A 57,671-nucleotide genomic window follows, 5' to 3' on the forward strand; every position below is an offset into this window, starting at 1 on the left:
ATCCCTTCGCTGGCGACGCCATCAACCACTGGCGGTAAATGGACATGGTTGGTTTCAACCTGAACCGGCTGACCTTGCAGTTTGTTGTTGGAAATCGCGCCATAAAACTCGACCGCATTTTCCAGCTTCTGCACCGAGACACTCAGCCGTTCGAAGAACAGACCCCAGGTTTGACCCGCGACTTTCACGGCTTTGAAACGCCCAGGCTCCTGCTGACGCGTACTGGTCAGGCGCAGCTCAATGCATTCGGACACCAACTGCTGCACACGGGTACGAATCAGCCCGCGCAGGTGCTGGCTGTAGCAGAAGACTTCCAGTGATTCCGGCAGCGCGGCATCCTGATGCATTTTGCCCAGAATGGTTTTCAACGCTTCCAACACCGCCTGCTCGCCGCTGAAATGCAGCGTACGCACTTCGTTCCACGAGTTGCGATACAGCAGGTCGATACTACCAACCAGACACTGCTGCTGCTGGCCAAAGCTAAAGACATCCAGATGACGGAAATCGAAATGCACGACCTGATTGCGGAAGGCTGCCGTCGGATCGTGTTCCAGATTGACGATAATCGCCAGATGACGAATTTCACACGGGCTGTACAGCGCCTTCGGCGTCGGTGCAGGCAGGCGCAGCGGGAAGTGGCTGGCTACGTCGTCCACCAGCGCTTGCAGGCGCGTGATGTCGCACAGCTCGTTGCCTTTAATGTACAGACGCGTGCTTGGCGTCAGCAGGCCGTTAAAATACGCCCACGCCACCAGTTTGTTCAGATAGCGGTTATACTCCAGCGGCTGATGGCTGACGATCGCATCCATCGACGGTGCCTGATTATACAGATACCAGCCAGAACGGTTCGCGCGACCCGGTGGAACATAGATAAAGGTTAAATTCGGCTCCGACAAATCGGGCGAAATTTGTGGGTTCAGCAGGGTAACTTTACCCGGCAGCGCTTCAAACGCAGCGTACAGTTTACGGGTCAACACACCGATATCCTGCGGGCTGGCGCTGACGCTCAGGTTATTGCGGCGGGCGAAGCGAATCAGGTTGCGATAGGTCTGCATCATCGCATCCAACAGCTCATTATGTGCTTCGCGTACCTGTTCGATTTTCCAGTTAGCGCGATTATCCAGCATGGCCAGATGTTCGTCGCTCCATCCCCATTCTTGCACCAGTTGGCTCAGAATCTGGCGACGCCAGCCAACACAGGCTTTTTCTCTGGAGAGCTTTTCACAGACTTTTAAGTAGAAACATCGACGCGCCAGATCGAGGCGCGTGGGATCGTTGATCGCCGTCAGATAGTGCGTCACGCGATCCAACATCATGCAGTAAGGATCGAGGCCGAAAGAGACGATCTCGCCGTCATGCAGGCGCTTTTTAATTTCGGTCGACAGCAGGCTGGTATCCGGGTATTCCCAGGAATAGGCTTCCAACAGCAGCGTTTTCAGTACGGCTTTATAAGGGGAATCGATGCTTTTATAGAGCTGCCAGAGACTCGCGCCGAAATACTCTTCCGCCGACAGCGTGCTTAAGCCGCCTAAATCCATCCACTCGTTAGGAGCCAGCGCCCCCTGTGAGTACAGCGACAGCACATAGTCGTCGTAGTGAGATTCTTCTTCAACTGGCACCATATTCCACAGAATACGCTTACCGGCCATACGCACGGCGGTACGGTAGAATTCGTCGAGTAACAGGATGTGCTGCATGGTGCCGCAGTCTTCACCGCTCAGGCTGCCACTTTCATTGTGGCGGAAGCGGCTTTCATCCATCAGGAAGAAACTGACCTCAGCGCCCTGCGCTGCTGCCCACTGCTCCAGCAGCGTACATTTCTTCTGTAAGAGTTGACGTTCTTCGCTATCCAGCCAGGATTGGTGGCACACCCAGATATCGAGATCGGAGCTACAGCTCTGTCCGATAGATGAGGTACTTCCCATGGAATAGATGCCCGTGATCGGCAGCTCGCCCTGCGGATGAGAACGGTCAAACTGACCCCAGCGCAACGCGATGCCATCAAGATACTGTTGTTGTTTTTCATCAGGCGTGTGAGTGCAGATACCGTGAGGCACCTTGCCTTCAAGGTAGCCTGGCATCAACGGGTGATGATGATGTAATAAAATGGGCAGAAGACTGTAAACCTGCTGAAAAGCGGGCTTCATTGCTCCCAGAGCACGGTCAACACGCAGTTGGTTGATCGCATCCAGTCTTTGCTTCAAAGTCTCGATGTAGAAGTACAAGACGTTTCGCCTGATTTATCCCAGTGCCTAGAAAAACCCCGTGTTCCAAATCCGCATGATGAAATTAGAAGAATGTTTAGCGAATTATTGCTGGAAACGTGATCAATTTAACACCTTGCTGATTGGGCGTAAAGAAAGTAAAGAAAGTTAGACTTACCTATCTTGCTTTATTACGAATTTCCCTACCCGACTGCATCAGCACGGCTTCTTACTCGTCATACTTCAAGTTGCATGTACGTTGGCTACGCTCACTCACCCGAATCACTTACCTGAGTAAGCTCATCGGGATTCCCTCACTTGCCGCGTTATTCGGCCTTATGGCCTCACCCCTTCGGGGTCAGCGCAAGCGCTGTTCAAAAACGCCTTGCCGTTTTTGTCCTGAAACTTGAATTATTTAGAGTATATCTATAGTTGCGGCACCCGAATTTCAGACCGTTTTAAAAGGCGCACCGCTAATGCCCACAACCTGACACCAACGCACCATCAATGATACGATGGCGGAAAATGATAAAAACGGTATCAAGCATGTTAGCCAATATTATTAGAATTGCCACCCGACAAAGCCCGCTCGCCCTGTGGCAAGCACAATATGTTCAGCAGTGTCTGAATCACCTCTACCCAGATTTACACGTGGAGCTGGTACCGATGGTAACCCGCGGCGACATCATCCTCGATACGCCACTGGCGAAGGTCGGCGGTAAGGGATTGTTTGTTAAAGAGCTGGAATTGGCGCTGCTTGAAGGGCGTGCTGATATTGCCGTCCACTCCATGAAAGATGTGCCCGTCGAATTCCCAGATGGCCTCGGCCTGACCACTATTTGCGAACGCGACGACCCGCGCGACGCTTTTGTTTCCAATCATTACGACAGCCTCGAACAATTGCCGGAAGGCAGCTGCGTCGGCACCTCCAGCCTGCGCCGTCAGTGCCAGCTGCGCGCCCGACGCCCCGATCTGGTGATTCGTGATTTGCGCGGCAATGTCGGCACACGCCTGTCAAAACTGGACAACGGCGAGTATGACGCCATTATTCTTGCGGTCGCCGGTCTGAAACGTCTCGGCCTTGAAGAGCGCATCCGCTGTGCGTTAAGCCCGGAAGAATCTCTGCCAGCCGTCGGACAAGGTGCTATCGGCATCGAATGCCGTTTGGATGACGAGCATGTCCGTCAACTCCTTGCCCCGCTGAATCACTCCGCTACCGCGGCCCGCGTACTGGCTGAACGCGCGATGAATGTGCGCCTTGAAGGCGGCTGTCAGGTACCGATTGGCAGCTACGCTGAACTGGAAGGCGATACGCTGTGGCTGCGTGCGCTGGTTGGCGCGCCAGACGGCAGCCAAATGATCGTCGGTGAACGGAGAGGAAGCGTCTCCGATGCCGAACAACTCGGGATTGCCCTGGCTGAAGAGCTACTGGCAAAAGGGGCCAGCGCCATCCTTCAAGCCGTTTATCAAGGGTCAAGCTCATCATGACTATTCTGGTTACCCGTCCGTCACCAACTGGCGAACAACTGGTGACCCGTTTAAGAAAGCTCGGCTATAACGCCTGGCACAGCCCGCTGATCGAGTTTTCTCCCGGACGAGAGCTCGCCAGCCTGCCGACTCTGTTGCAGGCACTGCACCCAGACGATCTGGTGTTTGCACTTTCACAACACGCGATTCATTACGCCGATCCGATGCTGGTACGTACGGGCATCAGCTGGCCTGCCCACCTCGCTTATTACGCCATCGGCCGTACCACGGCACTGGCGTTACATAAAATCAGCGCACATCCGGTAACCTATCCGCCTGAGCGCGAAACCAGCGAAACGCTATTGCAACTGCCTGACCTACAAGATGTTGCTGGGAAACGTGCACTATTATTACGTGGCAATGGTGGAAGGGAACTGCTGGGAGAGACGCTAACCGAGAGAGGCGCGCAGGTAACCTACTGTGAATGCTATCAGCGTAGGGACGTTCACTATGATGGGCCGGAGCAAAGCCGCCACTGGCAACAAATAGGCATCGACAAACTGGTGATCACCAGCGGAGAAATGCTACAACGGATCTATACTTTAGTACCTGATTACTATCGGGCTTCCTGGTTACTCGGCTGCCAACTGATCGTCGTCAGCGAACGACTGGCAGAACAGGGTCGTCAGCTTGGCTGGCGCGATATCCGGGTGGCCGATAACGCCGATAACGATGCGCTCGTGCGCGCACTACAATAAACCTGATCATGGGATGTACCATTATGACGGAACACAACACCCCCACAGCTCCATCCGACGAGGTTGCTGAACGGGTTGAACCCGCGCATCAGCAGCAGGATCCCGCACCACAGCCAAAACGTAGCGGTGCCGTGCTGGGGGCGATCGCGATTGTGATTGCGCTGGCAATAGGCGCGGGCTTGTATTACCACGGCCACCAGCAGGCGCAGAAAGAAACTGCCGCGCTTCAACGCCTGGAAACGCAGTTAAACACATTGCAGCAGCAGCACAAGCAAGAACAGCAGCAATGGCTGGACGCTCAACAACAGCAAGGCAAAGCACAAGAGACTGCCGCACAGCGTCTTGAGGCGCTCACGCGTCAGTCAGACGAGCTGCGCGATAAGCTGGCGGCACTTTCCAGCCATGACACCAATACCTGGCTGATCGCTCAGGCAGATTTTCTGGTGAAACTGGCAGGACGCAAGTTGTGGAGCGACAAAGACGTCACCACCGCAGGCGCATTACTGAAAAGCGCGGACGCTAGCCTCGCGGAAATGAACGATCCCAGCCTGATAGAAATCCGCCGCGCGCTGACCAACGATATCGGTGCACTGGCTGGCGTCAGTCAGGTCGATTTTGACGGCATTATCCTGAAAGTAAATCAGCTCACCGACCAGTTGGACAACTTGCAGCTCGCCGACAACAACACCGATGAAGCGCCGATGGATGCCAACAGCACAGAGCTGTCCGCCTCTTTGAGCGAGTGGCGACAAAATCTAAGCAAGAGCTGGCACAATTTCCTGGCTGATTTTATCACCATTCGCCGCCGTGACAGCGCGGCCGAACCGCTGCTGGCACCGAATCAGGATGTGTACCTGCGCGAGAATATCCGCTCACGTCTGCTGGTTGCCGCACAGGCCATTCCGCGCCACCAGAATGAAGTGTACAAACAGTCGCTGGAAACGGCAGCAACCTGGGTTCGCGCCTACTTCAATACCACCGACCCTACGACGCAGGCCTTTTTGGATCAGCTCGATGCCTTAAGCCAGCAGTCAGTTTCACTGGATGTCCCAACGGAGCTACAAAGTCAGGTGCTGTTGGAAAAACTGATGCAAACGCGCGTTCGTAACCTGCTGGCTCAGGCGCCAGCCACACAACAGGGAGAGTGAACATGCTGAAAGTCTTATTGCTGTTCCTGATCCTGATCGCAGGCGTGGTGATCGGCCCGATCGTCGCAGGTCACCAAGGCTATGTCCTGATCCAAACGGATAACTACGACATTCAAACCAGCGTGACCGGTCTGGTCATCATGCTGGTACTGTTCTTCCTCGCCTTTTTGGCGGTGGAATGGGTGCTCCGCCGGATCTTTCGTACCGGATCCCGCACGCGCGGCTGGTTCCTCGGCCGCAAACGTACCCGCGCCAGAAAACAGACCAAAGCCGCGCTGCTCAAGCTGGCCGAGGGAGATTATTTACAGGTAGAGAAGCTACTGACGCGCAATGCCGACCATGCCGAGCAGCCCGTGGTTAACTACCTGCTGGCAGCCGAAGCCGCCCAGCAGCGCGGTGACGAGTTTCGTACCAAGCAATATCTGGAGCGTGCCGCCGAGGTTGCAGATACCGATCAGCTTCCGGTAGATATTACGCGCGTGCGTATTCAACTAGCGCGTAATGAAGATCATGCCGCACGTCACGGCGTCGACAAACTGCTGGAGGTCGCGCCCCGCCACCCTGAGGTTCTGCGTTTAGCAGAGCAGGCTTTCCTGCGTACTCACGCCTATAGTGCGCTGCTGGATATTCTGCCTGCGATGCGCAAGATCAATCTGTACCCTGAAGCGCGTTTGCTGGATCTACAACAGCAAGCCTATATCGGTCTGATGAATCAGGCGATGGCGGATGGCGGCAGCGAAGGGCTGAAGTCGTGGTGGAATAATCAGAGCCGTAAAGTTCGCCATGAGATCCCGCTTCAGGTCGCGATGGTTGAGCATCTGATCGAGTGTGACGAGCATGATACCGCTCAGAAGATCATTCTCGACGGTCTCAAACGTCAGTATGACGAGCGCTTGATCTTGCTGATGCCGCGCCTCAAAGCCGGAAACCCAGAACAGCTGGAAAAAGTACTGCACCAGTACATCAAGCAGCAAGGCGCTACTGCGCTGTTGAGCAGTACGTTAGGTCAGTTGCTGATGAAACACGGCGAATGGCAGCAGGCCAGCGATGCCTTCCGCACCGCACTGGAATTACGACCGGACGCTTATGATTATGCCTGGCGTGCCGATGCACTCGATCGGTTGCGTCTGCCGGATGAAGCGGCCCAAATGCGGCGCGAAGGGTTGTTGCTCACGCTACAGCAGCCTGCCGACTAGTCACTGCGCGGTTCCTTTCATAAGGCTCCTTTTTTGGAGCCTTATTCTTTTGTATGACCCGTCCTGAATAGCCCGACAGAAGGCGGTTACCGAACATTTTCCTCAGACGAAAAAAAACGCTTACCGATAAACGGTAAGCGTTGAAAATATCAGGTCTGTCAGACAACAGAATGGTGCCTCACTCAACGTTATGTCCGGAAGGCCCGATGGAGATTTGCATCTTCATCTGGAGTTGGACGATAGGCACCTCAAATTGGCTCTGCGTCATTCCCAGGATTATGAAGCCGAAGCAAGCATAGAAGGTGGAATGAGCATCTACGCGCTTATTTAAGCATAAATTATGCCAATATGCATAAATTTATTATTACTATCTAATGAAATTACGGTAACTAGCTAATAATAAATACTATTTTTATTTCTTCACTGGAAGAAAAGCAAACGTGTAATGGGTGATAAAAACGAGATCGCGCTCACAAAACCTGTCGCCATTCAGAGACGCATTTATCAGATAAAATATTAATCATTATTAATCAATGGATTAAATGTCTCTTTTTTGCGACAGCAGAACCCCTAGAGTGTCGTGTTTTTCCGACAGTTCAATCAAAGCTATTGATTTAATTTAAAAAAGGGGAAATATCCGCGCCGAGAAACCGACGCGGACAGGATTCGCTTAACGGGAGGACAGCTGTTCTAAACTCTGCTTCGCGACCTGATACAGATAATGCGCAGTCGGGAACAGCGCGCTGTCATCGACGCGGAATTTCGGGTGATGCAGCGCATACGGCCCGCCGGAGCCGACCATCATGAACGTACCTGGCAATTTCTGCTGATAGAACGCAAAATCTTCACCAATCGGGCTAGCTTCCACGCGACGCGCTTCAAACCCTTCGTCACTCGCCACATTCAGTGCAAACTCAACCCACTCTGGCGTATTGATCACCGACGGCGGCCCTGCATGCCACAGGAATTCAATTTCTGCACCGAAGGTGCTGGCGATACCCGCTACGATCTGACGGAAACGCTGTTCAATTAAATCACGCGCAGCCTGATTGAACGTTCTGACCGTGCCTTCAACATAGGCCGTGTCTGGGATCACGTTCCAGGTGCTGCCGCTATGTACCTGCGTAATCGACACCACCGCGTTATTGTCGGACGATACCGTGCGGCTGATAATGGTCTGTACAGCAGAAATCAGCTGACCCAGAATGATAATCGGATCGTTGCCTTCATGCGGCTTCGCGGCGTGACAGCCTTTCGCTGCGATCTTGATCTCAAAGCGGTCAACGCCCGCCGTCAATGCGCCGTCTTTCCCACCGATGACGCCAACCGGCAGCGTTGGATCGTTGTGAATGCCAAAAATCGCTACCGCATTGTCCAACGCGCCAACGGCGATGACTTCCGGCGCGCCCAATCCAGTCTCTTCAGCAGCCTGGAACAAAATTCGCACAGTGCCTTTCAGTTCCGGCTCAATTTTCTTCAACAAAATCGCTGCACCCAGCGCCGCGGAAGAGTGAAAATCATGGCCGCAGGCGTGCATCACGCCTTTGTTGAGCGACGTAAATTCTACGCCAGACTCTTCTTCAATCGGCAGGGCGTCGATATCGGAACGCACCACGACCAGTGGGCCTTCCTGTAAACCGCCCACTTCCGCAACCAGACCGGTTTTCAGCGGCAGATCGAGGATACGAATCCCTTCTTTTTCCAATACCGCACGAATCTTCTTCGTGGTCTCGAACTCCTGATTCGACAGCTCAGGATGGCGGTGTAAATCGTGGCGAAACGCCTGAATAAACTGAGCCAGAGGCTCGTGCTGAGATGCTGTTCTCATGAATACTTGCTCCACATTATCGTGCCCTGCCTGACAGGGTTGCCTTGTTCAGGCGTGCAGGTGTATCTACGTATGCGTTAAATATCGTACTCAAGCGGCTCAGGCAGCTTGGTCAACTGACGCAGGAAACGCTGGGTTTGCGGGTTGTCCGAGAAGCTAATCACCTGCTCCGCCGGGCCTTCCTCGACGATGTGGCCGTCCGCCATGAAGATCACGCGGTCAGCCACTTCTTTCGCAAACTGCATTTCATGGGTGACGATCACCATCGTGGTGTCGTTTTTCGCCAGCTTCTGAATCACCTGAAGCACTTCGTGTACCCTTTCCGGGTCAAGCGCCGAAGTCGGTTCATCAAATAAAATCGCCTTCGGATCCACCGCCAGCGCACGCGCAATACTCACGCGCTGTTGCTGTCCGCCGGACAGCGTCACCGGGTACTGTGCCGCCTGCGGCAGCAGACCGACCTGCTCCAGCAGCGCCAGACCAATTTCATCCGCCTGCTTCTTCGGCATTTTTTTCACGACAATCAGCGCTTCCGTCACATTCTCCAGCGCTGTTTTGTTCTTAAACAGGTTGTAACTCTGGAATACCATCGCCGTCTGGCGGCGCAGCGCATAGGCTTCTTTAGAGCTGTAACGACGCGTATCCAGCGTTTGTTCGCCAATTTCGATCGTGCCCGACTCTGGCGTTTCCAGCAGGTTCAGACAGCGCAGCAGCGTGGACTTACCCGAACCCGATGGACCGATAATCGCCACGACTTCGCCTTTCGCGATATCCAGACTGATGTTGTCCAACACCACCTGATCGCCAAAGCGTTTAGAAAGATTCTTTACACTGATCATGTCAGCCCCTTATCGCTGTAGCGAGTGATTCAGTTTCTTCTCCAGCTGTTTTTGCAGCCAGGAGTAAACAATGATCACCAACCAGTAAATCAGACCCACAACCAGGAAGGTCTCAAAGAAACGCAGAGATTCGGCAGCAATCATCTTGCCTTCCGCGAACAGTTCAGAGACGCCCAGCGCAAAGGCTACCGAGGTATCTTTAATCAGGGAAATGAAGGTGTTCCCCGTCGCTGGCAGCGCATTCAGCATGGCCTGAGGCAACACGATGCGGCGATAGACCTGCGCTTTACTCATGCCAATGGATAGACCAGCTTCCGTCTGGCCGAAGTCGACCGAGGCCAAGCCCGCGCGGAAAATCTCAGCCATATAGGCGGATGTTTTCAGGCTAAAACCGATAATCGCGGCCGTCATCGCATCCAGATTGGATAAGCCGGGGAATAGCTGCGGCAAGCCGAAGTAGATGATAAACAGCTGAACCAGCGACGGAATACCGCGGAACAGCGAGATATACAGTTCGACGATTTTTACTACCACGACGATCTTGCTTTCACGGACTAACGCCAGTATCAGGCCGAGAACCATAGCAAAAAACATCGAAACCACGGCAAGGAACAGCGTGGTCGGCAAATACATTAATACCTGAGGAAACACTTTTAACAGGTAGGCAAGATCGACATTCATGAGTCATACCATTAATGCTTCCACCGGCCATACTGCGCCGGTGGAGAAGGTGATAAGTCAACCGACAAGCGGCAATAACGTTACTTTTTCGGTGGAACAGAGATGTCCTCACCAAAGTATTTTTCGGCGAGCGCTTTCAGGCGTCCATCTTCACGCATTTTCGTCAATTCAGCATCGAATTGTTTACGTAATGCATCACCATTTTCGTCCTTATGGAACGGGAAGCTCACTTCTTCAATCACCAGCGGCTCACCGACCAGTTTGAACGGCAGGTTACGCTTATTGATTTCTGCCAACAGGATCGGACGTGAATTCACATAGCCTTCAACGCGTTTAGACAGTGCATCGTTCATCGCGCCATCGCGCGTTTCATAGGTACGAATATTCACGCTGCCATCGGCAAAGGCTTTTTTCAGGTTGTTAACGTGGTTGGAACCCAGAACACCCGCTACCGTCTTCCCTTTCAGGTCAGCCAATGTATTAATGTCCGTGTTGTCTTTGTGCGTCACAATCTGGCTACCGTAATAACTGTACGGTTGGGCAAAGTTATATTTTTCCTGACGCGCGGGGGTAATTGCCACCACGTTCGCGACCGTATCCAGTTTTCTCGCTTCCAATTGCCCCATCAGACCACTGAAATCGGCGGTAACCCACTCAACTTTGTAGTTCAGATCTTTCGCGATGGTTTCCGTCACTTCAACGTCAAACCCAACCAGCTTGTTATCTTGCTTGAAGCCGCTTGGATAACTTTGACCTGTTGAACCCACTTTCAGTATTTTTTCCTGCTCAGAGCCGCTCTTCCCAGAGTCACAGCCAGCTACAAGAAAGGCGGTCGTCAGCGCCAGAACAGACAACGTTACTTTTTTCATCATTTTACTGCCTCTCTTTTTGAGTTTTTATCTTTCCACTGGTCATACAATGGGTTATCAAGGATTTTTTCCATCCAGATTGTCAGGTGTCCTTTTCCCAGATTCGTCTGCCCGACTTCCTTGAAACCATAATTTCTGTACATCTCAATCAGCCACGGGTGGTTTTGCGCGGTGCCAAGCGACACCGCAGGGGCTTTGAGCTGGTTAATCAGAATCTCTTCTTCAAGCCAGTTCATCATTTGCTTACCCAGCCCCTGTTTTTTATAACCAGGGTGCGTCGCAAACCAGCCCAAATGGGGCAAACCGAGCGGGCCTGGCTCCGGCCCCCACGGATAGCGGATGGTAAATGACGACACCATCTCGCCGTCTTTTTCCATCACATAAACGCCGTGTGAGGCAATATGCGTACGCACCATGTCGATGTCCGCATGGGCGGCAGAAAAATTGATACCCAGTTGGCGAATCGGCTCAAATGCCGCCAGCGCCAGTGCCAGATAGGTCTCATCGTCCGCAAGCGTAGCCTGACGAAATACGATACTCATGATGTCACCTTATGCTGGCAGCAGGCCGGAGTTATCCGCATAGCGAATCACGTCATCAACCTTCTGCGGCGCACTGCCAACGTAGTTAGCCGGATTCAGCCATTCGTCCAGATCGGCGGCGGTCACCTGTTCAGAAAGCACCGGGTGGGCCAGCAGTACCGATTTAAAGGACTGATTCTGCTCGAATGCCTGCATAGAACATTCGTAAACCAGATGGTGAGCAGTCTGCTTGCCGAGACGTTTGCCAATCTCAAACATCACTTTCTCGGATAGCAGCAGGCCATTTTGTAGATCGAGGTTCGCCAGCATCTGCTTCTCGTTGACGGACATGCCACGCAGGATGCCAAGCGCGTTCTGAAGCTGAGCAGACAGATAGATATTGATTTCCGGCAGCGCGATCCACTCCGCACGCCAGCTCATCGCATCACGCTCATGCTCAACTTTCATGGATTCATGAATCAACGCTGCGCTCTTAAACAGTGGAGCAGTCAGGCTCGCCAGCCCTTCCAATGCGGCAGGGTTGCGTTTATGCGGCATCGTAGTAGAACCGATTTTCCCTTCGGAGAACGGCTCTTCGATTTCGTTAATCTCGGTGCGCATCAGGTTGTACAGCTCGTTGCCGATTTTGCCCAGCGTACCGCTGATCAGAACCGTAACAGAAGCATATTCAGAGAAGCGATCGCGGGCAGACTGCCAGCCGATATTCGGCGTATTCAGCCCCAGCTTATCGAGCGTCAGACGCTCGATTTCCGGCCCTTTCTCGCCAAAAGAGGCATAGGTACAAATCGCACCGTTGATGTTGCCAACCAAAACACGTTCTTTGATTTCACCCAGACGTTCGAGGTGACGGATAAATTCATCCAGCCAGACGGCCAGTTTGAAGCCAAACGTGGTGGGCAACGCCTGCATACCGTGGGTACGACCAGCCATCAACGTATGCTGGTGTTTCTTTGCCAGACGTTTCAACTCAACGGCCAGCAGTTGTGTATCTCTGACGACAATATCAAAAGATTGTTTCAGTTGTAACACCGTCGCAGTATCAACGATGTCCTGCGTGGTCACGCCGTAGTGAATAAACTCACCCGCGGCACCGCACTGTTTCTGAATCGCGGCAATCGTCGGCATCAGAGAATGCTTCATGCGCGCGGCATCTTTTGCAATCTCTTCAACGTTAAGCGCGCTTGCGTCAGCGTTTTCTGCAATGGTTTTTGCCGCATCCAGCGGAATGACACCCAGTTCACCCTCGGCAAGCGCCAGGGCAACTTCTACTTCGACCTGTTTAGTCAGGCGGCTATGCTCGGACCAGACGCCGCGCATTTCAGGCGTGCCAAAATTATTCCCTATAAGAAGAAAATCAATAAGATGTGATGCCATAATTAACTCGTTAGTGTTGGATTTATCAGGCGGGGATTTATGTCGTCTTTTTAATTTTTAAAAATATAACATGCGGAAATTATGCGCTTTATACCTTTGGGATCTATCTTAGATCAAAAAGTTTGATTGCAAACTATGCATGTAGAAATGTTCGCTAACACTCTCTCCTCTGCTGAAAAGCCCCTTTGTCACTTTACTCTTCCTACAATGAAACTCCTTATCCGTATGACCGCTGACGAAGGATTATCATGCTTTACCACACGACATTACGCACTCCCCGTAGCTTATTGATTACCATGATCATTATTTCAACCTTCTCTACTCAGGCACAGGCTCAGGATCGCTATCTTCTGGAAAAGGTCGTTGAAGTCAGCCGTCACGGCGTACGTCCTCCAACAGAATCTAACACTATCGCACTGGAATCTGGCACGGCACGACAGTGGCCTCAATGGGTCACGCGGGAAGGTGAATTAACCGGACATGGCTATGCCGCCACCGTATTAAAAGGCCGCTACGAGGGCGAGTATTATCGTCAACAGCATCTGTTCGCGTCAGGTTGCCCAACGGAACAGCAGATTTATGTGCTCGCCAGCCCGCTACAACGCACCCGTGCAACCGCACAAGCCTATATGGACGGCATGTTTCCGGGCTGCGGCGTTGCGACGCATGCCGTTGAGGATGAGAAGCAGGATCCGCTGTTCCACGGAGATAAAATGGGGATTGGCACACTTGACCCCGAACGGGCAAAGGCTGAGGTACTGAAAGCCATGGGAGGGGATTTGGATATCGCCTATCAGCGTCTTAAACCCAGCATCGAGCAGTTAAAACAGGTTGTATGCGAGGCGGGTAAGCCGTGCCCAGTGTTTGATAAGCCGTGGGCGAACAAGCAGGATAAAGAGGGTTCAATTTCTATCAGCGGCCTGAATACGTTGGCGAATATGAGCGAGGTTTTCCTGCTGGAGTACAGCGAAAACTTGCCACTGGCACAGGTTGCCTTTGGTCATGTCCGCAACACACAGGATCTCGTCCCGCTGATGGCCCCAATGACCGCTAAATACGACTTCACCAATGATGTTCCCTATATTGCACAGCGCGGCGGTTCGCTATTCATGCAGCAAATCGCACAGGCTTTAGCGCAAGGGACGCAGGAAGAGCAGGACACCACACAAGGCGAGCCACCAGCCGTCCCTTACTTGCTGTATGTCGCTCACGATACCAATATCGCCTACCTGCGCACACTGTTGCAGTTTCATTGGCAGCTACCCGGCGATACCGCCGATAACATTCCGCCCGCGGGCAGTTTGGTCTTCGAACGCTGGCGCGACACCACCACTCAGCAGCGCTTCTTGCGTATCTATTTCCAGACGCAGTCGTTGGATCAGATTCGTTCACTGACGCCGCTTGACGATCGGCAGCCGTTACTGAAAGAGGAATTTACCTCTCAGGGCTGCCAGAAGACAGAAAAAGGCACACTGTGTCCTTTTGATACCGCACTAAAATCAATGCGAGAAAGTATCGATAGCAGCGCGCTAGCGCCAGTGCATTACGCGCTGTAGCACGCTATATCGCAGGGAACCACAACGTCTTGTCGGGTTGATAAATCCGGCAAGACTTTCGCCAGAGAAGGCAAATTGCAGACGAAAAAAAAGCACATCTTTCGATGTGCTTTTCTTTGTAATTGGTCGGCGAGAGAGGATTCGAACCTCCGACCCACTGGTCCCAAACCAGTTGCGCTACCAAGCTGCGCTACTCGCCGAATATACTGCTTTTTTGAACATCACTGATGTTCTTGTTTGTGTGTGGTGCGAAGAGAGGGACTTGAACCCTCACGTCCGTAAGAACACTAACACCTGAAGCTAGCGCGTCTACCAATTCCGCCACCTTCGCATAACTCACAAACTGTCAATCAACTACTATCGCTGCAAAATCTGGGGTGGCTAATGGGACTCGAACCCACGACAACTGGAATCACAATCCAGGGCTCTACCAACTGAGCTATAGCCACCATCACCACACTTTACATCAACTACTTATTACGCGGTACTTCCTTTTTACGGGATACTTTCTTTACGAAAAAAAGTGTACCACCGCAGCTCTTGCACACAACATACTTCATACAGAATATAATGGTGCGCCCGACAGGATTCGAACCTGAGACCTCTGCCTCCGGAGGGCAGCGCTCTATCCAGCTGAGCTACGGGCGCTTAGCGCCGTTGCGGGGCGGGATATTACGGGCTTAGTGACTGGCTGTCTAGTGCTTTTTTATCGAAATGATGCGTTTGATTATGATTTGCTCATTCCAAGCTAAATAACACACAGTTCCGCCCTTCCCGCCCCCAACTACTACGACTTACTCTCTGTCAGCGACGTTTTTTTGCCCAATCCCAACGCAAAATAACACAGGCTAACCACGGCTAAAAACGCGACACCGACCAATAAAGACATCCGCGTATCGATATTGATGTACATTCCCACCAGCACACACAGCAAAAACGCCATCGTCAGGTAGTTTACCCACGGGAACAACACCGATTTAAACGGATGTGCGACCAGCGCGGCACGATGTTGTTCACGAAAACGCAATTGGCTGATTAACACCACAAACCACGGCACCATGCCCGGCAGTACGCTGGCGCTATAAACATAAACAAACACTTTTTCCGGATTAGGGATAATGTAATTCAGCACCGACCCCGCCATCAGGCAAAGAATAGAAATCATGACGCCTGCTGCGGGTACGCCGCTGGCCGTCACTTTACCTAGCCAGGCGGGAAGCTGACGGTTGTTGGCCAGCGAATATAGCATACGTCCACAGCTATACATGCCGCTGTTGCAGCCGGACAGCGCGGCCGTCAGCACCACAAAGTTGATGATCCCTGCCGCTGCGGTGATACCAATTTTCGCAAATGTCATCACAAACGGGCTGCCCGAGGTGCCTATTTCATTCCAGGGGAAAATCGTGACGATAACGAAGATCGCGCCCACATAGAAAATCAGGATGCGCCATAGAATGTTGTTGATCGCGCGCTTCAGCGTCACCTGTGGGTTTTTCGCCTCGCCCGCCGTAATGCCGACCAGTTCCACGCCCTGATAAGACGCCACGACCAGACAGAGTGCGAACAGCAGGCCTTTCCAGCCTCCCGCGAGGAAGCCACCGTGTTCGGTCAGGTTACTGAATCCGGTTGCCTGACCGTGGTTACCGAAGCCGAAGAAAATAATGCCCACGCCGACGACGATCATCACGACGATGGTGGTGATTTTTATCATCGCGAACCAGAATTCGATTTCGCCATACAGCCTTACCGCAGCAAGGTTTGCGCCCGCCACCAGCGCAACAGCGGCAATAGCCGGTATCCATTGCGGCAAATCGGGGAACCAGTACTGAACATACACGCCAATCGCGGTAATTTCCGAAATCCCGACCGCCATCCACATAAACCAGTAGCCCCACGCGGTGAGATAACCGAAAAAGGGACTCATGTATTTATGCGCGTAGACGGCAAACGATCCCGCGACTGGCTCCAGATAGAGCATTTCGCCCATTGAGCGCATGATGAAGAAAACGAAGATTCCGGCGACAATATAGGCCAGCAATACTGACGGCCCCGCCCACTTCAGCGCGCTGGCGGCGCCCATAAACAGCCCAACGCCGATCGTGCCGCCCAGCGCAATCAGCTCAATATGCCGGGCTTCCAACCCCCGATGGAGTTTCTCCTGCTTTACATCTTCTGCCATATATCCTCTGTCTTTATGTTGTGCTTATCCCGGCTGCTGCCGGTTATTGTTTTTTATTCAGTTTTATAGAGAGCCAATTCGGTTTCGTGAAGAGAAACCGGCTCTTATCAGGCATACCGCATCCGTCATACTGCTTATTTTCAGAAAAAATGTGCCTTCGCCTCAAATTAGCGGCCATGAAAATACCGTAATGTGGGTTTGAATAACACATAAGGGATGACGAATACGCCAAAGATAGAATTCTGTATTTCTGATTGACTAGCAAACAGACAATTAAAATCGAATAGGAATAAGAAATCAGGTTTATATATTGCGAGGAAAGATTGTGGAGCAAGGTTGGCGCGTTTAACGCGCCAATTCAATGAAGCTACAGGCGACCGCTGTAGTGATAGGCAACATATTTCAACAGCCTAAGCTGCCGAAAAATACGGCTCGGCTGAGACAGCAAACGATACAGCCATTCCAGTCCTAAATTTTGCCACACGAGCGGAGCGCGTTTCACATGCCCGGTAAAGACGTCATAGGTTCCACCCACACCCATATACAAGGCATCAGGATAGTGGTGACGACAATCGCGCATCAGGATTTCCTGTCGTGGCGACCCCATCGCGACGGTAACAATCTGTGCACCGCTGGCGCGAATACGTTCAAACAGGGCATCACGCTGCTCTGGCGTAAAATAGCCATCCTGACTGCCGACAATATTCACGTTCCACTGCGCCCGCAGTTTCGCTTCCGTTTGTGCCAACACATCAGGTTTGCCGCCCACCAGAAAAACCGGCGTTCCCTCATTGCCCGCTCGTTCCATTAGCGCTTCCCACAGATCAGCCCCCGCAACTCGCGTGACGTCAGCCTGCGGATACTTGCGCCGAATGGAGCGCACGATGCTGATGCCGTCCGCATACTTGTACTCTGCGCGATCGAGCAATGCACGCAGCGCCACGTCTTTTTCCGCCGTTAACACTTTCTCAGCGTTAATCGCGACGAGCGTGCCCGTTTCAACCCGCTCGCCCACAAACAGGTAATCAACAAACTGCGCCATATTACGAAAACCGTGAATGGGCAAACCACGAATGGTATACAGAGGAATGGTCTCTGTGGTTTTTAACGCTGTCATACCTGCTCCTTTATCACAGGATCCTGTACGGTGTTGGGTGTCGGCGTGGCACGCATACGCATCAGACGCTGCCGGATTAGCCCGGCGCTTTCCAGCAGCCAGTAGAGCAGCTTGGCAATGATCAAGCACAGGCCGAAGACCAGACAGAAAAACACCACACGCGAAACAAAAGAATCAACGCCTTCACGCGTCAGCACAATAATATTGAACACCGCCCCGAAGCAGAACGCCTGCAAAATAGCGGATTTATAGCGATTGCTGTCGTTCTTCCCTAACTCGTACACCCAGTCGAACCATTTGATAACCAACCCTACTGCAATCGCGCCGAGCGGGATAAACAGCACGCCTCCCATCACCACCAGTGAACCCAACAGCGTGGGGGAGATCGCCAGCCCGGAGTGGTTATTCAACACTTCCCAGGTGAAATAGTTCGCACTGTTTAACACCAGATTCGGACGATCCGGCCATAGCCAAGAGGGAATAAAGACGTAGAAATCACGGGCAATCGGTGCCAGTCCCTGGAATTCAATCTTGTCGTAGTTCTGCCACAGCAGCGCCAGATTTTCCCAGGGCGAGAAGGTGTCGCGGGTTAAATAGAGGAACGTATAAAATGCGTAATCACCGCTGACGTCCAGCCCATAGCGCTTCAGCGCCAGCCAGAACATCCCGACAATCCCGAACGCGCCAGCCGCAACCAGCATCCAGAGCGTAATCCAACCGCGCACAATTCCAATAAACAAAAACAGGGCGAAGGCAATAATCACATTCGCACGCGTTCCGCCGACAATCACATACGTCAGCATCCCGAACGCGACCGTTCCGATGAGGAACAGTAGCCACGCACGCTGCGTCTGGCGCAGGAAATACACTACCAGCATCGCCGGAATGAAGAAGTAGAAGAAGCGCTTCAACGCCACGCCAGACACATCGCTGGAGAATATCTGGCTGTAAGAACGCAGCTTAAACAACAAGAAGCCATTGTTGAGGAAAAAAATACCGACAGTGGCTACCGCAATCAACGCCAACAGCAGCCAGGTCAGATTGGCTTCCACCCGGTTCACCGTCAGGAGTGGCTTACGCGGCGCGGAGGCTTTCTGGCGTAGCCGTGTCTTATAGCTGACGTAATAGATCGCATAGAACGCCGTCGCAGACAGCATCGCCTGAAGCAGGAACTGCACGGGAACCACTTCGACGCCAAACCGGAACACCAGCACGCAGGTAAATGGAAAACCAAAATAGAACGTCAATAAATAGAGCAGGGAAAACAGCACGTTAAAATTAAAACGCACCCGCCGAAACTCCATCCAGGTCAGGCTCAGGATAAAGATGACTGAAATCAGGTAGACGACAAGCAGCCCACCAAATTGCCCCAGCGTCATGTCGGTTCTCCCGCTGCCAACGCCAGCGCATCCCGCCAGCCTTGCAGATAATTGGGATTGAAGAACGCAATCTGGTGCTTATCGACCGATGCCAGTTGGCGCTGCGCTTCACGCACCAACGCCTCATCCAGCTCATCACCGTAAAACAGCACGGGCAGCCCTTGTTCCGTCAAATCCTGCCAGAACGGATTTTTTCGGCTGATCACGAACGGCACGCCAAACTGAATCAGCAGACATAACGTCCCGATTCCCTGCTGGCGATCGAAAATAAAATAGCCCAAATCACAGGTGCGCAGCATGTTGAGATAATCATCAAACGCCAGTTGGTCTTTCAGCAGTTGGAAATTTTTCACGCCGAACAGCGCCAAACCGTCCTTTTCCACCTGTGCGATGTAGGACGCGTTATTCGCAGGGTAGCCCATTGGCACAATCACCCGCACATTTTTCCCGAACTGCTTGTGAATCGCCTGCAGCGCTTCCTGATGGCGATTGGTGCGATCGCCAGAATTGCCGACCAGAATCGTCATCGGCCCTGCCAGTGGTTTATCCACCTGCATGCCCGTTAGCGCCGGATTCATTCGCGTTGGGAAGTACAGCAACGACGTCGGCACGCGAGGTGAACGTTGCTGATACCACGTCAGATCGCCACGCGTGGCAAATACGTGCCCGACACGCTTTTGCGCCATACGCCGCAGCAGATAAAACAGGCGATACTTCAGGCTGCTCGCCTCTTCATACAAATCCGCTCCCCAAACGTGCCAGTAAACCTGCTCGGGTTTGATTTTTCCACTCAGCAACGCCAGCCACAGCGTGGGGTTAAACTGCCCATGCAGGAAAAAACGCATCTTGCGGTTTGCTTTAGCTCTGGCGATGACCGCCTCAGCCAGCGTTTTCTTATCCACGCAGGTTTCGATACGCAGCGCGGGGAAATCGGCCGATGAAATGCCGTCGTGAGAAGCCACGATAAAGTGCCGAATCTGCTGTTCGGGGAGTTCCGTCGCCAGTACATCGTTAAAAAAACGTAAAACGGTCTGGTTATGATGCGGGATGTCAGATCCCAATACATGAATCAGTGTCGTCATGCTCGCCTACGGTAAATAATGAATACGCAACAACAAAGCAAAAAATAGACCAGGTAGGTTGCCATATAGGCCTGTGCCGCACCTTGTGCGCCATAAAGCGGAATCAACCAGTGGGAAAACCCAGTCAGCAGGAGAAACTGGCTCACTTCCGTGAGCAGATAAAAGCGCAGCGCCGCTTTCGCAATGACCAGATAGCCAAAGACGTAAGCGCCCACTTTCATTACATCGCCTACCAATTGCCAAACGAAAAGATCTCTCATTGCCGTGAACTCGCTGGAAAACAGCAGCCAGATGGCAAAATCTCGCAGCAGCCACACACAAAAGCTGACGCCTGCCACGACGGGCAGCACAAATTTCAGCGAGCGAACAATCTCCTGCGCCAACGCGGCTTTATCCTTCAGACGCGAGAGTGTCGGCAACAGATACACGGTAAAGGAGGCAGTAATGAATTGCAGATAAGCATCGGAAATACTACTTACGCCCTGCCAAATACCCACTTCATCCCAGCTGTAATGTGCCGCCAGCAGGTTACGCATCATGATGTACGCAACAGGCAGCGTCACCGCCGTCATCAACGCCATCAGCGTAAATTTGCCCAACTGTCCGGCAATCGCACGATCCCACGCGGGTTTCAGCGATGTCAGCGAGAGCGGTGTACGTCGCAATAGCATGATTCCTGCCGGAATCACCAGCAGCGCAGGCACCAGCGCCAGCCCTGCCAACGCACCAACATAGCCGCCCAGTTGCAGGCAGAGCCAAAAGGCCGCCAGCCCGATCAAGCTGCCGCCGATCACAGCCAGCGCATTGCCTATCGCATCCCGATAGCCCTTGAGAATCGCCAGAAACAGATTGGCGTAGGCGATACCCATTTGGATAAACGCCAGCGCACGCACCACATCGCGATAGTCATCATGCCCAAACAGCAGAGTGGCGATAGGTGTTGCGGCAGAAAGAAAAAGAATCGCCAGCAGCGTGGAGAAGCCCAACACCAGCGTGACAGACGTACCGAGCAGCGGCCTCAGCCGTTCCGGCTGTTGCTGATACTCCGCCACGTATTTAGTGACGCCATTGAAGATCCCAGCACCGGCTAACACGCCCAACACCGTAATAAGCTGGCGGAAATTCCCTGCCATCCCCACACCGCTGGGGCCAAAAGCGACCGCCAGCAGTTTGACAACAACCAGCCCTGCGCCGATTTTTATCAGCGTGGAGCCTGCCGTCCATATCGATGCTTTCGCCAACGACATATCAGGAGAAGAAGCTCAGAATGGTATTGATCACCGTCCGCTGATTGACGTCCGAGAGGTTGTAGAACAAGGGTAAACGCACCAACCGTTCGCTTTCCTGCGTGGTGTAGCGATCGTCACCGGAGAAACGACCGAAGTTCAGGCCAGCCGGGCAACTGTGTAGCGGGATATAATGAAAGACCGTCATGATCTCGGCTTCTTTCATGTAATTGATAAACGCACTGCGGTCATCCTGATCGCGCAGTTTGATATAAAACATGTGCGCGTTGTGAATCCCATTGGCAGGCACGGTCGGCAGGGTAATACGCCCGGCATCGGCCAGCGATTTGAATGCCGCGTAGTAGTTCTGCCACAGTTTCAGGCGACGCTCGTTGATCGGCCGCGCCGCTTCCAACTGCCCCCAAAGATAGGCAGCCTGAATATCCGCCATCAGGTAGCTTGAACCGATATCCCGCCAGGTGTATTTGTCCACCTGTCCGCGGAAAAACTGGCTCCGGTTGGTGCCTTTTTCACGGATGATTTCCGCGCGTTCCACCAACCTTGCGTCATTAATCAGCGTGGCTCCGCCCTCACCGCCCGAGGTGTAGTTCTTGGTTTCGTGAAAACTGAAACAGCCGATATGGCCGATGGAGCCCAGAACACGGCCTTTGTAGCTGGACATCACGCCCTGCGCGGCATCTTCCACGACATATAAATCGTATTTCTTCGCCAGAGCCATAATCGCGTCCATCTCGCAGGCCACGCCCGCGTAGTGAACCGGCACGATAATGCGCGTCTTTTCCGTAATTGCGGCTTCGATCTTCGTTTCGTCAATGTTCATGGTATCCGGGCGGATATCGACAAACACGATCTTCGCACCGCGCAGCACAAAGGCGTTGGCGGTAGAAACGAAGGTATAGCTCGGCATGATCACTTCATCGCCGGGCTTAACGTCCAGCAATATCGCAGCCATTTCCAGCGAAGCGGTGCAGGAAGGCGTGAGCAGGACTTTTTTGCTGCCGGAATAATGTTCCAGCCATTGCTGACAACGGCGGGTAAAGCCACCATCGCCGCACAATTTGCCGCTGCTCATGGCAGCCTGCATATAATCCAGTTCCGTACCGACAATCGGTGGCGCGTTAAATGGAATCATGTGATCACCTGTATAACCAATACGCCGTGCTCTCAATCATGGCACCACGGCGAAGATAAAGACGAAGCGCCGCCACGTTGCTAACCTGCGTCGCGACCCGAAGACATATCAACTCTTGTTGTCGACACCACGCTTCCGCCAGCGCCATCAGCTGTGAACCAATGCCCCGTACGGTAACTCCCGGCCAAACACCCAGTAGCCCGATACGTGCATCCGTGTCATCCATTCTGCGTAGCGTGACCCACCCTTGTGGATTGCCAGCGGCATCTTCCGCCAGTAAACAGCAGTGGTCGAACGTACCGCGCACGGCATTTTCAATCCACTGCGCATAGAAACGTCCGCTATCCTCCGGCTGATACCACGGAGAACGAAAACGGCTCAGTGCAAAAACACGTGACGCCGCGTCCCTCAGTGCAGGGATATCGTCGAGCGTAGCTTCACGCCAGCACGGTAGCGGCGTAACAACAGCGGCCCGTCGCAGCGGCAGACTGAGATCAACCTCGCCTTCCACCAATCGAAAACCAAGATCGGCAAGTGCATCCGCCAGCACCAGATTGTCCGCCGTAATTTTGGCCTGCGTCAGCGTCAATGCGTTCAGTGCATCGGGCGTCAACGCAGGCGCAGAAGGCGAAAAATTCAGCTTACCGCTGTCAATCTGGAAGAATTCACTCTCCCAGCCTAGCGGTTCAACCGTGGCACGAATCTCTCCCTTTCCTATTGATATCGGATGGGTCATCGTTTCGCTCCTTCATTTCCGCCATCTGGTTCAGGCACGGGTTTAGTCGCTCAGCCCTAAACGCTCGCCGGTATAAGAACCATCTTGCACGCTGCGCCACCATTTTTCGTTATTCAGATACCAACTGACGGTTTTTCTCATGCCCGTCTCAAACGTTTCTTCTGGACGCCAGCCCAGCTCACGTTCAATTTTCCCGGCATCGATCGCGTAACGCATATCGTGACCTGGACGGTCTTTCACGTAGGTGATGAGATCGCGGTAATGCGCTACGCCAACGGGCTTATTCGGCGCCAGCTCTTCGAGCAGCGCGCAAATGGTCTGCACGACTTCAATGTTTTTACGCTCGTTATGACCGCCGATGTTGTACGTCTCGCCGATTTCGCCTTCCGTTACGACTTTGTACAATGCACGAGCGTGGTCTTCGACAAACAGCCAGTCACGGATTTGCGCGCCGTCACCATAAACGGGTAACGGTTTGCCCGCGACCGCATTCAGGATCACCAGCGGAATCAACTTCTCTGGGAAATGGTAAGGGCCGTAGTTATTCGAGCAGTTGGTGATAACCGTCGGGAACCCGTAGGTGCGCAACCAGGCGCGAACCAAGTGGTCGCTGGAGGCTTTCGATGCGGAATAAGGGCTGCTTGGCGCATAAGGCGTGGTTTCTGTAAACAGATCGTCCGTCCCGTGCAGGTCACCAAACACTTCATCGGTAGAGATATGGTGAAAACGGAACGCACTCTTGTCCGCATCAGCCAGGTTCTGCCAGTAGTGCCGTGCCGCTTCCAACATCGTATAGGTGCCGACAATATTGGTTTCGATAAAGGCTGCTGGGCCATCGATAGAGCGATCGACGTGGCTTTCTGCCGCCAGATGCATCACCAGCGCTGGCTGGTAAGCCGTAAAGACACGGTCCAGTTCAGCACGATCGCAGATATCCACCTGCTCGAACGCAAAACGTTCGCTATCAGCAACAGGAGCCAGCGAAGACAGGTTGCCCGCATAGGTCAGCTTATCGACAACGACGACGCTGTCCTGCGTTTCCGTCAAAATGTATCTGACCAACGCCGAACCAATAAATCCAGCACCACCGGTAATTAAAATACGCTTCAACGCCATACTCCTTTGGTATCGATAACCCACTGTTGTTTCACATCTTCTGGGTTAACCGCTTTAAACTGACGGTGGTCAACCAGCATTACCAGCACATCGGCTTCTTTTAATGCACTGCTGGTATCGACCAGTTTTACCTGTCCGGCCAACACGGACGGCAGGTGTTTGACATTCGGTTCGACGGCTAACGTCACGCCGGTATTCCACTGTGCAATCATGGACGTAATCCCTACCGCGGGACTTTCACGCAGGTCGTCAATATCAGGCTTAAACGCCAGCCCAAAGCAGGCCACCGTAACCTCGCTCGCGCGTTTATCCGTTTGCGCCAGATAATCCGCCACGGCCGCTTTTACGCGATCCACCACCCAGAGCGGTTTGCCATCGTTCACCAGTCTGGCGGTATGAATCAACCGAGCCTGCTGCGGATTCTGCGCCACGATGAACCAGGGATCGACAGCGATGCAGTGTCCACCGACGCCAGGGCCGGGTTGCAGGATATTGACGCGAGGATGGCGGTTTGCCAATCGGATAAGTTCCCATACGTTAATGTTTTGTTCGGCACAAATCAGCGAGAGTTCATTGGCGAAAGCAATATTGACGTCGCGGAAGCTGTTTTCCGTCAGCTTGCACATTTCGGCGGTGCGGGAGTTAGTAACCACACACTCACCTTCGAGGAAGATTTTGTACAATTCGCTCGCGCGAGCAGAGCACACTGGGGTCATGCCGCCAATGACGCGATCGTTTTTAATCAGCTCGACCACGACCTGCCCCGGCAGCACGCGTTCAGGACAATAGGCAATATTGATATCCGCCGTTTCCCCAACCTGCTGCGGAAACGTCAAGTCAGGGCGCGCGTCGGCCAGCCACTCGGCCATTTGCTCCGTCGCCCCCACGGGGGATGTCGATTCCAGAATCACCAGATCGCCCTTCTTCAGAACAGGCGCGATGGACGCCGCAGCCGCCTGAACGTAGGCCAGATCGGGTTCGTGATCGCCTTTGAAAGGGGTAGGAACGGCGATCAGGAAAGCATCGGCTGGCACAGGCTTTGTCATCGCCTGGAGGTAACCATTTTCCACTGCCACTTTGACCAACGAATCCAGATCGGGCTCGACGATATGGATTTCGCCGCGATTAATGGTTTCGACCGCCAGTTTGTTCACATCGATACCGATGACTTTTTTCTGGCGCGACGCAAACGCCGCGGCGGTGGGTAAACCGATGTAGCCCAAACCGATTACGGAAATGGTAGTAAAGCTCATAGTGTCACCTGATAATTTTTATGTCGGGCCGTCGCAGCCCGAAAATGCACTTAGCGATTTTTTATGTCGGGCTATCCTTGCCCGACCCCCTTCGGGCCGTCGCATAGCGACGTTTAAAATCGCTCCTAGCGATTTTTTAAAGCATCAACGATGCGTTGACAGGCTTGTCCATCACCATAAGGGTTATGAGCGCGACTCATTGCCTGATACGCCTCTTCATCCGTCAACAGCATAGATACCGCATCGACAATGCTGGTTACTTCCGTACCTACCAGCTTGACCGTACCAGCTTCAATGGCCTCCGGCCGTTCTGTCGTATCACGCATCACCAATACGGGCTTGCCTAACGACGGAGCCTCTTCCTGAATCCCGCCAGAGTCAGTCAAAATCATGTAAGAACGATTCATCAAATACACGAAAGGCAGATAGTCCTGCGGCGCAATTAGCATCACATTATCAATGCCGCTCAATATGCGATTCACCGGTTCACTGACGTTAGGATTCAAATGGACCGGATACACAATTTGTACTTCAGGGTGTCGACGGGCGATATCGGCCAGCGCGCTGCAAATACGCTCAAAGCCACCGCCAAAACTCTCGCGACGGTGTCCAGTAACCAGAATCAGCTTCTTGTTGTCGTCTAAAAAAGCATATTTTTCATCGAGGCTGCGGCGTAACGCGGCGTCCCCGAGAATACGATCGCGCACCCAGAACAGCGCATCAATCACCGTATTACCCGTCACAAAAATATGCCGGTCAGACAGATGCTCACGCAGTAAATTTTGGCGGGAATTTTCCGTCGGGGCGAAATGGTACATCGCCAAATGTCCGGTCAATTTGCGGTTAGCCTCTTCCGGCCAGGGCGAGTAGAGATTGCCAGTACGCAATCCCGCTTCTACGTGGCCGACGGGGATACGCTGATAAAAAGCCGCTAGGCTGGTTGCCAACGTCGTGGTGGTATCGCCGTGTACCAACACCAGATCTGGTTTGAACTCCGCCATAACGGGTTCAAGTCCCGATAAAATCCGGCAGGATATCTCACTGAGTCCCTGTCCCGGTCGCATAATATCCAGATCGTAATCCGGCGTAATATCGAACAAACGCAGCACCTGATCCAGCATCTCCCGGTGCTGGGCTGTTACGCAAATTCTCGATTCAAAGGCTCCATCCTGAGCCAAGGCATGAACCAGCGGTGCCATTTTTATGGCTTCCGGCCGGGTGCCGAAAACAGTCAATACTTTCACATTGAATCTCTTTAATCAGGTTAGACGCAGACGCTCGCTGAGCATCAGACGCGAATCAGCAAGCTGGTTGGCGCGGACGGCGAGCCAAGGCAACACCCGCGCCGACGAGCGCACCAATTGCACCCCACATCACCATCAGGAATGCCCGGCGCGGGCTGTCGCGCTTCACCGGTTCTTCCGGCGTACGCAAATAACGATATGTCTGGAAACTGCCCTCAAGCGTTGGGCCGACGTTCAGCGTCGCCAACATCGCGCGATTTTGATCGTAATCCAGTTCATAGTGCGGGCCGCTGGTCTGCAACGTTTCCAGTCGGGCTTGAAGCATCGGCCTGCCAAGCAGGAACATTTCTGATGCGGGGATTTCGTCTGCTGGCGTATCCGTCTGGCTACGGCTAATACCTTGCTGCTGGGCGATTTTCAGCGCCAGTTCAAGGCTGCGGACTTCGCGATCGTAAATCGCTTTTGCTACTGCTTCCTGACGCTTGATCTGCGACTTCATGAAAATGGTTCTGGCAGCCCAAGCCCCCTTGATCTCTTCATTCAGGTGGCTGGCTGCACGCTGGCTGGCAAAAACCACGTACTGACGAAGCAACGTATTGGAATCCGCAGAGGTTTCCGCCACCAGCTTCACAGAATCATTGGTTTTTTTCCCGCTGTCGCGCGGCGTAAACTGAATGTTGTTAACCAGTTCATCCAGCAGAGCCGCATCAGCTTTTCCATCACCTTCCAGACGCTGCTTATAATAGTCAGTCTGTAACCAGAAATCGCGGCGAGTATCATAGGCCGCTAATTGCATGATGAATTCGTCATAAGCATCAGCCGAAATAGACGGTTGCTCAGGCTGAGGCGTGGAAAAAGAGCGGGCGTCGAGGTTACGCAGGAATTGCTGCTGCGAATAATACCCGCCCAGCATATTGACCGTCGGTTTGTCGGTAATCGCTGTCGCGCTCCACTCCTGTTTAACAAGATAGGAATAGCCTAATGCCACAATGGCAAAAAGCAGGCCGATCGCTATCGGCCATACCTTTCCACGCCACAACAGGCGAAATAAACCACGGATATCCAATTCGTTATCAATCAATGCATTCCCGGTAGACAAGTTCTCTGATTTCATTACTTCCCCAAAATTATTTGGTCAGGATGACTGCTTTTGCTCATCAGAATGCCGCATACGGCGTTTGATTCGCTTGATAAAACGGGCGACCCGCCATGCTCGTTTCAGGCAGTAGCCATACAGTAGAAATGCAAGCAAGAATAATGCCAACATGAACCATTCGGGTATGAAAAAGAAATATTCTCCCAACACGCCGACCGCTGCCAACAAGGCGGCAGCAAGCGTAATCAACACAAATGCCTGACGGGAAGAAAAGCCAGCCCGCATCATTAAATGATGGATATGCTGTCGGTCAGGCGAGAACGGGCTCATCCCTTTGCGCAAGCGCCGATACATAATGGCAATCATATCGATCAGCGGGATAGCGATGATCCACAGTGCCGTAACCGGGTTAATCGGATGCTGTGGGCCTTGCGTCGTTTGAATCAGGAGCCAGATAGCCGTGAAGCCAATCATCGTGCTACCAGCATCGCCCATGAAGACCTTGTAGCGTGGCCCAAACATGCCGAGGTTAAGCAGAATATAAGGCAACGTCGCCGCAATCATGGCGAAACACCACAATGCCAGATTCGTGTGGCCGCTCAGGTACAGCAAAATCCCCATCGCCCCAAATGAGACGCTGGACAATCCGCCGAGCAATCCATCGATCCCGTCGACCATATTGAACGCATTGATCGCCGCCCAAACCGCAAACAGCGTGACCAGATAGCCAAACGGCCCCAGCCCCATTTGCCATGGGCCGAAAATGTATCCCAGGTTGTGTATCGTCAAGCCAGCAAAAACCATCATCACCACAGCGACAAGCGCCTGCACAACGGCACGAATTTTTACGCTGATATCAAAACGATCGTCCAGCATGCCGATAAACACCAGCACACCCGCGCACATCAGATAAAGACGGAAATTGGGGATATATTGATCGGTAATAAAGTAGGTAAAACAGATACCCGCATACACGGAAATACCACCAACCAGAGGCACAAGACCCCGATGGCGTTTACGGTAGTTGGGACGATCGACAAGCCCTATTTTACCCGCGATGCTGCGAGCAAAAAAAAGGAAGCCTAAAGAAAACAAGAAAATAAATAGTAATTCGGTACTCATAGTGAGTAAGTTCACCGTTAACAGCTGCGCTGTAGCTGTTCAGTATAGACTCGGTTTACGCCTTATATCCTATCGCCCACATTGATCGCCAGTACAAATTGAGTGATAACCCAGTCTTACCAGTAGAAAGCCCCTTCACATCCGATCAATTGGGGGATAAAAAAACGCCACGACCCAGCGTGGCGTTCCCCGAGTTATCCGTAATGTACCCGTCATACTTCAAGCCGCATGTGCGTTGGCAATACTCGGCTCATCTCTGAGCCTCACCCTGAGGGGCCGCCGCAAGCGGCGTTCAAATTGGCTAAACCAATTTGTCCTTACTCACCCCAGTCACTTACTGATGTAAGCTCCTGGGGATTCGTGCGCTTGCCGCGTTACAAGGCACATAAATGTACCTCGCCCTGACGGGCCAACGCTTTGCGTTGTTCAAAACGCTAGCGTTTTGTCCTGCAACTCGAATTATTTAGGGTATATATAATAGATGAACGCCCGGATTTATGAACGTTTCATCATATCGAAGAATTCATCGTTGGTTTTCGTCATCGCCAACTTGTTGATGAGGAATTCCATCGCGTCGATCTCACCCATTGGGTGGATGATCTTGCGTAGAATCCACATCTTCTGCAATTCTTCAGAGGTGGTAAGCAGTTCTTCTTTACGCGTACCGGAACGGTTGTAATCAATCGCTGGGAACACGCGTTTTTCTGCGATTTTACGCGCCAGGTGCAGTTCCATATTACCTGTACCTTTAAATTCTTCGTAAATCACTTCGTCCATCTTAGAACCGGTATCAACCAGCGCGGTGGCGATGATTGTCAGGCTACCGCCTTCCTCAACGTTACGCGCCGCACCGAAGAAACGCTTCGGACGATGCAGGGCGTTGGCATCCACACCACCCGTCAACACTTTGCCCGAAGCCGGAACCACGGTGTTGTAGGCACGCGCCAGACGAGTAATGGAGTCCAGCAGGATGATAACGTCTTTCTTATGCTCAACCAGACGCTTCGCTTTTTCGATCACCATTTCGGCAACCTGAACGTGACGGGAAGCGGGTTCGTCAAACGTTGACGCAACCACTTCACCCTTCACCAGACGCTGCATCTCGGTAACTTCTTCCGGACGCTCGTCAATCAGCAGCACCATCAGCACGCAGTCAGGATGGTTGTAAGCGATGCTCTGCGCGATGTTCTGCAGCAGCATGGTTTTACCCGCTTTTGGCGGTGCAACGATCAAACCACGTTGACCACGGCCGATCGGCGAAGCCAGATCCAGCACACGCGCCGTCAGATCTTCTGTCGAACCGTTACCACGTTCCATACGCAGACGAGAGTTTGCGTGCAGCGGTGTTAAGTTTTCGAACAGGATCTTGTTGCGGGCGTTTTCAGGTTTGTCGTAGTTGACTTCGTTAACTTTCAGCAGCGCAAAGTAGCGTTCACCCTCTTTCGGCGGACGAATCTTGCCAGAAATGGTGTCACCAGTGCGGAGGTTAAAACGGCGGATTTGGCTGGGAGAAACGTAGATATCATCGGGGCCTGCGAGGTAGGAGCTGTCTGCGGAGCGGAGAAAGCCGAAGCCATCCTGCAATATCTCCAGCACACCATCGCCGAAAATATCCTCGCCGCTTTTGGCATGCTGTTTCAGAATAGCGAAGATAATATCCTGTTTGCGCATGCGGGCCTGGTTTTCCAGTCCCATATTTTCGCCAAGAGTAATTAACTCAGAAACTGGCGTATTCTTTAATTCGGTAAGATTCATAGTGGTGGGTTCTTTAACTCGGGGTAAATCTCGAACTATAACGTGAATGGTATGGCAGGATCATCCGTGCCTCTATAACAGCCTTCAACCACCGGATTCCTGTCTGGTTTCACACCTGAAGCGCATTAAATCCGCGCAAAACAACATCCGCATAAACGATATCCGCATAAATCAACGGCAGGAGATCGAAGACACATAAAACCAATTATTGTAAAACTAGCAGACTGCCCAAATCGGATCACAAACGTGTTGTAAAACAATCGTCTTGTAGAACAATTACCTTGTAAAACAACGATTTTTTCGATTTCGACACAGAATAATGCTTTAGACTCTAACTTTCAGGCTTAAGCCTAAGGGCTTAAACATAGGCAAGTACGATATGCAGTGATGAAGAATCTAACATGCTTCCCGACGAGCGGCAAGCAGTCAATATGAGAATTACATATTGCCCAATTGCGCTCGTCGGCAACACCCTTTAGAAGGGTATCAAGCTAATTACAGATTTGCCGTCAGGAACTCTTTCAGTTGCCCTTTGGACAGTGCGCCGACTTTCGTCGCAGCGACTTCGCCGTTTTTAAACAGCAGCAGAGTAGGGATGCCACGGATACCATATTTTGGTGCGGTAGCCGGGTTTTCATCAATGTTCAACTTGGTAACCGTCAGTTTACCTTCAAACTCTTCGGCAATTTCATCCAGAATAGGAGCGATCATTTTGCAAGGACCACACCACTCAGCCCAGAAATCAACCAAGATAGCGCCCTCAGCTTGCAATACTTTCGTGCCGAAGCTGTCATCAGTCAGGTGAATTATTTTATCGCTCATATTTTACTCCGCAGGATTATTTCTACCTTGTTGGTGTAGCATTAACCAACAACGGCTTGACTTTATTTCACCGGATACGCTTTCGTAAAGCAATAGTTAGCTGATATTCTACCACACTATGAGCAAAACACACTTAACTGAACAGAAGTTTTCCGACTTCGCCCTGCACCCGCAGGTTATTGAAGCTCTTGAAAGTAAAGGGTTTCATAACTGTACGCCTATTCAGGCGTTAGCTCTGCCATTGGCTCTGTCAGGGCGTGATGTTGCGGGTCAGGCGCAAACCGGTACCGGCAAGACGCTGGCTTTTCTTGCGTCTACTTTCCATTATCTGCTTTCACACCCTGCAAATGCAGAGCGTCAGACCAACCAGCCACGTGCTTTAATTATGGCACCAACCCGTGAATTGGCTGTCCAGATTCACTCGGATGCAGAAGCGCTGTCTCATGCAACTGGGCTAAAATTAGGTTTAGCCTACGGTGGCGACGGCTACGACAAACAGCTTAAAGTGCTGGAAAGCGGCGTTGATATTCTGATCGGCACCACCGGTCGCCTGATCGACTACGCCAAACAGAACCATATTAATCTCGGCGCGATTCAGGTTGTCGTGCTGGACGAAGCCGATCGCATGTACGATCTCGGCTTCATCAAAGACATTCGCTGGCTATTCCGCCGCATGCCCGCAGCGGCACAGCGCTTGAACATGCTCTTTTCCGCTACGCTCTCCTACCGAGTGCGTGAACTCGCGTTTGAACAGATGAATAACGCCGAGTATGTGGAAGTCGAACCGGAACAGAAAACCGGCCACCGTATTACAGAAGAACTGTTTTATCCGTCCAACGAAGAAAAAATGCGCCTGCTCCAGACGCTGCTGGAAGAAGAGTGGCCTGACCGCTGCATTATTTTCGCAAATACCAAGCATCGTTGCGAAGACGTCTGGGGCCATCTGGCTGCCGACGGCCATCGCGTTGGGCTACTGACGGGCGACGTCGCGCAGAAAAAACGTCTGCGTATTCTGGAAGAATTTACCCAGGGTAATCTGGATATTCTGGTGGCAACGGACGTTGCAGCTCGCGGTTTGCATATTCCTTCCGTGACCCACGTTTTCAACTACGATCTGCCGGATGACTGCGAAGACTACGTTCACCGTATTGGTCGTACGGGCCGTGCGGGACAAAGCGGATTCTCTATCAGCCTGGCCTGTGAAGAGTACGCGCTGAATCTCCCAGCTATCGAAACCTATATCGGTCACGGTATCCCGGTCAGCAAATACAACAGTGACGCGCTGATGAATGATTTACCTGCGCCGAAGCGTTTAACGCGTCCACCGCGTTCCAATAATGGCCCGCGCCGACACAATGCGCCGCGCCGCAGCGGAGCGCCCCGTAATAACCGTAAACGAGCGGAATAACCGTCGATGCTGAGCTCTTCTTCACTTTACGCTGCCATCGATCTCGGCTCGAACAGCTTCCATATGCTGGTCACCCGGGAAACCGCAGGCAGCATTCAGACGCTGGCGAAAATAAAGCGTAAAGTCCGCCTTGCGGCAGGGCTGGATAAACAGAATCGGCTCTCGCAGGAAGCGATGCAGCGTGGCTGGCAGTGTCTACAACTGTTCTCCGAACGGTTGCAGGACATTCCGCAGGATCAGGTGCGCGTCGTCGCGACCGCAACCCTGCGTCTGGCAACGAACGCTGACGAGTTTCTGCAACGGGCTCAGGAAATTCTGGGCTTGCCGATTCAAGTTATCAGCGGTGAAGAAGAAGCACGCTTGATTTATCAAGGTGTGGCACATACGACAGGTGGCCCAGACGCGCGTCTGGTCGTGGATATTGGCGGTGGCAGTACCGAACTGGCAACGGGAATCGGCGCAAAGACGACTCAGTTAATCAGCCTCCCGATGGGATGCGTAACCTGGCTGGATCGTTATTTCAGCGACCGCAATCTGGAAGCCGGTAACTTTGAACGCGCTGAACAGGCGGCGCGTGAAATGCTGCGTCCTGTCGCGGCTTCTCTGCGCGAACAGGGCTGGCAAATCTGCGTCGGTGCTTCCGGCACAGTTCAAGCGCTACAGGAAATTATGGTCGCGCAGGGAATGGATGAATACATTACTCTGCCGAAGCTCAGACAGCTTAAAGAGCATGCGATTCAGTGCGATAAGCTGGAAGAATTGGAAATTGATGGCCTGACGCTGGAACGCGCACTGGTTTTCCCCAGCGGATTAGCCATTCTGCTGGCGATCTTCCAGGAGCTCGACATCAAAACGATGACGCTGGCCGGAGGCGCGCTGCGTGAAGGACTGGTGTATGGCATGCTGCATCTGCCCGTCGACCAAGATATCCGTCACCGTACGTTAGCGACGCTGCAACGCCGCTATTTGCTGGATACCGAGCAGGCTAAACGTGTCAGCACACTGGCGGACAACTTTCTGCAACAGGTTGCCCGTGACTGGCAGTTAGATAACCGATGTCGCGAGTTACTGCGCAGCGCCTGTCTGGTGCACGAAATCGGTTTGAGCATTGATTTTCGCCAGTCACCCCAGCATGCGGCCTATTTGATTCGTCATAGCGATCTCCCCGGCTTTACGCCCGCCCAGAAGAAGTTGTTAGCTACGCTCCTGCAAAACCAGATTAACCCTGTCGATTTAATGCCGCTCAGTCAGCAAAATGCGCTGCCGGTCAATCAGGCACAGCGCCTGTGCCGCCTGTTGCGTCTGGCGATTATTTTTGCCAGCCGCCGCCGCGATGACACGCTGCCAGCAGTACGGCTACGCGTAGAAGGTGAAGCATTGCGTTTGATTCTGCCCGCCGGTTGGCTGGCTCAGCACCCGTTACGGACAGAAATGCTGGAACAGGAAAGCCGCTGGCAGAGTTACGTACACTGGCCCCTGATGCTGGAAGAGACCCCCGCTTAACGAGTACATAGGGGAGAATGCTTTACTCCCCTTTGGCTTTTGCTAACATCGCCCGGATACTGGCGACGTTCGTCTGACCTTTCTGCATACGTTCTTGTGCGCTAACCACTTTTCTTTCCGTTTCCCACACCACATCATCCTGCGGCAGTTCAAGCAAGAAACGACTCGGTTCGGGGCGCACCAACTCGCCATACTGGCGGCGCTCTTTGCACAATGTGAAGAACAGTTCACGCTGAGCGCGCGTAATCCCCACATATGCCAGACGACGTTCTTCATCGACGTTATCTTCATCAATGCTGCTCTGGTGCGGCAACAGACCTTCTTCCATCCCAACTAGAAAGACGTACGGGAATTCCAAGCCTTTGGATGCATGCAGCGTCATTAGCTGAACTTGATCCAGTTCCTCTTCACTCTCTCCACGTTCCATCATGTCCCGCAGCGTGAAACGCGTCACCACCTGCGTTAGCGTCATGGGTTCATCCAGCTCGGAACCTTCCAGCATTTCCGTCATCCAGCTAAATAGCTGATTGACGTTCTTCATCCGCATTTCTGCGGCTTTTGGGCTCGGCGAGGTTTCATACAGCCAGCTTTCGTAGTCCAGCCCATGAATCAGATCTCGCACAGCGGCGACTGGTTCATGCTCTGCCAGACGGGCGATTTCCGCCAGCCACTGGGTAAACCGTTGCAGGGATTCCAGCCCACGGCCGGTCAGCGACTGGCTCAGCCCGAGATCAAAACTCGCGCTGAACAGACCTTTATTGCGCTGCCCTGCCCACTCGCCCAGCTTCTTCATCGTTGCCGGGCCAATCTCACGCTTAGGCGTGTTCACAATGCGTAAGAACGCACTGTCATCGTCCGGGTTGGTCAGGACGCGCAGATAGGCCAGTAAATCTTTGATTTCAGGTCGGGAGAAAAAGGACGTGCCACCGGAGATGCGATACGGAATACGGTTCTGCATCAGCATCTTTTCAAACAAACGCGATTGATGGTTACCACGATACAAAATGGCATAGTCACCGTACTGGGTCTTTTTAATAAAGTGATGAGCAATCAGCTCACCCACGACCCGCTCTGCTTCGTGATCTTCATTGTTGGCGGTAATCACTTTGAGTTCATCACCGTAACCCAGCTCCGAGAACAGACGCTTTTCAAAGACGTGCGGGTTATTGGCGATGAGAATATTGGCGGCTTTCAGAATACGCCCGGATGAGCGGTAATTTTGTTCCAGCTTGATCACGTCAAGCGCGGGGAAATCCTGCTGTAGCAAGACCAGATTCTGCGGTCGCGCACCGCGCCAGGAATAAATAGACTGATCGTCATCCCCTACCACGGTAAAACGCGCACGGGTGCCGACCAGCAGCTTCACTAGCTCATACTGGCTGGTATTGGTGTCCTGATATTCATCCACCAGCAGGTAGCGTAAGCGGTTCTGCCAGCGTTCACGCACCTCAGTGTTCTGCTTCAGCAACAGCGTGGGCAGCAAAATCAGATCGTCGAAGTCCAGCACGTTACAGGCGCGAAGGTGGTCGTGATAGAGCGAGTAGCAATGCACAAACAGCTTGTCGCGTTCGGAGCGAGCAGTTGCTGCCGCTCCAGCAGGATCGATAAGATCGTTTTTCCAGTTTGAGATCGTCGAGATCAGCTGTTGCAGCAGAACTTTATCGTTTTCCAGCCACTGCTCCGTCAGCTCTTTCAGCAGCGCCATCTGGTCCTGATCGTCAAATAGGGAGAAATTGGATTTCATGCCCAACGCGACGTATTCACGTTTAATGATCTCCAACCCCAGCGTATGGAAGGTCGCGATCATCAGCCCACGCGTTTCTTTGCGCCCCAACGTTTGCGCCACGCGCTCCTTCATCTCTCGTGCCGCTTTGTTGGTAAACGTCACGGCGGCAATGTGCCGAGCCTGATAGCCACACTGGCGAATAAGGTGCGCGATTTTGTTGGTGATAACGCGGGTCTTGCCTGAACCTGCGCCCGCCAGCACCAGACAAGGTCCGGTGACGAATTCGACGGCGTGTTGTTGGCTGGGGTTTAAGCGCATAACGATCTTGCTCACTCATAAAACGGAAGGCGATTGTAGCAGAAAGCCGTATCGATCTTGACCAGGGATTTGTTATTAAGGAAAGCACATCGCAGTCCACATCTTGCGTTGCAAATGTTACATTGCGCGCCGGAATCTCTTTTGCAAAAAAGGTAATAACATGGCGAATACCGCAGCAGCCCTACACATCCTGGTAGACACTGAGCAGGAAGCTAATGACATTCTTGCGCAACTGGAAAAAGGTGCAGATTTCCAGAAACTGGCACAGAAGCACTCAACCTGCCCGTCAAAACGCAACGGCGGCGATTTAGGTGAGTTTCGTAAAGGCGACATGGTGCCAGCTTTCGATAAGGCGGTGTTTTCCTGCGAATTGCTGAAACCGTTTGGTCCGGTGAAGACCCAGTTTGGCTACCATGTGATCAAGGTGTTGTACCGCAATTAAGTTGTACCGCCACTCAGTCGTCACACCGACACCCCGAACATAAAAAGCGCGCCGACCTTCTGGTTTGGCGCGCTTTTTCTATTAAATGCCTTATTAACCTATCGTCATCAGGCTGGCATTACCGCCTGCGGCGGCGGTATTGATACTCAGAGAACGTTCGATCAACAGACGTTCCAACTGAATGTGGGTATCGCCCTGCGCATAGCCTAACAGCAGGATAATCGGGCCATCGCGCTCTGCAAGCCCCTCACTCAACTGCCGTAACCGATCGGCATCCCCATGATAAATGACACCATGAAAAGACACGTCTTGCCGCTGCCAGTCAGGCGTGAACTGAATATGCGACTGCACACCTGAGGGTAAACGGCCATAAAGCATTTTCTCGTGCTCACCTTCCGGCCACAGCAGTTTCCCGCCTGTCGCCAGCACCGCTGCCGCCTGAATCAAGCGATCGTCCTCATTATCCGCCAGACACAGAATCCGCTCACGCGGTAGTAGCGTATAGGAATTACGTTCCCCTGTCGGGCCGGGCAGCAATCGCGTTGTCCCGCTGACGCTATATTCTCTGTAGCGTTGGCATAACGTCGCTAGCCCGTGACGCTCCCCGGCAATAGCCCAGTCTTCCAGCGCCTGTAGCCCAGCCAGCAGCGACGTTGAGGCAGACGCATCCAGCGTTTGCTCACGAGCCTGCCTAGCCAATTCTGCCGCAAGCGCCTCGTCCGGCCGATGTGCCAGCAAGCGATACAGGTAAAGCGGCCCGCCCGCCTTTGGTCCGGTTCCCGATAAACCTTCCCCGCCAAACGGTTGAACGCCGACAACAGCACCGACCATATTGCGATTCACATACTGGTTACCCACTTTCGCCTTGCCCGTCACACGCAGGATAGTTTCATCAATGCGGGTATGCACACCCAGCGTCAGACCGTATCCCGCCGCGTTGATCTGCTCAATCACTGCATCCAACAGCTGGCTTTGATAGCGAACGACGTGTAAAACTGGACCAAAAACTTCTTTTTTCAGCTCGTCTATCTTGCCCAGTTCGATCAGGGTCGGTTTCACAAACGTCCCATGCCGCCACGTCTCCTCATCCTGCGGATACGCTGCCTGAAATACGGTATGGCCTTTCGCCCGCATCGTCTGGATATGCAGTTCCACGTTCTCTTTCGCCTCGGCGTCAATCAGCGGGCCGATATCGGTCGATAACCGTTCAGGATTCCCCATTCGACACTCCGCCATCGCGCCACGCAGCATAGCCAGAGTGCGATCCGCGATATCTTCTTGCAGGCACAGAAGGCGCAGCGCCGAGCAACGCTGTCCGGCGCTGTCGAATGCAGAGGCAATAACGTCATTCACCACCTGTTCTGTCAGCGCAGACGAATCGACAATCATCGCATTCAGGCCACCCGTTTCGGCAATCAGCGGCGTCAAACGCCCCTGTGGGTCGAGCCTGCCCGCGATACCGCGTTGTAGGGTTTTGGCAACGGTCGTCGATCCGGTAAACACTACGCCGCGTACCCGCTCATCGTTCACCAACGCCGCACCAATCGTTTCCCCCTGTCCGGGCAGCAATTGCAGCACGCCCTGAGGGACACCCGCTTCCCGTAAAATACGCACCGCCTGCGCCGCAATCAGCGGTGTCTGTTCAGCGGGCTTCGCTAGCACGCTGTTTCCAGCCGCCAGCGCAGCAGCAATTTCTCCGGTGAAGATCGCCAGCGGGAAATTCCACGGACTGATGCAAACCACTGGCCCCAGCGGACGATAGGTATCATTGGTGAACGTGTCCCGAACCTGAGCGGCGTAATAGCGTAAGAAGTCCACCGCTTCACGCACTTCCGCAATCGCGTTACTGAAAGATTTACCCGCTTCCCGCACCAGCAGCCCGAGCAGGCTTTGCAACTGCCTTTCCATCAGTGAGGCAGCCTGATTCAATATCGCAGCACGCTCTGCGGGCGGCGTCGCAAACCAGATAGTGCCCGCATGCACCGCGGCTTCTACCGCCTGCTCAACATCTGCCACGGAGGCATCGCGAACATAGCCCACCACATCATGTACATCGGCGGGATTCACGACAGGCCTTTCTTCACTTGCCTCGCTTTCCCCCTCAATCATCGGTACGGCGTACCACGGCTGTGACGCGTGATTTAGCAACGCGCTGGAGAGCGAAGCCAGCCGATGCTCGTTCGAGAGATCCAGCCCGCTCGAATTTTGCCGTTCCCGCCCATATAGCTGACGTGGCAGAGGAATCTTCGGATGCGGTGCGCCCATGATCCATTCCACTTTTGCCAGCGCCTCTACGCCACGAATCGGATCGGCAATCAGCGTTTCCAGCGCCATTGAGGTATCCGCAATGCGATTAACAAATGAGGTATTCGCGCCGTTTTCCAGCAGGCGTCGCACCAGATAAGCCAGCAGTGTTTCATGGGTTCCGACCGGAGCATAAATACGACACGGACGGTTCAATTTTCCGTCAGCAACCGCGCCCACCACCTGATCGTAGAGCGGTTCACCCATGCCGTGCAGGCACTGAAACTCATACTGACCGGGATAATAATTGTTGCCCGCCATGTGGTAGATCGCGCTTACCGTCTGCGCGTTGTGCGTGGCGAACTGCGGGTAAATCAGATTCGGTACGGCCAGCAGCTTGCGGGCGCACGCCAGATAAGCCACATCGGTATAGACCTTACGCGTGTAAACTGGGTAGCCTTCCAGCCCGTCAACCTGCGCGCGCTTGATTTCGCTGTCCCAGTACGCCCCTTTCACCAGACGAATCATCAGCCGTCGACGGCTGCGCTGTGCCAGCTCAATCAGCGCATCGATGACATACGGGCAGCGTTTCTGATAAGCCTGAATGACAAATCCGATACCGTTCCACCCCGCCAACTGTGGCTCCATGCAGAGTTTTTCCAGCAGATCGAGCGAGATCTCCAGTCGGTCGGCTTCCTCTGCGTCGATATTGATCCCGATATCGTACTGACGCGCCAGCAGCGTCAGCATCAACAAACGTGGATAAAGCTCTTCCATCACACGGTCATACTGTGACCGGCTATAGCGCGGGTGCAGCGCCGACAGCTTGATGGAGATGCCCGGCCCTTCATAAATCCCGCGCCCGTTCGAGGCTTTGCCGATAGCGTGAATCGCCTGCTGATAGGCCGTCAGATAGGCGGCAGCATCGTGCTCCGTCAGCGCGGCTTCACCTAACATATCGTAGGAGTAACGGAAGCCTTTGCTCTCCCGTTCTCGGGCATTCGCCAGCGCTTCACCCATGGTTTCCCCCGTGACAAACTGCTCCCCCATCAGTCGCATAGCCATATCGACGCCTTTGCGGACAAGCGGCTCACCACTTTTCCCGATAATGCGGTTCAGCGAATTCGAAAGATTCACTTCGTTGTGCGTCGCCACCAGCTTTCCGGTAAACAGCAGCCCCCAGGTTGCAGCATTCACAAAGAGAGACGGACTGTGACCAAGATGCGCCTGCCAATTTCCCCGACTGATCTTGTCGCGGATCAGCGCATCACGCGTGGGTTTATCAGGAATACGCAGCAGCGCTTCGGCTAAACACATCAACGCCACCCCTTCCTGAGAAGAAAGTGAGAATTCCTGTAGCAGCCCTTGCACAATGCCCGCACGCCCACTTCCAGCTTTCTGACCGCGTAACTTTTCTGCCAGTTGATAAGCCAGTTTCTGCGTTAACTGCGACATTTCATCGGTAAGTCTTGCCTGTTCAAGCAAGATAGGCACCAATTCATTTTCGGGACGGCGGTAAACAGAAGTAATGGCGGCGCGGATAACGGACTGAGGAAGAACATGTTCAGCGAAATTAAGAAAGGGTGGGTGGGTTTCTTCTTCCTGAGATTGCGGCATAATCTCTTCCGCTTCAATGTGGCTGACGTTCGCCCATTGCGGTGTTTCAGGAGTGTCGAGGCCACTTTCGAGGCGTTCGAGGTAATGGAAAATAGCCTGTTTGATCAGCCAGTGCGGTGTGCGATCAATACGCTGTGCTGCCGCCTTGATGCGTTCGCGCGTTTCCTCATCGAGTTTTACACCCATCGTGGTAGAGCCCATAGAGTCCACTCCTGTAATAAGAAGATGCACATCGGGATAACGCCAATATCAATCATGTTGCAACTTTGTGCAACCTTGTTAGCAAATGGAGCGATTGCAGCCCATCATCTCCGGTTTTATCTTCAACTGCCTGACTATTTTCATCCTCAGCCTGCTGGGTAAAGCACCATCAAAAGCGATTACCGACCGCTTCAATCAAGCAGAAGCAGCATACCGCCACTATCCGAAATTCGTTCTGATCGCATCAACAAACGTTTTCACTTTGACCGTTAATCGCCTCACAGAAGGCACCATGACATGTACGGGACGCACAGGCCCGTCATAATCAGACAACACCTGAATCAGACGCCCACGTTGAATTTCCTTACGCAACACCGCTTCTGGCCCAAGAGTCACGCCGTACCCTTCTATCGCGGCATGCAATAACGCATTCCAGTCATTTGCATACAATCTGCCCTTCGGCCTGACTTCTTCCGTTTTTCCCTCTTTTTGAAAAATCCATCGGCACGGTGTAAGGACGGATTTCACGCCATAAATCAGGCACGTATGATTGACGAGGCTTGATGGCGTATCAGGCAGACCAGCGCGCGCCACATAATCTGGCGATGCACAGGCAATGAGCGAGTAAGGCTGAAGCGGCCAGGCTACCATCGTACTATCGGCCAACTCTCCGATGCGGATAACAACTTCAAACCCCTCTTCGATGGGGTCAACCTGACGATCGTTTAACGTTAACGCGATCTGCGTATCTGGATAACGTTCGAGATAACGAGTGATGAACGGCGCAAGCAAATGCGATCCCCAGGTTACAGGGGCGTTAACCTGAATAATGCCCGAAGGCGTCGTCTGCATTTCCCGGGCAATATCATCCGCCGCCTGCAATTCAGCAAGAACGACTTTGCAGCGTTCGTAATAGCGCTGACCGACATCGGTCAAGCTCTGACGACGGGTCGTACGGTTGAGTAACCGAGAACCAAGCCGAGCCTCAAGCCACGCCACATACTTTGCGACCATCTGTGGCGAAAGGGTGAGCGCATCAGCGGCGGCAGCAAAAGATCCCAGCTCCACAGTTTTGACAAAAATGTTCATACTGGTAAACCGATCCATGATTCCCTCATTTTTGTTGTTTATCCTTCTCAGATAACACACTTTATCTTCAAAAAGTAGAGGGTTAACCTTTTCATCTCAAAACCATTAAGGTGAAAAAAGATGAAAATTGGCATTATTGGCGCGGGTTTTGTCGGACGGGCGATCGCTAAACTGGCGATCCAAGCCGGACATCAAACCATGCTTAGCAACTCACGCGACCCTCAAACGCTTTTCAGCCTACGGCCGATGATTGGCTGCGACATTGGCACCCCAACACAAGCCGCAGCGTTTGGCGATATTGTCGTTATCGCGGTTCCGCTCTCCGCTATCGGCAATCTTCCTGCGCAGGCATTACACGGTAAGTTAGCGATCGATGCCGTCAACTATTACCCAGAACGAGATGGCAGCGTGATAACGCTTGATGCACAGAAAACAACGACCAGTGAACTCCTGGCCGAGACGTTACTCGGTGCAAAAATCATCAAAGCATTTAACGCGATCCCGATGACGGACCTGGAAAAAGACGGTTTATCCGCAGGTCATCCTAATCGACGAGCGCTACCGCTTGCGGGTGATGATCCTCAAGGAAAAGCGATGGTGGCTGAGCTTTATGACGCGTTCGGATTTGATGTGGTAGACGCTGGTGCTTTGTCTGAAGGCTGGCGTTTTGAAAGAAACATGCCGTCTTACTGCGTACGGATGACAAAAGCAGAATTAACTACTGCGCTGGCGCTGGCCTCACGCAACACACGGCCAGTACAGGATCTAGTAACGCGAGGTGAGGGATAACCGTGGATAAAAAAATGCTGCTCCCCAAGGGAGCAGCATAGAAATCATCGTGTTTCGGTAAACGTCAAAACAACATTAACCCGCAACGGCGATACGCTTCATGTCTTTCATGTAACCGCGCAGCGTGTGGCCTACGGTTTCGATTGGGTGGTTACGGATAGCTTCGTTAACATCACGCAGCTGTGCGTTGTCCACTTCGGTACCCGCGACCGCTTTGCCCAGATCGCCCGGTTGCAGAGAGGCCATGAACGCATCTTTCAGCAATGGAACGGCAGCATTAGCGAACAGGTAGTTACCGTATTCTGCGGTATCAGAGATAACCACGTTCATTTCATACAGACGCTTACGCGCAATGGTGTTGGCGATCAGCGGCAACTCATGCAGTGATTCGTAGTAAGCCGACTCTTCGATGATGCCAGAGCTCACCATGGTTTCAAACGCCAACTCAACGCCCGCTTTCACCATCGCAACCATCAGCACGCCGTTATCAAAGTATTCCTGCTCAGCGATTTTACCGTCGAACTGCGGTGCATTTTCGAATGCAGTTTGGCCCGTCTCTTCACGCCAGGTCAGCAGTTTCACGTCATCGTTCGCCCAGTCAGCCATCATACCGCTGGAGAATTCGCCGGAGATGATGTCGTCCATGTGTTTCTGGAACAGCGGAGCCATGATGCCTTTCAGCTGCTCAGACAGTGCGTAAGCACGCAGTTTCGCTGGGTTAGACAGGCGATCCATCATCAGCGTGATCCCGCCTTGCTTCAGCGCTTCGGTGATGGTTTCCCAGCCGAACTGAATAAGTTTTTCTGCATAAGCCGGATCGGTGCCTTCAGCAACCAGTTTGTCGAAGCTCAGCAGCGAGCCCGCTTGCAACATACCACACAGAATAGTTTGCTCACCCATCAGGTCAGATTTCACTTCTGCAACAAAAGAAGATTGCAGAACGCCAGCACGGTGGCCGCCGGTGGCCGCAGCCCAGGCTTTAGCGATGGCCATGCCTTCGCCTTTCGGATCGTTTTCCGGGTGAACCGCGATCAGCGTTGGTACACCGAAACCACGTTTGTATTCTTCACGTACTTCCGTACCTGGGCACTTCGGAGCCACCATCACAACGGTGATGTCTTTACGGATTTGCTCGCCCACTTCAACGATGTTGAAACCGTGAGAGTAGCCCAGCGCTGCGCCCTGTTTCATCAGCGGTTGTACCGCCTGAACCACTGCGGAGTGCTGTTTGTCCGGCGTCAGGTTAACCACCAGATCAGCCTGCGGGATCAGATCTTCGTATGTACCAACGGTGAAGCCGTTTTCGGTCGCTTTGCGCCATGATGCGCGTTTTTCGGCAATCGCTTCAGCACGCAGGGCGTAAGCGATATCCAGACCAGAATCGCGCATGTTCAGACCCTGGTTCAGACCCTGAGCACCACAGCCGACGATCACCACTTTTTTCCCTTTCAGGTAGCTCGCCTCATCGGCAAATTCATCACGCCCCATAAAGCGGCACTTGCCCAATTGATCCAGCTGCTGACGCAGGTTTAATGTGTTGAAATAGTTAGCCATGTTGTGCTCCGTATACGGTTTTGTTTGTCTATTATTCGTAAAAAGGATTCCCGCCAGATGGGAATTCACTATGACCCCATCATATGACAGGAATTGCGTTGCTTAAATTGATATATTAACAACGTCACATTGCACTATTTGCAAGATCAAAAGCGGTTGCAAGATAAAAAGCGGCTGCAAGATAAAAAACGGGGCCTGCATCGCATGGATTTACGTGATCTAAAATTATTCCTGCACCTCGCAGAAAGCCGGCATTTTGGCCGAACCGCCAAGGCGATGCACATCAGCCCATCCACGCTGTCGCGGCAAATTCAGCGGCTGGAAGAGGATTTAGGGCAGACGCTGTTTCTGCGTGATAACCGTACCGTACAGCTCACCGATGCCGGAGAGCATCTAAAGCTGTTCGCCCAGCAAACGCTACTGCAATACCAGCAGCTACGCCATACGATAGACCAGCATGGGCCATCATTAAGCGGCGAGCTGCGGATCTTCTGTTCCGTCACCGCCGCCTACAGCCACCTGCCGCCGATTCTGGATCGCTTTCGGGCGCTGCACCCGCTGGTAGAAATTAAGCTGACAACCGGCGATGCCGCCGATGCCGTGGAGAAAATTCAGTCGAATGACGGGGATTTGGGGATTGCAGGACGCCCGGAGGCGCTCCCAGCCAGCGTTGATTTCATGCCGCTCGATAAGCTGCCTCTGGCGTTGATTATCCCAGCTCTTCCCTGCCCTGTGCAGTCGCTGGTGCGGCAAGCAGACCCAGACTGGTCGCAGGTTCCGTTCATCCTGCCGGAACACGGCCCAGTACGTAAGCGCATCGATCTGTGGTTCCGACGCAACCACATCACCAATCCGCAAATTTACGCCACCATCTCTGGGCATGAAGCGATGGTATCGATGGTCGCGCTAGGCTGCGGCATCGCGCTGATTCCCAACGTCGTGCTGGAGAACAGCCCGGAACCGGTACGCAACCGCGTTTCTGTCTTTGTCGAACAGGTGATGGAGCCGCTAGAACTCGGCGTGTGCGTACAGAAAAAACGGCTTAGCGAGCCGCTGATTGCCGCCTTTTGGGACATATTACAGGACACGCCATGAAGATAGCCTTCACTGCCATCATCGCCGCTGGGGTGACGTTGGCCGCCCTCAGCCACACTGCGCAAGCCGCCAGTTTTCCCTGCGAAAAAGCCGCCTCAGCGCAGGAGAAGTTAATTTGCGCCAGCCCGCTGCTCGGACAGTTGGATGAAGAACTGGCGCAGACATGGAAGACCTCCCGCGCGTTCCTGACGGCGTACGATAACAGTGCACCGTGGGAAAAAACGCTCAACCAGTTTCAACGCAGTTGGCTGACCACCCGCGATCAATGCAAAGACGAAGACTGTCTACGCCAGCGCTATCAGCAGCAGTTAAATCGGCTGCGCTATCTGAATGACATCGCGCAGCACGCACTCCCCTCGCCGATTACGCCAGTTAAAAATACGTCCTGCTTCCACGGTTCATTCAGCTATGAGTATGTGATGTCAGGGCTTTCCGCCGAAGAGTACCGCGAGTTGGGTGATTATTTTCGGGAAATGTATGACCAGAAAGCGCCCTACCACGCCGTCAGCCTGACGATGACCAACCAGCGCGGCAAGATTGAGGGCGGCGCATCCATTGCATTCCGCTACGGTAACAAGCTGGATGATTCTGCCTTCACGGCTCGTCAGATGAGCGATGTACAAGCGATTGGCAAAGGCGAAAGCAGCTTCGGCCAGCAGGTGAAATTACTGCTCACCTGCATTGACGATGATCATCTGCAAATCGCCACCTTCGGCAGCAATCGGGAAGAAGGTTACCTGTTTAACTATTTGCTGGAGCGCGATAAAATCCCACTGGAGCCGCAGAAAACGCCGTAGCGTTGGCTCACTTTGGCCCTAGCGTTCAAACCACTTATCCGGCGAAAATGCCCGCGTATCGGACTCCGTTTCCTGCGCGGCTTTCTTCATGGTTTCAACATTCATCAGGTAATGATAGAGCGGTTCAAGCTGGGTAAAACCTTGTGACAGAACCGTCACCAGGTCACCGGAAAACAGCGCGTCCATATCCTGTCGGGTACATATCGCGGCAAACGACTTACGGTTGTACCAGTCAGCCAGTTCCGGCTCCTGACCTTTAATCAACGGACGTTTGTAGCTTTCGCCTTCCAGCGTGAAGGTATTGCCCAAACAGCTCGCCACTTCAAGAAACTGTGACGGATTCCCGCGCAGCGTCTGACGGAACAGGTCCATCGTATTACGCGTCGCGCTGTAATAGCCCAGCCCGTAACGCCAGGTATCTGGTGTGATTTCAAAGAAATACACCGGTGCGTCCGTCCAGTCTTTGCGAGTACGTTTGAAAGTGAGCCACATATGGCTGCGATAACGTGATTTATCGTGAGAAAAACGCGTGTCGCGGTGAATACGGGAGAGCGTTTTGCCGATGGCAGGACGCGTTTCAAAATGGTCGTCAATCTGCAACATGGTCAGACTGAGTTCATCCACCAGCGTGCGGAACGGCGCAACCAGTTGCTCATCGTAAACCGCACGGTGCTCGTCAAACCACGCTTTATCGTTGTACTGACGCACCTGCTGAAGAAACGTTAAACCCGCTTGAGAAAAACCTGTGAACTGCGTTGCCATAAAGAAATGCCATCCCTGTTGCTGTCAGATGGCATTAAAGATAACGCCGCCGACGGCGAAACACCATCGGCGGCGTGACACACTTATCTAAAGGATGAGTATTAAGGGATATTGAGCTCACCGTCTAGCGACTCGATCCGCCTGTAATTCTCTACCGCCTCGCAAAGGCTTTTACCAGCAAAATAAATAGGACTATCTTTTTCGTAGTCAAACCCCTTATATGCACAACGATGAGTAACATAATTTACCCAAGCTGCTTGATCCTTCTTGAAAAGCTTAACGGCATCTTCCTCATCTTCCATAGTAATAAGTGTGGACAGAAAGCTTATTACTTCTTTATTTTTTTGTTCTAGTTTTTCTGTAGAATCGGCAAGCATTCGCTCAATACAAATATCCACTTCGTGATAGCTTTTCCCTTTCATAATATCTTTACATAATATTTTTTCCATCGAATCTAATTTACTCCAGTAAATCTCACCAAATGCAGGCGATATACCGTTCACCGCAAATAGCATCAACATACATAAATAGACATTTTTCATTTTTTCATCCTTAAATAACCCGCTCGATTTCTTCCTGCCTCAAATCTCAATAAATAAGCATCAGTCTCTATTTTATTTACGCCGTCTATGAAACACCATCGGCGGCGTGACACACTTATCCAAAGGATGAGCATTAAGGGATATTAAGCTCACCTTCTAGCGACTCGATCCGTCTGTAATTTTCTACAGCATGGCAAAGACGATGACTGGAAAAATAAATAGGACTATCTTTTATGAATACCAATTGTTTATATGAACAACGGCTATCAATATAATCTTTCCACGCAGCTTGCTCCATCTTTAAAAACTTAGAAAGATCTTCAAAATTTTCAAAAGATTCAAGTTTAGATAAATCATCTGTTATTTCTTTATTCCTCTTCTCCAGTTTTTCTGTCGAATCCGAGAGCATCAGATTAATACATAGATCAACTTTATTATAACCGCCCTCTTTCATCAGATCTTTACATAGCGTTTTTTCCATTACGTCCAGTTTGCTCCAGTAAATCTCGCCAAACGCAGGCGATATACCGTTCACAGAAAATAGCATCAACATACATAAATAGACATTTTTCATTTTTTCATCCTTAAATAGCCCGCTCGATTTCTTGCAGCCTCATATTTTAGCAACTCAGGCTCATTCTCTATAAACTTTATTAACAGATCGATATCATTTTTTGCGGCAACAGGAATCGTCTTCCTTCCAGGAATCCCTTGATAGGCAAGATCCACCAGAATATCTCTGATAGCAGGGTGAAGCTCATTCCAGTTCGCCCTATCAGGTACATTAGCGGAATAATCTGCGTATCGATTTTTCGCTATTTTTATATACCCACCATAAATCATATTAAACAAATCCACCTGCTGTTGATGTGTAATCACACCAATTTTTCCTTTGTACTCTTTCACGAAAGTGGCGGCAGCACTGCTCTTTAATCCAGCCGCCGTCACTATTAAACTCGTTTTTTCACTTCCAATACCAATTCTGAGCATATCCGAATAAATTTCGCCCTTGGTTCTCTTCCCCATGTCATAACCCCGCCCCAGAGTCACACCTGATTCAGGATTTCCTGGCCAGTGAACGACTCGGCTAAAAAAAGGGCTATTGGGAACATCATTCCCTTCGCCATCAAAGGTTATTTGTCCTTGAGGTACTCTTAGCATTGAGTAAATTCCTTTTTATTAATAAGCACCAATGTGCGAAGCTAATTAGCATCTCTTCAGGTTAGTGATGAATTAGTTAATAAAAGCAGCCATGAATAACATAATTATCAATGGCTGAATGTTCTATTACCAAATAAAACTAAATACCACTATCATTCCAGATACTATAACCTGATGTTCCCGCAACTTTGTGCTCCCATGATATGGAATTATATTTTAATAAAACCTTCTCATATGGCATGACGTCATTATCATTAATCGAATGTGGATAGTGACAAGAAATGTCAACAATGCGAGCATCTGTTAACTTAATGACATAAAACAGCTCAAGTTGCCCGGCGGAATTTATCCTATACAGAAAGAAATTTGCACTTAGCTTTTCATTGGAAGAGGTAGAAACGCCAAGCAACGGTGACGACTTATCGATAAGTTTAATTATTTCAACGGGATGACAAGATAGATTATCATCATGACTCATTGAATGGTTTAAACTTAATACTTGAATTTGATCTTCATGACCAATTTGACTTCTATTACCAATTGATTGTAATGTTGAACAACCAGAAGAAATTAACCCCTGTTTATCGCCCGTCAATTCTAAATAGATAATACTCGACATTTCTAGCGGCCTCTAAGAGTAAATATTGTTAATGCACTGATGGCGTATCGAGCTTGAGTGAAAGTTTTCGCCCATCTGACGTCTTCATTTCCACAAGATTACTTTGAGTCACCTGCATCAGAGAAAGGCATAGCTTCATCATCAATGCGAGTATTTCTTCAGGAGGTAACGAACTATTAATAAGGCTACTTTTTAATTGTTCATTTAACTGAATGGCAAGTTTTTCTTTATTTTTCATACTCGGTCTCCATGTGTTATTCCACGTTTCATCAAACTAACCTAGAAAATAATAATTAGCAATATTTAAAGGAATTAGAAAAAATGAATAATTGATTTTAAATTAATAACACACTGCAATTAGATTTATTCAACAACGCCTTGAGAAAACTGCTGAAGAAACGTTAAACCCGCTTGAGAAAACCTGTGAACTGCGTTGCCATAAAGAGATGCCATCCCTGTTGCTGTCAGATAGCATTAAAGATAACGCCGCCGACGGTGAAACACCATCGGCGGCGTTAGGGGAACACTCAGCAATTAACCTGCTAAAAAGAAGCGGAACGCTGGGTTATTGGTTTCGTCGTGGCATTCATAGCCCAGCGCCTGTAGGTGCTGCTCGAATTCCCGATCGCCCGCATTCAGTTCGAACGCAGCCAACACGCGGCCAAAATCCGTACCGTGGCTGCGGTAATGGAACAGAGAAATATTCCAGTGCGCCCCCAGCGTATGCAGGAATTTCAGTAATGCGCCCGGCGACTCTGGGAACTCAAAGCTATACAACCGTTCCTGGAGTGGTTTGGAAGGGCGTCCGCCGACCATATAGCGAACGTGCAGCTTCGCCATTTCATCATCGGACAAATCCACCACTTCATAACCGTCTGCGGACAGCTCGGCGATGATCTCCTGCCGTTCCGCATAGCCGCGCGTCAAACGCACACCGACAAAAATACAGGCGTCTTTGGCATCCGCGTAGCGATAGTTGAACTCGGTAACAGAACGGCCGCCCAACAGTTGGCAAAACTTCAGGAAGCTTCCCTGTTTCTCGGGGATCGTCACGGCCAGCAAGGCTTCACGCTGTTCACCTAGCTCGCAACGCTCGGAAACGTAACGTAACCCGTGGAAGTTGACGTTTGCACCGGACAGAATATGTGCCAGACGCTCGCCCTTAATCTGATGCTGTTGGATGTATTTTTTCATCCCCGCCAAGGCTAACGCCCCAGAGGGTTCAGCAATCGCACGGACATCTTCGAACAGATCTTTCACTGCCGCACAAATGGCATCGCTGTCGACAGTAATCACGTCATCCAGATATTCCCGACACAGGCGGAAAGTCTCATCGCCGATACGTTTCACCGCCACGCCTTCGGCAAACAGCCCGACACGAGCCAGATCGACCGGTTGACCCGCATCCAGTGCAGCACGCAGACAGGCGGAATCTTCCGCTTCCACGCCAATCACCTGAATCTGCGGCATCAGCTGTTTGATCAGCACGGCAACACCTGCCGCCAAGCCACCACCACCAACCGGCACAAACACGCGGTCCAAATGCGCATCCTGCTGTAGTAGTTCCATCGCCAGCGTGCCCTGCCCGGCAATCACCGCAGGATGATCGAACGGCGGCAGAAAGGTCATATGCTCCTGCTCTGACAGCTCAATAGCCTTGGCCTTGGCTTCATCAAAGTTGGCGCCGTGTAGCAGCACTTCGCCGCCAAAACCCCGCACCGCGTCCACCTTGATATCAGCCGTCGCTACCGGCATCACAATCAGCGATTTAATCCCCAGTTTGCTGGAGGAAAGTGCAACACCCTGCGCATGGTTACCGGCTGATGCCGTTACCACACCGTGTGATTTTTGCTCATCGCTCAGACCCGCCATCATCGCGTACGCGCCACGCAGCTTGAAACTGTGCACCGCGTGTCTGTCTTCACGTTTTACCAGAATGACATTACCCAGCCGCGAAGAGATCTTATCCATCTTCTCCAGCGGTGTGACCTGCGTGATTTCATACACTGGCGACCGCAAGATCGCCCGCAGGTATTCCGCGCCTCCCGGCGCGGCAGGAAGAGGTTGTGACACAGCCATCAGCATTAGCCTCCCAGCTTGCTTTTATCCCGCACAGCGCCTTTATCTGCGCTGGTTGCCAGCATGGCATACGCACGCAGCGCAAAAGATACCTGACGTTCACGGTTATGTGGCGTCCAGGCCTGCTCGCCTCTCGCCTCTTCCACTTCACGGCGGATTGCCAGTTCATTCTCCGCGACATCCAGCGCAATACTGCGGTTAGGAATATCAATGGCAATCATGTCGCCATCCTTCACCAGACCAATAGTGCCACCGCTTGCAGCTTCAGGAGACGCATGGCCGATAGACAGGCCAGAGGTGCCGCCGGAGAAGCGTCCGTCGGTGATCAGCGCACAGCTTTTACCCAATCCCATCGATTTCAGGTAGGTCGTCGGGTACAGCATTTCCTGCATTCCCGGCCCACCTTTCGGCCCTTCGTAACGGATAACCACCACATCGCCCGCCACGACTTTTCCGCCCAGAATCGCTGCTACCGCGTCGTCCTGGCTTTCGTAGACTTTTGCCGGGCCGCGGAAAATCAGGCTATCTTTATCAACGCCTGCGGTTTTCACGATGCAACCATCTAGCGCAATGTTGCCGTACAGCACGGCCAACCCGCCATCCTGACTGTAAGCATATTCACGCGAGCGAATACAGCCTTCCTGACGATCGGTATCCAGTGAATCCCAGCGACAATCCTGAGAAAACGCTTTAGTCGTACGGATACCCGCTGGGCCAGCAGAATACATACGCTTCACGCTTTCATCTTTCGTCAGCATCACATCGTAGGCTTCCAGCGTTTCCGGCAGCGTTTTACCCAGCACGTTGTTGACTTCACGGTTCAGCAGACCGGCTCTGTCCAGCTCGCCCAAAATACCGATAACCCCACCAGCACGGTGTACGTCTTCCATATGGTATTTCTGACCGCTAGGCGCGACTTTACACAGGTGTGGCACCTTACGTGAAAGGCGGTCGATATCAGACATGGTGAAATCAATTTCACCTTCCTGCGCCGCGGCCAGCAGGTGCAATACGGTATTGGTGGAACCGCCCATGGCGATATCCAGAATCATGGCGTTTTCAAACGCGGCTTTGTTAGCGATGTTGCGTGGCAATACGCTTGCATCATCCTGCTCGTAATAGCGTTTCGCCAGACCCACGATGCGCGTGCCCGCGTTCAGGAACAGCTCCTTACGATCGGCATGTGTCGCAAGCAATGAACCATTGGCTGGTTGAGAGAGCCCCAAGGCTTCGGTCAGGCAGTTCATGGAGTTCGCCGTGAACATCCCTGAACAAGATCCACAGGTCGGACAGGCGGAACGTTCAATTTGCTCACTGTCGGCATCGCTGACGTTAGGGTTTGCACCTTGAATCATGGCATCGATGAGATCGAGCTTGATAATTTGGTTGGAAAGCTTGGTTTTCCCTGCTTCCATCGGGCCACCAGAAACAAAAATCACCGGAATATTCAGGCGCAGCGACGCCATTAACATCCCTGGGGTGATTTTGTCGCAGTTGGAAATACACACCATTGCATCCGCACAGTGGGCATTGACCATGTATTCCACGGAGTCGGCGATCAGTTCACGGGAAGGCAGGGAATAGAGCATACCGCCGTGCCCCATCGCGATACCGTCATCAACCGCAATGGTGTTAAATTCTTTCGCGACGCCGCCGGAGGCTTCGATCTGCTCGGCAACCAGTTTCCCCAGATCGCGCAAGTGCACATGGCCCGGCACGAATTGGGTGAAGGAGTTAACCACCGCGATAATCGGTTTACCAAAATCGTCGTCGGTCATCCCGGTGGCGCGCCACAAGGCTCGGGCACCCGCCATATTGCGGCCGTGTGTGGTTGTGGCTGAACGGTACTTAGGCATGCTCTTTTACTCCAAAAATTACGAATTTGGCGATGACGGAACGTATCACCGCCTGACTGTCTGTCTCTATACCCGTCATATTTCAAGCTGCATGTGCGTTGGCATTCCTCGCTCACCTCAGTCACTTACTGATGTAAGCTCCTGAGGATTCTCTGCGTCGCCGCGTTACGATGCTCATGACTGAGCATCGCCCTAAAGGGCTAACGCTTTGCGTTATTCAAAACGAACACGTTTTGTCCTGCAACTCGAACTATTTAGGGTATATAATTTAACGATTTATCGGATCCAACCAGCCCCATTTATCTTCGGTTTCACCCGTAAAGAGGCCAAAGAACGCCTGCTGCAAGGCTTTGGTGACTGGGCCGCGTTTACCAGCACCGACCTGAATGCCGTCGACGCTACGCACGGGGGTAATTTCTGCCGCAGTACCGGACATGAAGACTTCATCGGCCAGATACAGTGACTCGCGGGATAACACTTGCTCACGCACTTCATATCCTGCGTCTTTCGCCAGTTTGATGATAGCGTCACGCGTAATACCCGGCAGCGCCGAAGAGGTAAACGGCGGCGTGAAGATAATACCGTCCTTCACTTCAAACAAGTTCTCACCCGCACCTTCGGAAACATAGCCGTGGACATCCAACGCGATCCCTTCCTGATAGCCGTGGCGACGCGCTTCGCTACCCACCAGCAGGGAGGACAGATAGTTGCCACCCGCTTTTGCGGCGGTTGGAATGGTATTCGCCGCCACGCGATTCCAGGACGACACCATCGCATCGATGCCTGCTTCCAGCGCCTCTTCACCCAGATACGCGCCCCACGGGAAGGCTGCGATGATCACATCGGTTTGATAACCATCTGGCGGGTTAACACCCATCCCCACATCACCAATGAACACCAGTGGACGAATATAGGCGCTGGTCAGGTTATTTTTACGCAGCGTTTCACGACAGGCTTCCATCAGCTCATCTACGCTTTGCGCGACGGGCATACGATAGATTTTTGCCGAATCACGCAGACGTTGCATGTGCTCACGGTGACGGAAAACCACCGGGCCCTTATGTGAATTGTAGCAACGAACGCCTTCAAAGACCGAGGTGCCATAATGCAGGGCATGCGACATGACGTGTACTTTTGCTTCAGCCCATGGAACCATCTCACCATTGAACCAAATGTAATCCGCTTTTTTTGTCATTCTTCTTTTTCCTTACTCTTTTGCGTTAGGCGCTGATCTGCTGTGATGTCGTCATCGGTTGAATATCAACGCAGGCAATATCCAACAGCTTGCTCAATTGCGTTGACAATAAATCTACCGAACGATGGCTGGCAACGGTCAGTTCAATATTAATGTGATCGGCATTGGTGGTTTGCACCATATTCATCGCGCAAACTTTGAAACCGCGATGGCGGGTAACACGCAATACACGCTCCAGAACCTCGGGACGAAAGCGCGCCTGAATCGAAAGTTGATGGTGTGTCATTCTGTTGTCTCCAGCACTTATTCTGTGTAAGTCGGCCATTGTTCGGTTTTGTCGAGCTTAGTTTGGTTTTATCGAGCCTTACTTGGTTTTATCAAGCATCGTTTCGTTGCCCGCACCCGGCGGGACCAGTGGCCAAACGTTTTCGTATTCATCAATCGATACGTGCAATAAATAGGGTCCTTCGCTGTTAAACAGGGCATCCAGCGCGACATCAATTTGATCTTTACGGGTGATGCGCTGGCCGGGGATATCAAACGCGCTTGCCAGCGTCAGGAAATCAGGGTTATCGGAGAGGTCGGTTTCACTGTAGCGTTCATCAAAGAATAACTGCTGCCACTGGCGCACCATGCCTAACCGCTGGTTATCCAGCAGTACGATCTTCAACGGCAGCCGTTTTCGTTTGATGGTGCCCAATTCCTGAACGTTCATCATGAAAGATCCGTCGCCGGAAATGCAGATAACCATGTCGTCCGGGCGCGCAACCTGTGCGCCTACCGCAGCGGGTACGCCGAAGCCCATCGTACCGAGGCCGCTGGAGGTAATGAAATTTTCAGGACGGCTGAACGTCATATGCTGTGCAGCCCACATCTGGTGCTGGCCCACATCGGTTGTGACCACAGTGTCTGCATCCATTCGTTCAGAAATCGTTTTCAGCAACGCAGGCGCATAAATCGCCTGGCCAGGATGATCATAACGCCACGGGTATTCCGCCTTCATCATGGTCGCCTGCTGGCGCCACGCGCTGACGTTCAGCGGCTGTTGCAGCGCGGGTAATATCGCTTTCAGATCGCCTTGCAACGCGACATTAGCATGACGCAATTTGCTCAATTCTGCTGGGTCGATATCCATATGAATAACACTGGCGTGAGGCGCGAAGGCGTTCAGTTTGCCGGTCACGCGGTCATCAAAACGCGCCCCGACCGCGATTAACAAATCGCACTCCTGCACAATCAGGTTCGCCGCCTTCGTGCCGTGCATACCAATCATACCGAGGTAATAGGGATGATTGGCATCCACGGCACCCAGCCCTTTCAGGGTAGAAACGGAAGGGATATCCGTTACGTTCAGGAATTCACGCAGTGCCGGAACCGCATTCGCCATGCCGACCCCACCGCCAACGTACAGCACCGGTTTTTGCGCTTTCGCCAGCAGAGCGTACGCCTGCGCAATATCTTGCTCGGGGAAATCGACATCGTTAACAACAGGCGCAAAGTTTGGAGTGAAATCCCCCACTGCCAGCTGAATGTCTTTAGGAATATCGACCAGAACAGGGCCTGGACGACCACTGTTGGCAATCGCGAACGCTTCTGCCATCACTTCCGGCAGTGATTCGAGAGACTCAACCAGAAAACTGTGTTTCGTACAGGCCAGCGACAGCCCCAGCACGTCGATCTCCTGGAAAGCATCAGTGCCAATCAGCGCCGATCCCACCTGCCCGGTGATCGCGACCACAGGGACAGAATCCAGCAGCGCATCGGCCAAACCAGTGATCAGGTTCGTCGCTCCTGGGCCAGATGTCGCAATGCAGACGCCCACGTTGCCCGTGGAGCGAGCATAGCCAATCGCCGCCATCACCGCGCCTTGCTCGTGGCGACACAGCAGGTGTTTAACGCCGCCGTCATAAAGTGCATCATAGACTGGCATTATCGCGCCCCCCGGATAACCAAAAACGGTTTCCACTCCCTGCGCTCGCAACGCTTGAACCACCCACTGTGCTCCATTCATAGTTATTTCCCCGACATCTTATGGGAATAACAGAATTTTATGCTGATGTTCATTTTCTGTTCCTTTCCGTTATAGATTACGCCCAACAAAAAACCCCCGACCTTTCGGTGCGGGGGTTTTCTTGAATTAGGCCTTGATTTCTAAGCCATTCTTCGTCCAAGTGCAGCCCCGCACGGTGGGATAATAATCACCACCACGCTAATCACGACTAGGCTAATCACTAGGGATAGGGCTTTCATAATAGGTTGTTCATTAATCTTATGTCGAACGAATGCCTACAGAGTTATCACAGTCAGACATGGCCTGACAACCATTTTTTTTCATTGCCACCTGTAAGGATTACCTATGATACGGAAAAAAATACAACGTAATCATAAGGTAAAAGCACACCAAATTATTTTCTCTCATTGGCGTAAAAATGAGCGTTGTCCGAGAAACATGGCAGATGAAAGCGGGGGTCGTCGATCATTGGATAGCGTTAAGCGATCGGTTCACCCTACATAATTGCGGCACATCGCGCACAAATTTTATTCATTACTGCAACAGAGAATTATTTCATGACACCGCCGCGCAGAGTGGCGAAGACGGTCTCTACTTCTTCTCCCTTGCCAGACATGATGCAAACCATCAGCAAAGGGGAAATAGCATGTCATTGGCAGTTACCTATACTCGGGCAATGATTGGTGTACAAGCACCGGACGTTTATATCGAAGTTCACATCAGCAGTGGGCTGCCGGCCCTAACACTGGTGGGCTTACCTGAAACCACCGTCAAGGAAGCGCGCGATCGCGTGCGCAGCGCACTCATCAATTGCGGATTTACCTTTCCAGCAAAGCGCATCACGGTCAATCTCGCTCCCGCAGACCTGCCAAAAGAAGGGGGACGCTACGATCTGCCGATTGCTCTGGCGATTCTGGCGGC

At 52.3% G+C, this 57,671-nt stretch carries 49 protein-coding genes and 4 tRNA genes (2 of these 53 cut by a window edge); 12 read left to right on the top strand and 41 right to left on the bottom strand.

Features of this window, described 5'->3' with window-relative positions:
- A protein-coding gene (locus EIP93_RS20880; RefSeq protein WP_107333562.1) for a class I adenylate cyclase crosses the window boundary here: on the bottom strand, positions 1-2,225 show its 5' portion. 334 nt of this gene lie to the left of the window's left edge; only the first 2,225 of its 2,559 coding nucleotides appear in the window; its start codon is at positions 2,223-2,225; its stop codon lies off the left edge, out of view.
- Between the two features lie 525 nt (positions 2,226-2,750).
- On the opposite strand from EIP93_RS20880, the gene hemC reads away from it, so the two are divergent.
- From hemC to hemY, 4 genes are read left to right on the top strand one after another with little or no spacing between them, the layout of a single operon-like run.
- Positions 2,751-3,692, top strand: coding sequence for a hydroxymethylbilane synthase (hemC, locus tag EIP93_RS20885; RefSeq protein WP_125233213.1), 942 nt, complete (start codon positions 2,751-2,753; stop codon positions 3,690-3,692).
- Complete coding sequence (gene hemD / locus EIP93_RS20890; RefSeq protein WP_125233214.1) at positions 3,689-4,429, top strand: uroporphyrinogen-III synthase; 741 nt, start codon at positions 3,689-3,691, stop codon at positions 4,427-4,429. Before hemC ends, hemD begins: the two co-directional genes overlap by 4 nt.
- Before the next feature lie 23 nt (positions 4,430-4,452).
- Complete coding sequence (gene hemX / locus EIP93_RS20895) at positions 4,453-5,577, top strand: uroporphyrinogen-III C-methyltransferase (protein ID WP_103862705.1); 1,125 nt, start codon at positions 4,453-4,455, stop codon at positions 5,575-5,577.
- 2 nt (positions 5,578-5,579) lie between these two features.
- Positions 5,580-6,773, top strand: a complete 1,194-nt coding sequence (gene hemY, locus EIP93_RS20900) for a protoheme IX biogenesis protein HemY (protein ID WP_125233215.1) — start codon at positions 5,580-5,582, stop codon at positions 6,771-6,773.
- 670 nt (positions 6,774-7,443) lie between these two features.
- Here hemY and EIP93_RS20905 read toward each other — a convergent pair.
- From EIP93_RS20905 to purB, 6 genes are all read right to left on the bottom strand, one after another.
- Positions 7,444-8,601 (bottom strand): M20 peptidase aminoacylase family protein, encoded by a 1,158-nt coding sequence (locus EIP93_RS20905; protein WP_010294601.1) that lies wholly within the window; start codon positions 8,599-8,601, stop codon positions 7,444-7,446.
- Positions 8,602-8,678: 77 nt separating this feature from the next.
- The gene (locus tag EIP93_RS20910; protein ID WP_039305227.1) at positions 8,679-9,440 is read right to left on the bottom strand and encodes an amino acid ABC transporter ATP-binding protein; all 762 of its coding nucleotides are present in this window, start codon (positions 9,438-9,440) and stop codon (positions 8,679-8,681) included.
- Positions 9,441-9,449: 9 nt separating this feature from the next.
- Positions 9,450-10,121, bottom strand: a complete 672-nt coding sequence (locus EIP93_RS20915) for an amino acid ABC transporter permease (protein WP_010294604.1) — start codon at positions 10,119-10,121, stop codon at positions 9,450-9,452.
- 80 nt (positions 10,122-10,201) lie between these two features.
- Positions 10,202-10,993: an amino acid ABC transporter substrate-binding protein gene (locus EIP93_RS20920; RefSeq protein WP_125233216.1), complete on the bottom strand. Its 792-nt coding sequence runs from the start codon at positions 10,991-10,993 to the stop codon at positions 10,202-10,204.
- Positions 10,990-11,532, bottom strand: coding sequence for a GNAT family N-acetyltransferase (locus EIP93_RS20925; RefSeq protein ID WP_039492912.1), 543 nt, complete (start codon positions 11,530-11,532; stop codon positions 10,990-10,992). Before EIP93_RS20925 ends, EIP93_RS20920 begins: the two co-directional genes overlap by 4 nt.
- Before the next feature lie 9 nt (positions 11,533-11,541).
- On the bottom strand, positions 11,542-12,906 hold the full coding sequence (gene purB, locus EIP93_RS20930) for an adenylosuccinate lyase (protein ID WP_103862712.1): 1,365 nt from the start codon (positions 12,904-12,906) through the stop codon (positions 11,542-11,544).
- 248 nt (positions 12,907-13,154) lie between these two features.
- Here purB and EIP93_RS20935 point away from each other — a divergent pair, with 248 nt between their 5' ends.
- Complete coding sequence (locus tag EIP93_RS20935; RefSeq protein ID WP_125233217.1) at positions 13,155-14,462, top strand: histidine-type phosphatase; 1,308 nt, start codon at positions 13,155-13,157, stop codon at positions 14,460-14,462.
- Positions 14,463-14,585: 123 nt separating this feature from the next.
- On the opposite strand, the gene EIP93_RS20940 is transcribed toward EIP93_RS20935, so the two are convergent.
- The 18 genes from EIP93_RS20940 to trxA form a co-directional block, all read right to left on the bottom strand.
- Positions 14,586-14,662: transfer RNA gene (locus EIP93_RS20940), tRNA-Pro, on the bottom strand.
- Between the two features lie 44 nt (positions 14,663-14,706).
- Positions 14,707-14,793, bottom strand: a tRNA-Leu gene (locus tag EIP93_RS20945).
- A 42-nt stretch (positions 14,794-14,835) separates the two neighbouring features.
- Positions 14,836-14,911: transfer RNA gene (locus tag EIP93_RS20950), tRNA-His, on the bottom strand.
- Positions 14,912-15,033: 122 nt separating this feature from the next.
- Positions 15,034-15,110: transfer RNA gene (locus EIP93_RS20955), tRNA-Arg, on the bottom strand.
- A 139-nt stretch (positions 15,111-15,249) separates the two neighbouring features.
- Positions 15,250-16,641: a bifunctional threonine/serine APC transporter ThrP gene (gene thrP, locus EIP93_RS20960; RefSeq protein WP_125233218.1), complete on the bottom strand. Its 1,392-nt coding sequence runs from the start codon at positions 16,639-16,641 to the stop codon at positions 15,250-15,252.
- Between the two features lie 367 nt (positions 16,642-17,008).
- Complete coding sequence (gene wecG, locus EIP93_RS20965; RefSeq protein WP_125233219.1) at positions 17,009-17,758, bottom strand: lipopolysaccharide N-acetylmannosaminouronosyltransferase; 750 nt, start codon at positions 17,756-17,758, stop codon at positions 17,009-17,011.
- Positions 17,755-19,137: an ECA oligosaccharide polymerase gene (gene wzyE / locus EIP93_RS20970; RefSeq protein WP_125233220.1), complete on the bottom strand. Its 1,383-nt coding sequence runs from the start codon at positions 19,135-19,137 to the stop codon at positions 17,755-17,757. Before wzyE ends, wecG begins: the two co-directional genes overlap by 4 nt.
- Positions 19,134-20,219 carry a TDP-N-acetylfucosamine:lipid II N-acetylfucosaminyltransferase gene (locus EIP93_RS20975; protein ID WP_103862717.1) on the bottom strand — a complete coding sequence of 362 codons (1,086 nt, stop codon included), beginning with the start codon at positions 20,217-20,219 and terminating at the stop codon, positions 19,134-19,136. The genes wzyE and EIP93_RS20975 overlap by 4 nt, the downstream gene beginning before the upstream one ends.
- The gene (gene wzxE, locus EIP93_RS20980; protein ID WP_125233221.1) at positions 20,216-21,466 is read right to left on the bottom strand and encodes a lipid III flippase WzxE; all 1,251 of its coding nucleotides are present in this window, start codon (positions 21,464-21,466) and stop codon (positions 20,216-20,218) included. Before wzxE ends, EIP93_RS20975 begins: the two co-directional genes overlap by 4 nt.
- A 1-nt stretch (position 21,467) precedes the next feature.
- A complete protein-coding gene (gene rffA / locus EIP93_RS20985) occupies positions 21,468-22,598 on the bottom strand; it encodes a dTDP-4-amino-4,6-dideoxygalactose transaminase (protein ID WP_039541796.1) in 1,131 nt (376 codons plus the stop codon).
- Positions 22,599-22,602: 4 nt separating this feature from the next.
- Positions 22,603-23,334 (bottom strand): dTDP-4-amino-4,6-dideoxy-D-galactose acyltransferase, encoded by a 732-nt coding sequence (wecD, locus tag EIP93_RS20990; protein WP_103862720.1) that lies wholly within the window; start codon positions 23,332-23,334, stop codon positions 22,603-22,605.
- A 42-nt stretch (positions 23,335-23,376) separates the two neighbouring features.
- Positions 23,377-24,450 (bottom strand): dTDP-glucose 4,6-dehydratase, encoded by a 1,074-nt coding sequence (gene rffG / locus EIP93_RS20995; protein ID WP_174447503.1) that lies wholly within the window; start codon positions 24,448-24,450, stop codon positions 23,377-23,379.
- Positions 24,441-25,703 carry a UDP-N-acetyl-D-mannosamine dehydrogenase gene (gene wecC / locus EIP93_RS21000; RefSeq protein WP_039474261.1) on the bottom strand — a complete coding sequence of 421 codons (1,263 nt, stop codon included), beginning with the start codon at positions 25,701-25,703 and terminating at the stop codon, positions 24,441-24,443. Before wecC ends, rffG begins: the two co-directional genes overlap by 10 nt.
- A 125-nt stretch (positions 25,704-25,828) precedes the next feature.
- Entirely contained in the window at positions 25,829-26,947 is a 1,119-nt protein-coding gene (gene wecB, locus EIP93_RS21005; RefSeq protein ID WP_103862722.1) for a non-hydrolyzing UDP-N-acetylglucosamine 2-epimerase, read from the bottom strand.
- Between the two features lie 55 nt (positions 26,948-27,002).
- Complete coding sequence (wzzE, locus tag EIP93_RS21010) at positions 27,003-28,061, bottom strand: ECA polysaccharide chain length modulation protein (protein WP_103971718.1); 1,059 nt, start codon at positions 28,059-28,061, stop codon at positions 27,003-27,005.
- 21 nt (positions 28,062-28,082) lie between these two features.
- Positions 28,083-29,180: a UDP-N-acetylglucosamine--undecaprenyl-phosphate N-acetylglucosaminephosphotransferase gene (wecA, locus tag EIP93_RS21015; RefSeq protein ID WP_125233222.1), complete on the bottom strand. Its 1,098-nt coding sequence runs from the start codon at positions 29,178-29,180 to the stop codon at positions 28,083-28,085.
- 480 nt (positions 29,181-29,660) lie between these two features.
- Positions 29,661-30,920 (bottom strand): transcription termination factor Rho, encoded by a 1,260-nt coding sequence (gene rho, locus EIP93_RS21020; protein WP_010283881.1) that lies wholly within the window; start codon positions 30,918-30,920, stop codon positions 29,661-29,663.
- A 495-nt stretch (positions 30,921-31,415) separates the two neighbouring features.
- A complete protein-coding gene (gene trxA / locus EIP93_RS21025) occupies positions 31,416-31,742 on the bottom strand; it encodes a thioredoxin TrxA (protein WP_010283883.1) in 327 nt (108 codons plus the stop codon).
- A gap of 118 nt (positions 31,743-31,860) precedes the next feature.
- On the opposite strand from trxA, the gene rhlB reads away from it, so the two are divergent.
- Entirely contained in the window at positions 31,861-33,150 is a 1,290-nt protein-coding gene (gene rhlB / locus EIP93_RS21030; protein WP_095993107.1) for an ATP-dependent RNA helicase RhlB, read from the top strand.
- Positions 33,151-33,156: 6 nt separating this feature from the next.
- Positions 33,157-34,653 carry an exopolyphosphatase gene (gene ppx / locus EIP93_RS21035; protein ID WP_103862725.1) on the top strand — a complete coding sequence of 499 codons (1,497 nt, stop codon included), beginning with the start codon at positions 33,157-33,159 and terminating at the stop codon, positions 34,651-34,653.
- A 22-nt stretch (positions 34,654-34,675) separates the two neighbouring features.
- Here ppx and rep read toward each other — a convergent pair whose 3' ends face one another.
- Positions 34,676-36,697 (bottom strand): DNA helicase Rep, encoded by a 2,022-nt coding sequence (gene rep / locus EIP93_RS21040; RefSeq protein WP_125233223.1) that lies wholly within the window; start codon positions 36,695-36,697, stop codon positions 34,676-34,678.
- Between the two features lie 160 nt (positions 36,698-36,857).
- Between rep and ppiC the strand changes: the two genes are divergently transcribed.
- Positions 36,858-37,139: a peptidylprolyl isomerase PpiC gene (gene ppiC, locus EIP93_RS21045; protein ID WP_010294655.1), complete on the top strand. Its 282-nt coding sequence runs from the start codon at positions 36,858-36,860 to the stop codon at positions 37,137-37,139.
- A 93-nt stretch (positions 37,140-37,232) separates the two neighbouring features.
- Here the strand turns inward: ppiC and putA are convergent, their stop codons facing one another.
- Both putA and EIP93_RS21060 read right to left on the bottom strand, forming a co-directional pair.
- Positions 37,233-41,201: a trifunctional transcriptional regulator/proline dehydrogenase/L-glutamate gamma-semialdehyde dehydrogenase gene (putA, locus tag EIP93_RS21050; RefSeq protein ID WP_125233224.1), complete on the bottom strand. Its 3,969-nt coding sequence runs from the start codon at positions 41,199-41,201 to the stop codon at positions 37,233-37,235.
- 219 nt (positions 41,202-41,420) lie between these two features.
- A complete protein-coding gene (locus tag EIP93_RS21060) occupies positions 41,421-42,308 on the bottom strand; it encodes a LysR family transcriptional regulator (RefSeq protein ID WP_125233226.1) in 888 nt (295 codons plus the stop codon).
- A gap of 102 nt (positions 42,309-42,410) precedes the next feature.
- On the opposite strand from EIP93_RS21060, the gene EIP93_RS21065 reads away from it, so the two are divergent.
- A complete protein-coding gene (locus tag EIP93_RS21065; RefSeq protein WP_103942840.1) occupies positions 42,411-43,079 on the top strand; it encodes an NADPH-dependent F420 reductase in 669 nt (222 codons plus the stop codon).
- 75 nt (positions 43,080-43,154) lie between these two features.
- On the opposite strand, the gene ilvC is transcribed toward EIP93_RS21065, so the two are convergent.
- Positions 43,155-44,633, bottom strand: coding sequence for a ketol-acid reductoisomerase (gene ilvC, locus EIP93_RS21070; protein WP_039487964.1), 1,479 nt, complete (start codon positions 44,631-44,633; stop codon positions 43,155-43,157).
- 204 nt (positions 44,634-44,837) lie between these two features.
- Here ilvC and ilvY point away from each other — a divergent pair, with 204 nt between their 5' ends.
- Both ilvY and EIP93_RS21080 read left to right on the top strand, forming a co-directional pair.
- Positions 44,838-45,728: an HTH-type transcriptional activator IlvY gene (ilvY, locus tag EIP93_RS21075; RefSeq protein WP_102117067.1), complete on the top strand. Its 891-nt coding sequence runs from the start codon at positions 44,838-44,840 to the stop codon at positions 45,726-45,728.
- Complete coding sequence (locus EIP93_RS21080) at positions 45,725-46,525, top strand: lysozyme inhibitor LprI family protein (protein WP_125233227.1); 801 nt, start codon at positions 45,725-45,727, stop codon at positions 46,523-46,525. Before ilvY ends, EIP93_RS21080 begins: the two co-directional genes overlap by 4 nt.
- An 18-nt stretch (positions 46,526-46,543) precedes the next feature.
- Here the strand turns inward: EIP93_RS21080 and EIP93_RS21085 are convergent, their stop codons facing one another.
- The 12 genes from EIP93_RS21085 to ilvL all read right to left on the bottom strand — a co-directional run bounded on the left by EIP93_RS21085 (position 46,544) and on the right by ilvL (position 56,989).
- On the bottom strand, positions 46,544-47,287 hold the full coding sequence (locus EIP93_RS21085; protein WP_125233228.1) for a DUF2461 domain-containing protein: 744 nt from the start codon (positions 47,285-47,287) through the stop codon (positions 46,544-46,546).
- Between the two features lie 101 nt (positions 47,288-47,388).
- Complete coding sequence (locus EIP93_RS21090; RefSeq protein ID WP_044207207.1) at positions 47,389-47,829, bottom strand: lysozyme inhibitor LprI family protein; 441 nt, start codon at positions 47,827-47,829, stop codon at positions 47,389-47,391.
- A 133-nt stretch (positions 47,830-47,962) separates the two neighbouring features.
- A complete protein-coding gene (locus tag EIP93_RS21095) occupies positions 47,963-48,403 on the bottom strand; it encodes a lysozyme inhibitor LprI family protein (RefSeq protein ID WP_095700890.1) in 441 nt (146 codons plus the stop codon).
- Positions 48,400-48,990 carry a lysozyme family protein gene (locus tag EIP93_RS21100; protein ID WP_125233229.1) on the bottom strand — a complete coding sequence of 197 codons (591 nt, stop codon included), beginning with the start codon at positions 48,988-48,990 and terminating at the stop codon, positions 48,400-48,402. The genes EIP93_RS21095 and EIP93_RS21100 overlap by 4 nt, the downstream gene beginning before the upstream one ends.
- A 139-nt stretch (positions 48,991-49,129) precedes the next feature.
- Positions 49,130-49,609 carry an Hcp family type VI secretion system effector gene (locus tag EIP93_RS21105; protein ID WP_116586408.1) on the bottom strand — a complete coding sequence of 160 codons (480 nt, stop codon included), beginning with the start codon at positions 49,607-49,609 and terminating at the stop codon, positions 49,130-49,132.
- Positions 49,610-49,637: 28 nt separating this feature from the next.
- The gene (locus tag EIP93_RS21110; protein WP_014916966.1) at positions 49,638-49,847 is read right to left on the bottom strand and encodes a hypothetical protein; all 210 of its coding nucleotides are present in this window, start codon (positions 49,845-49,847) and stop codon (positions 49,638-49,640) included.
- 296 nt (positions 49,848-50,143) lie between these two features.
- A complete protein-coding gene (ilvA, locus tag EIP93_RS21115; protein WP_103862741.1) occupies positions 50,144-51,688 on the bottom strand; it encodes a threonine ammonia-lyase, biosynthetic in 1,545 nt (514 codons plus the stop codon).
- 5 nt (positions 51,689-51,693) lie between these two features.
- The gene (gene ilvD / locus EIP93_RS21120) at positions 51,694-53,544 is read right to left on the bottom strand and encodes a dihydroxy-acid dehydratase (protein ID WP_125233230.1); all 1,851 of its coding nucleotides are present in this window, start codon (positions 53,542-53,544) and stop codon (positions 51,694-51,696) included.
- 268 nt (positions 53,545-53,812) lie between these two features.
- The gene (locus EIP93_RS21125; RefSeq protein ID WP_039508688.1) at positions 53,813-54,739 is read right to left on the bottom strand and encodes a branched-chain amino acid transaminase; all 927 of its coding nucleotides are present in this window, start codon (positions 54,737-54,739) and stop codon (positions 53,813-53,815) included.
- Positions 54,740-54,764: 25 nt separating this feature from the next.
- Positions 54,765-55,025 (bottom strand): acetolactate synthase 2 small subunit, encoded by a 261-nt coding sequence (ilvM, locus tag EIP93_RS21130; protein WP_010294673.1) that lies wholly within the window; start codon positions 55,023-55,025, stop codon positions 54,765-54,767.
- A gap of 78 nt (positions 55,026-55,103) precedes the next feature.
- A complete protein-coding gene (gene ilvG, locus EIP93_RS21135) occupies positions 55,104-56,750 on the bottom strand; it encodes an acetolactate synthase 2 catalytic subunit (protein WP_125233231.1) in 1,647 nt (548 codons plus the stop codon).
- Positions 56,751-56,890: 140 nt separating this feature from the next.
- Entirely contained in the window at positions 56,891-56,989 is a 99-nt protein-coding gene (ilvL, locus tag EIP93_RS21140; protein WP_071531109.1) for an ilv operon leader peptide, read from the bottom strand.
- 407 nt (positions 56,990-57,396) lie between these two features.
- Between ilvL and EIP93_RS21145 the strand changes: the two genes are divergently transcribed.
- Positions 57,397-57,671, top strand: partial view of a YifB family Mg chelatase-like AAA ATPase gene (locus EIP93_RS21145; RefSeq protein WP_103862736.1) — the start only. The gene runs 1,252 nt beyond the window's last position; only the first 275 of its 1,527 coding nucleotides appear in the window; the start codon lies at positions 57,397-57,399; its stop codon lies beyond the right edge, outside the window.

This window comes from Pectobacterium versatile, assembly GCF_003932035.1.
Lineage (GTDB): Bacteria > Pseudomonadota > Gammaproteobacteria > Enterobacterales > Enterobacteriaceae > Pectobacterium > Pectobacterium versatile.

Coding starts and splice junctions, on each gene's coding strand:
- EIP93_RS20925 (WP_039492912.1), bottom strand. CDS start 11,532: ATGAGTATCGTATTTCGTCAGGCTACGCTTGCGGACGATGAGACCTAT.
- ppiC (WP_010294655.1), top strand. CDS start 36,858: ATGGCGAATACCGCAGCAGCCCTACACATCCTGGTAGACACTGAGCAG.
- ilvD (WP_125233230.1), bottom strand. CDS start 53,544: ATGCCTAAGTACCGTTCAGCCACAACCACACACGGCCGCAATATGGCG.
- ilvY (WP_102117067.1), top strand. CDS start 44,838: ATGGATTTACGTGATCTAAAATTATTCCTGCACCTCGCAGAAAGCCGG.
- EIP93_RS20920 (WP_125233216.1), bottom strand. CDS start 10,993: ATGATGAAAAAAGTAACGTTGTCTGTTCTGGCGCTGACGACCGCCTTT.
- EIP93_RS20910 (WP_039305227.1), bottom strand. CDS start 9,440: ATGATCAGTGTAAAGAATCTTTCTAAACGCTTTGGCGATCAGGTGGTG.
- ilvM (WP_010294673.1), bottom strand. CDS start 55,025: ATGACACACCATCAACTTTCGATTCAGGCGCGCTTTCGTCCCGAGGTT.
- putA (WP_125233224.1), bottom strand. CDS start 41,201: ATGGGCTCTACCACGATGGGTGTAAAACTCGATGAGGAAACGCGCGAA.
- hemD (WP_125233214.1), top strand. CDS start 3,689: ATGACTATTCTGGTTACCCGTCCGTCACCAACTGGCGAACAACTGGTG.
- rep (WP_125233223.1), bottom strand. CDS start 36,697: ATGCGCTTAAACCCCAGCCAACAACACGCCGTCGAATTCGTCACCGGA.
- rffG (WP_174447503.1), bottom strand. CDS start 24,450: ATGGCGTTGAAGCGTATTTTAATTACCGGTGGTGCTGGATTTATTGGT.
- hemX (WP_103862705.1), top strand. CDS start 4,453: ATGACGGAACACAACACCCCCACAGCTCCATCCGACGAGGTTGCTGAA.
- rho (WP_010283881.1), bottom strand. CDS start 30,920: ATGAATCTTACCGAATTAAAGAATACGCCAGTTTCTGAGTTAATTACT.
- EIP93_RS21095 (WP_095700890.1), bottom strand. CDS start 48,403: ATGAAAAATGTCTATTTATGTATGTTGATGCTATTTTCTGTGAACGGT.
- EIP93_RS21090 (WP_044207207.1), bottom strand. CDS start 47,829: ATGAAAAATGTCTATTTATGTATGTTGATGCTATTTGCGGTGAACGGT.
- hemC (WP_125233213.1), top strand. CDS start 2,751: ATGTTAGCCAATATTATTAGAATTGCCACCCGACAAAGCCCGCTCGCC.
- EIP93_RS20935 (WP_125233217.1), top strand. CDS start 13,155: ATGCTTTACCACACGACATTACGCACTCCCCGTAGCTTATTGATTACC.
- EIP93_RS21100 (WP_125233229.1), bottom strand. CDS start 48,990: ATGCTAAGAGTACCTCAAGGACAAATAACCTTTGATGGCGAAGGGAAT.
- wecD (WP_103862720.1), bottom strand. CDS start 23,334: ATGACCCATCCGATATCAATAGGAAAGGGAGAGATTCGTGCCACGGTT.
- wecC (WP_039474261.1), bottom strand. CDS start 25,703: ATGAGCTTTACTACCATTTCCGTAATCGGTTTGGGCTACATCGGTTTA.
- EIP93_RS21060 (WP_125233226.1), bottom strand. CDS start 42,308: ATGGATCGGTTTACCAGTATGAACATTTTTGTCAAAACTGTGGAGCTG.
- rffA (WP_039541796.1), bottom strand. CDS start 22,598: ATGATTCCATTTAACGCGCCACCGATTGTCGGTACGGAACTGGATTAT.
- purB (WP_103862712.1), bottom strand. CDS start 12,906: ATGGCATCACATCTTATTGATTTTCTTCTTATAGGGAATAATTTTGGC.
- EIP93_RS21110 (WP_014916966.1), bottom strand. CDS start 49,847: ATGAAAAATAAAGAAAAACTTGCCATTCAGTTAAATGAACAATTAAAA.
- EIP93_RS21065 (WP_103942840.1), top strand. CDS start 42,411: ATGAAAATTGGCATTATTGGCGCGGGTTTTGTCGGACGGGCGATCGCT.
- ilvG (WP_125233231.1), bottom strand. CDS start 56,750: ATGAATGGAGCACAGTGGGTGGTTCAAGCGTTGCGAGCGCAGGGAGTG.
- EIP93_RS20975 (WP_103862717.1), bottom strand. CDS start 20,219: ATGACGACACTGATTCATGTATTGGGATCTGACATCCCGCATCATAAC.
- EIP93_RS21085 (WP_125233228.1), bottom strand. CDS start 47,287: ATGGCAACGCAGTTCACAGGTTTTTCTCAAGCGGGTTTAACGTTTCTT.
- ilvA (WP_103862741.1), bottom strand. CDS start 51,688: ATGGCTGTGTCACAACCTCTTCCTGCCGCGCCGGGAGGCGCGGAATAC.
- thrP (WP_125233218.1), bottom strand. CDS start 16,641: ATGGCAGAAGATGTAAAGCAGGAGAAACTCCATCGGGGGTTGGAAGCC.
- ilvC (WP_039487964.1), bottom strand. CDS start 44,633: ATGGCTAACTATTTCAACACATTAAACCTGCGTCAGCAGCTGGATCAA.
- rhlB (WP_095993107.1), top strand. CDS start 31,861: ATGAGCAAAACACACTTAACTGAACAGAAGTTTTCCGACTTCGCCCTG.
- EIP93_RS20915 (WP_010294604.1), bottom strand. CDS start 10,121: ATGAATGTCGATCTTGCCTACCTGTTAAAAGTGTTTCCTCAGGTATTA.
- wzyE (WP_125233220.1), bottom strand. CDS start 19,137: ATGACGCTGGGGCAATTTGGTGGGCTGCTTGTCGTCTACCTGATTTCA.
- ilvL (WP_071531109.1), bottom strand. CDS start 56,989: ATGAAAGCCCTATCCCTAGTGATTAGCCTAGTCGTGATTAGCGTGGTG.
- hemY (WP_125233215.1), top strand. CDS start 5,580: ATGCTGAAAGTCTTATTGCTGTTCCTGATCCTGATCGCAGGCGTGGTG.
- wzzE (WP_103971718.1), bottom strand. CDS start 28,061: ATGAAATCAGAGAACTTGTCTACCGGGAATGCATTGATTGATAACGAA.
- ppx (WP_103862725.1), top strand. CDS start 33,157: ATGCTGAGCTCTTCTTCACTTTACGCTGCCATCGATCTCGGCTCGAAC.
- wecG (WP_125233219.1), bottom strand. CDS start 17,758: ATGACAGCGTTAAAAACCACAGAGACCATTCCTCTGTATACCATTCGT.
- wzxE (WP_125233221.1), bottom strand. CDS start 21,466: ATGTCGTTGGCGAAAGCATCGATATGGACGGCAGGCTCCACGCTGATA.
- EIP93_RS21125 (WP_039508688.1), bottom strand. CDS start 54,739: ATGACAAAAAAAGCGGATTACATTTGGTTCAATGGTGAGATGGTTCCA.
- trxA (WP_010283883.1), bottom strand. CDS start 31,742: ATGAGCGATAAAATAATTCACCTGACTGATGACAGCTTCGGCACGAAA.
- EIP93_RS21080 (WP_125233227.1), top strand. CDS start 45,725: ATGAAGATAGCCTTCACTGCCATCATCGCCGCTGGGGTGACGTTGGCC.
- EIP93_RS21105 (WP_116586408.1), bottom strand. CDS start 49,609: ATGTCGAGTATTATCTATTTAGAATTGACGGGCGATAAACAGGGGTTA.
- EIP93_RS20905 (WP_010294601.1), bottom strand. CDS start 8,601: ATGAGAACAGCATCTCAGCACGAGCCTCTGGCTCAGTTTATTCAGGCG.